The 57,671-nt window shown below is 63.0% G+C and carries 36 protein-coding genes and 1 pseudogene (1 of these 37 only partly in view); 27 read left to right on the top strand and 10 right to left on the bottom strand.

Annotation, left to right across the window (positions count from 1 at the left end; translation table 11 throughout):
• Nucleotides 1–258: 258 nt before the first annotated feature.
• Complete coding sequence (locus LJY25_RS00425; protein ID WP_227606244.1) at nt 259–1,497, top strand: aminotransferase class I/II-fold pyridoxal phosphate-dependent enzyme; 1,239 nt, start codon at nt 259–261, stop codon at nt 1,495–1,497.
• A 252-nt stretch (nt 1,498–1,749) separates the two neighbouring features.
• Nucleotides 1,750–1,920, top strand: a pseudogene (locus LJY25_RS21330) (histone H1); the annotation flags it as partial.
• 218 nt (nt 1,921–2,138) lie between these two features.
• On the opposite strand, the gene tyrS reads toward LJY25_RS21330, so the two are convergent.
• Nucleotides 2,139–3,455: a tyrosine--tRNA ligase gene (tyrS, locus tag LJY25_RS00415; protein ID WP_227606242.1), complete on the bottom strand. Its 1,317-nt coding sequence runs from the start codon at nt 3,453–3,455 to the stop codon at nt 2,139–2,141.
• 238 nt (nt 3,456–3,693) lie between these two features.
• Here tyrS and holA point away from each other — a divergent pair, with 238 nt between their 5' ends.
• The 3 genes from holA (at nt 3,694) to LJY25_RS00400 (ending at nt 17,432) form a co-directional block, all read left to right on the top strand.
• Complete coding sequence (holA, locus tag LJY25_RS00410; RefSeq protein ID WP_227606241.1) at nt 3,694–4,743, top strand: DNA polymerase III subunit delta; 1,050 nt, start codon at nt 3,694–3,696, stop codon at nt 4,741–4,743.
• 247 nt (nt 4,744–4,990) lie between these two features.
• Nucleotides 4,991–8,224, top strand: coding sequence for a hybrid sensor histidine kinase/response regulator transcription factor (locus LJY25_RS00405; protein WP_227606240.1), 3,234 nt, complete (start codon nt 4,991–4,993; stop codon nt 8,222–8,224).
• 388 nt (nt 8,225–8,612) lie between these two features.
• Nucleotides 8,613–17,432, top strand: a complete 8,820-nt coding sequence (locus tag LJY25_RS00400) for an IPT/TIG domain-containing protein (protein ID WP_227606239.1) — start codon at nt 8,613–8,615, stop codon at nt 17,430–17,432.
• Nucleotides 17,433–17,623: 191 nt separating this feature from the next.
• On the opposite strand, the gene LJY25_RS00395 is transcribed toward LJY25_RS00400, so the two are convergent.
• From LJY25_RS00395 to LJY25_RS00375, 4 genes are all read right to left on the bottom strand, one after another.
• Nucleotides 17,624–19,060 carry an ADP-ribosylglycohydrolase family protein gene (locus tag LJY25_RS00395; protein ID WP_317206567.1) on the bottom strand — a complete coding sequence of 479 codons (1,437 nt, stop codon included), beginning with the start codon at nt 19,058–19,060 and terminating at the stop codon, nt 17,624–17,626.
• Nucleotides 18,994–19,446 (bottom strand): hypothetical protein, encoded by a 453-nt coding sequence (locus tag LJY25_RS00390; RefSeq protein ID WP_227606238.1) that lies wholly within the window; start codon nt 19,444–19,446, stop codon nt 18,994–18,996. Before LJY25_RS00390 ends, LJY25_RS00395 begins: the two co-directional genes overlap by 67 nt.
• Before the next feature lie 352 nt (nt 19,447–19,798).
• Complete coding sequence (locus LJY25_RS00385) at nt 19,799–20,362, bottom strand: helix-turn-helix domain-containing protein (RefSeq protein WP_227606237.1); 564 nt, start codon at nt 20,360–20,362, stop codon at nt 19,799–19,801.
• Nucleotides 20,363–20,713: 351 nt separating this feature from the next.
• On the bottom strand, nt 20,714–22,234 hold the full coding sequence (locus LJY25_RS00375; protein WP_227606236.1) for an MFS transporter: 1,521 nt from the start codon (nt 22,232–22,234) through the stop codon (nt 20,714–20,716).
• Nucleotides 22,235–22,449: 215 nt separating this feature from the next.
• On the opposite strand from LJY25_RS00375, the gene LJY25_RS00370 reads away from it, so the two are divergent.
• From LJY25_RS00370 to trmB, 9 genes are all read left to right on the top strand, one after another.
• Complete coding sequence (locus LJY25_RS00370; RefSeq protein ID WP_227606235.1) at nt 22,450–23,118, top strand: helix-turn-helix domain-containing protein; 669 nt, start codon at nt 22,450–22,452, stop codon at nt 23,116–23,118.
• A 392-nt stretch (nt 23,119–23,510) separates the two neighbouring features.
• The gene (locus LJY25_RS00365; RefSeq protein ID WP_227606234.1) at nt 23,511–26,717 is read left to right on the top strand and encodes a tetratricopeptide repeat protein; all 3,207 of its coding nucleotides are present in this window, start codon (nt 23,511–23,513) and stop codon (nt 26,715–26,717) included.
• A 197-nt stretch (nt 26,718–26,914) separates the two neighbouring features.
• Nucleotides 26,915–28,618 carry a TonB-dependent receptor gene (locus LJY25_RS00360; protein ID WP_227606233.1) on the top strand — a complete coding sequence of 568 codons (1,704 nt, stop codon included), beginning with the start codon at nt 26,915–26,917 and terminating at the stop codon, nt 28,616–28,618.
• A gap of 149 nt (nt 28,619–28,767) precedes the next feature.
• Nucleotides 28,768–29,856 (top strand): HU domain-containing protein, encoded by a 1,089-nt coding sequence (locus tag LJY25_RS00355; protein WP_227606232.1) that lies wholly within the window; start codon nt 28,768–28,770, stop codon nt 29,854–29,856.
• Between the two features lies 1 nt (nt 29,857).
• Nucleotides 29,858–30,553: a MotA/TolQ/ExbB proton channel family protein gene (locus LJY25_RS00350; RefSeq protein WP_227606231.1), complete on the top strand. Its 696-nt coding sequence runs from the start codon at nt 29,858–29,860 to the stop codon at nt 30,551–30,553.
• A 131-nt stretch (nt 30,554–30,684) separates the two neighbouring features.
• Complete coding sequence (locus tag LJY25_RS00345) at nt 30,685–31,092, top strand: ExbD/TolR family protein (protein WP_227606230.1); 408 nt, start codon at nt 30,685–30,687, stop codon at nt 31,090–31,092.
• Nucleotides 31,093–31,211: 119 nt separating this feature from the next.
• Nucleotides 31,212–32,084, top strand: coding sequence for a hypothetical protein (locus LJY25_RS00340; RefSeq protein WP_227606229.1), 873 nt, complete (start codon nt 31,212–31,214; stop codon nt 32,082–32,084).
• 152 nt (nt 32,085–32,236) lie between these two features.
• Nucleotides 32,237–33,532 (top strand): bifunctional folylpolyglutamate synthase/dihydrofolate synthase, encoded by a 1,296-nt coding sequence (locus LJY25_RS00335; protein WP_227606228.1) that lies wholly within the window; start codon nt 32,237–32,239, stop codon nt 33,530–33,532.
• A 212-nt stretch (nt 33,533–33,744) separates the two neighbouring features.
• Entirely contained in the window at nt 33,745–34,407 is a 663-nt protein-coding gene (gene trmB / locus LJY25_RS00330; protein WP_227606227.1) for a tRNA (guanosine(46)-N7)-methyltransferase TrmB, read from the top strand.
• Between the two features lie 182 nt (nt 34,408–34,589).
• Here the strand turns inward: trmB and LJY25_RS00325 are convergent, their stop codons facing one another.
• The 4 genes from LJY25_RS00325 to LJY25_RS00310 form a co-directional block, all read right to left on the bottom strand.
• The gene (locus LJY25_RS00325) at nt 34,590–36,161 is read right to left on the bottom strand and encodes a ThuA domain-containing protein (RefSeq protein ID WP_227606226.1); all 1,572 of its coding nucleotides are present in this window, start codon (nt 36,159–36,161) and stop codon (nt 34,590–34,592) included.
• Nucleotides 36,162–36,438: 277 nt separating this feature from the next.
• Nucleotides 36,439–38,340: a T9SS type A sorting domain-containing protein gene (locus LJY25_RS00320; RefSeq protein ID WP_227606225.1), complete on the bottom strand. Its 1,902-nt coding sequence runs from the start codon at nt 38,338–38,340 to the stop codon at nt 36,439–36,441.
• A gap of 280 nt (nt 38,341–38,620) precedes the next feature.
• On the bottom strand, nt 38,621–40,555 hold the full coding sequence (locus LJY25_RS00315) for a beta strand repeat-containing protein (protein ID WP_227606224.1): 1,935 nt from the start codon (nt 40,553–40,555) through the stop codon (nt 38,621–38,623).
• Nucleotides 40,556–41,016: 461 nt separating this feature from the next.
• Nucleotides 41,017–41,634: a hypothetical protein gene (locus LJY25_RS00310; RefSeq protein ID WP_227606223.1), complete on the bottom strand. Its 618-nt coding sequence runs from the start codon at nt 41,632–41,634 to the stop codon at nt 41,017–41,019.
• A 199-nt stretch (nt 41,635–41,833) separates the two neighbouring features.
• Between LJY25_RS00310 and mnmA the strand changes: the two genes are divergently transcribed.
• From mnmA to LJY25_RS00280, 6 genes are all read left to right on the top strand, one after another.
• Nucleotides 41,834–42,982 carry a tRNA 2-thiouridine(34) synthase MnmA gene (gene mnmA / locus LJY25_RS00305; RefSeq protein ID WP_227606222.1) on the top strand — a complete coding sequence of 383 codons (1,149 nt, stop codon included), beginning with the start codon at nt 41,834–41,836 and terminating at the stop codon, nt 42,980–42,982.
• Entirely contained in the window at nt 42,979–43,713 is a 735-nt protein-coding gene (locus LJY25_RS00300; RefSeq protein ID WP_227606221.1) for a hypothetical protein, read from the top strand. Before mnmA ends, LJY25_RS00300 begins: the two co-directional genes overlap by 4 nt.
• Nucleotides 43,714–43,907: 194 nt before the next feature.
• Nucleotides 43,908–45,620: a S8 family serine peptidase gene (locus LJY25_RS00295; protein ID WP_227606220.1), complete on the top strand. Its 1,713-nt coding sequence runs from the start codon at nt 43,908–43,910 to the stop codon at nt 45,618–45,620.
• Between the two features lie 178 nt (nt 45,621–45,798).
• Nucleotides 45,799–46,122 carry a hypothetical protein gene (locus LJY25_RS00290; RefSeq protein WP_227606219.1) on the top strand — a complete coding sequence of 108 codons (324 nt, stop codon included), beginning with the start codon at nt 45,799–45,801 and terminating at the stop codon, nt 46,120–46,122.
• Between the two features lie 85 nt (nt 46,123–46,207).
• Nucleotides 46,208–46,915, top strand: a complete 708-nt coding sequence (gene rpe / locus LJY25_RS00285) for a ribulose-phosphate 3-epimerase (protein WP_227606218.1) — start codon at nt 46,208–46,210, stop codon at nt 46,913–46,915.
• Between the two features lie 26 nt (nt 46,916–46,941).
• Nucleotides 46,942–49,419 carry a TonB-dependent receptor gene (locus tag LJY25_RS00280; protein ID WP_227606217.1) on the top strand — a complete coding sequence of 826 codons (2,478 nt, stop codon included), beginning with the start codon at nt 46,942–46,944 and terminating at the stop codon, nt 49,417–49,419.
• A gap of 167 nt (nt 49,420–49,586) precedes the next feature.
• On the opposite strand, the gene LJY25_RS00275 is transcribed toward LJY25_RS00280, so the two are convergent.
• Complete coding sequence (locus LJY25_RS00275; RefSeq protein ID WP_227606216.1) at nt 49,587–50,450, bottom strand: DUF2911 domain-containing protein; 864 nt, start codon at nt 50,448–50,450, stop codon at nt 49,587–49,589.
• Between the two features lie 485 nt (nt 50,451–50,935).
• On the opposite strand from LJY25_RS00275, the gene hisG reads away from it, so the two are divergent.
• From hisG to hisF, 7 genes are all read left to right on the top strand, one after another.
• The gene (gene hisG / locus LJY25_RS00270; protein WP_227606215.1) at nt 50,936–51,787 is read left to right on the top strand and encodes an ATP phosphoribosyltransferase; all 852 of its coding nucleotides are present in this window, start codon (nt 50,936–50,938) and stop codon (nt 51,785–51,787) included.
• A gap of 131 nt (nt 51,788–51,918) precedes the next feature.
• Complete coding sequence (gene hisD / locus LJY25_RS00265; RefSeq protein ID WP_227606214.1) at nt 51,919–53,214, top strand: histidinol dehydrogenase; 1,296 nt, start codon at nt 51,919–51,921, stop codon at nt 53,212–53,214.
• A 55-nt stretch (nt 53,215–53,269) separates the two neighbouring features.
• Nucleotides 53,270–54,322 carry a histidinol-phosphate transaminase gene (gene hisC / locus LJY25_RS00260; protein ID WP_227606213.1) on the top strand — a complete coding sequence of 351 codons (1,053 nt, stop codon included), beginning with the start codon at nt 53,270–53,272 and terminating at the stop codon, nt 54,320–54,322.
• Nucleotides 54,323–54,380: 58 nt separating this feature from the next.
• The gene (hisB, locus tag LJY25_RS00255) at nt 54,381–55,481 is read left to right on the top strand and encodes a bifunctional histidinol-phosphatase/imidazoleglycerol-phosphate dehydratase HisB (RefSeq protein ID WP_227606212.1); all 1,101 of its coding nucleotides are present in this window, start codon (nt 54,381–54,383) and stop codon (nt 55,479–55,481) included.
• A 132-nt stretch (nt 55,482–55,613) separates the two neighbouring features.
• Nucleotides 55,614–56,201, top strand: coding sequence for an imidazole glycerol phosphate synthase subunit HisH (hisH, locus tag LJY25_RS00250; RefSeq protein WP_227606211.1), 588 nt, complete (start codon nt 55,614–55,616; stop codon nt 56,199–56,201).
• Between the two features lie 22 nt (nt 56,202–56,223).
• Complete coding sequence (gene hisA, locus LJY25_RS00245; protein ID WP_227606210.1) at nt 56,224–56,940, top strand: 1-(5-phosphoribosyl)-5-[(5-phosphoribosylamino)methylideneamino]imidazole-4-carboxamide isomerase; 717 nt, start codon at nt 56,224–56,226, stop codon at nt 56,938–56,940.
• A gap of 10 nt (nt 56,941–56,950) precedes the next feature.
• Nucleotides 56,951–57,671: the 5' portion of an imidazole glycerol phosphate synthase subunit HisF gene (hisF, locus tag LJY25_RS00240; protein WP_227606209.1), read on the top strand. Its footprint extends 38 nt past the window's final position; 721 of the gene's 759 nt are visible here — the first part of the coding sequence; its start codon is at nt 56,951–56,953; its stop codon lies beyond the right edge, outside the window.

The raw sequence follows: 57,671 nt of genomic DNA, 5'->3' as shown, positions 1-57,671 counted from the left end.
CAGGAAGGATTCTTTCAAAGCGCGGCCTCTTTGATCTGGCCGGGCCCCGGAGGAATGAGCAGAAACCATTTGGAAGCTCAAAGAAACGCGTTTGCGGCGGGTCCGTAAAACGCGCTGACCGATTTTCCGAGGCCGGGCCGGATAGTTGGATGCCTCGGCTCTGCCCGCTACCTTTGCGAATTGCCCGAATAGTGTCTATTTACGGCAGCTGGCGCACCCACGCTTCACTAATTTCATTCACATTTAACCTGTTCCTCTGTGGATCTTTTCGAGAAGATTGCCTCTAACCGCGGCCCGCTGGGCAGCCACTCGCACTATGCGCACGGCTACTTTACCTTCCCCAAGCTGGAAGGCGAAATCAAGCCCCGGATGATTTTTCGCGGTAAAGAGGTGCTGACCTGGAGCCTCAACAACTACCTGGGCCTGGCCAACCACCCCGCCGTGCGGCAGGCCGACGTCGACGGAGCAGCGGAGTACGGCATGGGTCTGCCGATGGGTGCACGCATCATGAGCGGCAACTCGAACCTGCACGAGCAGCTGGAAAATGAGCTGGCGGAGTTTGTGCAGAAGCCCGACTGCCTGCTGCTCAACTTCGGCTACCAGGGCGTGGTTTCGATTATCGACGCGCTGGTAAACCGCCACGACGTGATTGTGTACGACGCCGAGTCGCACGCCTGCATCATCGACGGGGTGCGCCTGCACGCCGGCAAGCGGTTTGTGTACACCCACAACGATATGGGCAGCTTGGAAAAGCAGCTGGAGCGCGCTACCCGCCTGACCAATGAATCCGGCGGTGGCATTCTGGTCATCACTGAGGGCGTATTCGGCATGTCCGGCAACCAGGGCGACCTGAAGGGCGTGCTCGCGCTGAAAGAGAAATTCCAGTTCCGTCTGTTCGTCGATGATGCCCACGGATTCGGCACAATGGGCGCCACGGGGGCCGGAACGGGCGAAGAACAAGGCATTCAGGACGGCATTGACCTCTATTTTTCGACGTTTGCCAAGAGCATGGCCAGCATCGGTGCCTTCGTGGCCGGACCCGAAAGCGTAATTGAATATTTGCGCTACAACATGCGGAGCCAGATTTTCGCCAAATCCCTGCCCATGCCGCTCGTAGTGGGCGCTTTGAAGCGCCTGGAGCTGCTGCGCACCCAGCCGGAGCTGAAAGACAACCTCTGGACCATCGTGCGGGCCCTGCAGAGCGGATTGCGCGAAAAGGGCTTCAACCTGGGCACGACCAAGTCGCCGGTAACGCCGGTGTTCCTCAACGGCGAAATTCCCGACGCAACCCAGATAACCTTCGATCTACGTGAGAATCACGGTATTTTCTGTTCCATCGTAGTGTATCCGGTGGTGCCCAAGGGCGTGATTATGCTGCGCCTGATTCCTACGGCCGTGCACACGCTGGAAGACGTGCGCGAAACGATTGTGGCCTTCGAGGCCGTGGCCGCCAAGCTTGATAAGGGACTTTATTCCAAAGCCCAGGTTCCGGCCTAGCCGGCTACCTGCCCAAGGTCCAGATCCTGAAAACCCCGGCTGCGAACCTCGCGGCCGGGGTTGTTTTTTGAACAATTCCCAGAAGTCAGGCGGTTATCTTACCTGGTGAAGGGGAGGAGGGTAAGCAAAAAATTGCTTTTGGAGCAGGCTGAGGGGCTTTTAAAAAAAAATTGAACTATTGCTTGTATTTGAAATCCCTGTATATTAGGCCCGGTCAAACACAATGTTCCACACCAAACAACCCCCCCTCAAATGAACAATTTTGGCAAACTGCATGATCTGGTTAAGTCGCTGGAAGGTGACTTCGAGAAGTTCTACGACAAGAGCAACTCGGCTGCCGGTACCCGCGTGCGCAAGGGTATGCAGGAACTGAAGAACATGGCTCAGCAAATCCGTTCGGAAGTGCAGAACATGAAGAACACGGGTGGCGAAGCCGCTGGTGCCGCTGCCGGTGGTGCTAAGAAGGCCGCTGGTGCCGCTGGTGGCGCCAAGAAAGCTGGTGCTGCCGCTGGTGGTGCCAAGAAGGCTGCCCCCGCTGCTAAGAAGAAGTAAGTCAAAGCGGCTCCCAAGGCCGCTTTTGAGTTACTAAAAAAGGGAGTCCCGTCCGGGGCTCCCTTTTTCGTTGGCGGCTGTGCAGCGGGCTATACCAGCTTGATCAGGAAGTAGCTCTTCTTGCCCTTCTGGGCCACGATGTACTTATCAAGTAGCAGAGGCGTATCCAGGGCCATCTGCTCCAGCGTGGCCTTCTGGCGGTTCAGGCTCACGCCCCCGTTCTGAATCATCTTCCGGGCCTCGCCCTTGGAGGCGAAGATGACGCCGCTGGTGGCTTCGCTCAGCAGGCTGATAACGTTCAGCTCCGAAAGCAGCGCGTGCGAGACCTCAACCTGCGGCTCCCCGGCAAACACGTCGAGCAGGGTGGCCTCGTCGAGCGAGCCGAGCTCCCCGCCGCCAAACAAAACCTGGGATGCGGCCACCGCCGCTTCGTAGGCTGCCTCGGAGTGCACCCGGATGGTGACGTCTTTGGCCAGGGCTTTCTGCAGGGTGCGCAGGTGAGGGGCGGCGGCGTGCTCGGCCTCCAGCGCCTTGATTTCGTCCTCGGTCAGCAAGGTGAACACGCGGATCAGACGGGGTGCATCGGCGTCCTCGGCCCGCAGGAAGAACTGGTAGAACTGGTAGGGCGAGGTCATGCGGGCGTCGAGCCAGACGGTGCCGGTTTCGCTTTTGCCGTACTTGGTGCCATCGGCCTTGGTGATGAGCTGGCCGGTGAGGGCAAAGGCCTTGGCTTCGGTTCCTTCAGCATTGCCGAGGCGGCGGATCAGCTCGGTGCCGGTGGTGATGTTGCCCCACTGGTCGGAGGCGCCCATCTGCAGGGTGCAGCCCAGGGTCTTGTGCAGGTGCACAAAGTCGTAGCCCTGCAGCAGCTGGTAGCTGAACTCAGTGTAGCTCAGGCCATCGGCCCGGGCGGCCGTGTCGTTTTCGTCGGGGCTGATCCGGCGCTTTACCGAGTCCTTGGCCATCATGTAGTTTACCGTCAGGTGCTTGCCCACCTCACGCAGAAACTGCAGAAACCCGAACTCCTTAAACCAGTCATAGTTATTCACGACCAGCGCGCCGGTGGGGCCCTCGGAAAAGTCCAGAAACTTCTCGAGCTGGGCCCGGATGCCGGCCTGGTTGCGACGCAGGGTTTCCTCGTCGAGCAGGTTGCGCTCGGCCGACTTGCCCGACGGGTCGCCGATCATGCCCGTGGCGCCACCCACGAGAGCTACCGGACGGTGCCCGGCCCGCTGCAGGTGCACCAGCAGCATAATCGTGGCCAGGTTGCCGATGTGCAGGCTTTCGGCCGTGGGGTCAAACCCAATGTAGCCGGTAATGGGCGCATGGCGGCGCAGGTGCTCGTCGGTGCCCGGCATCATGTCGTGAAACATGCCGCGCCAGCGCAGTTCTTCGATTAAATCCACTCCTTCTTTTAATTAGTAAGTAAGAATTAGTAAGTAAGAATTGGAACTGCGCAACTCATTTACTGCGAGTAGCGCAACCTGACTGGTCGGTCAAGTGGCCTCCAATCCTTGCCAACTAAGCTGCAAAGGTAAGCGCCAGCCCGTACCTTTGACCAGAAGAATTGTCTTCGGCGCATTCCGTATCAGGAACTGCATAAGGAGCAATTCTTACTTACTAATTCTTACTTACTAATTCAACTTGCCTTCCTTCTCGCCCGACGAGCTTCTGCACCAGCTGCGCCAGCGGCAGTTTGCCCCCGTGTACTTTCTGCAGGGGGATGAGCCGTACTACATCGACCTGATTGCCGACCACCTCGAGCAGCACGTAATGCCCGAGCACGAGCGGAGCTTCAACCAGGTGGTGCTCTACGGCAAAGACGTGGACGTGGCTTCCATTCTGGGCCAGGCGAGGCGGTTTCCGATGATGGCCGAGCGGTCGGTGGTTATCGTCAAGGAAGCCCAGGCCGTGGCTGATCTGGAAGCGGAGAAAAGCTTTCCGTTTCTGGAAGCCTACCTGAAGAACCCGCTGCCCAGCACCGTACTGGTGTTCTGCTACAAGCACAAAACCCTGGATGCCCGCAAAAAGCTGGGTAAGCTGATGGGGGAGAAGGCCTCCCTGGTCACCAGCAAGAAGATTTACGACAACCAGGTGGCGGCCTGGCTTACGGCCTACGTCCGGTCGCGGCAGCAGCAGATTACCGGGCAGGCCACCGCCATGCTGGCCGAGTACATCGGCGCCGACCTGGGCCGGCTGACCAACGAAGTCGACAAGCTGCTGCTCAATCTCAAGCCCGGGCAGCCCATCGACGAAGACCTGGTGCAGCGGCTGGTGGGCATCAGCAAGGACTACAACATCTTCGAATTGCAGAAAGCCCTGGTGCAGCGCGACGTGCTCAAGGCCAACCGCATCCTGATGTACTTCGAGGCTAATCCGAAAGCCAATCCGCTGATTCCGAATTTGACGCTGCTGTTCGGCTTCTTTACCAAGCTGCTGGTTTTGCACCAGGCCAACAACCCGTCCGACGCCGACTTTAAGAAGCTGGGCATCATGAACTCGTTTGCCCAGAAGGAGTACCAGCAGGCGCTGCGCGGCTACAGTCTGCAGCGCACCCGCGACATTATCCACCTGATCCGCCGGGCCGATCTGCAAAGCAAGGGCATCGAAAGTGGCTCGATGACCGACGGCGAGATTCTGCGGGAGCTGGTGTTTCTGATCCTGCACCCCGTGCCGCTCAGCGCAGTGGCCTAAGCGCATCAGGTTAGGCGTAGAGCAGTTTCAGTGATTCTTCGGCTTTTCCTTGGTGGTGCGACCTAGGTGCTAAGCTTACGTTGCCAGTAAGTGTCGCCCGGTGACCCAACTGTTTTTTGCCCGGGCGGCCTTGCTTTCAGAGTAGATTTCCGTTGAATATTTACATGGCTGGAACCTGAAAGAGGAGTGCATTGCCTACTTTTGGCTATTGTTTATTCCCGGGCACTGCGCTCGTTCTGAAGCTGCTATGCCTTGTCTTTTAGATCTGCGTCGAAGGCATGAGTTCCGGCTAACGCGGCGAGCCTGGCTGCTTTTCCTGTTTCTGCTGCCGGGGCAGCTTCCCGCCGCTTCGGCGGGCCCAGAACCAGAACAGCGGGCCGGGTACCAGCGCCGGCAACGGGCGGTGCGCTACGACCACCGCTACTGGGATGCCAACAACGACTCGCTGCGACAGGTCCTGACCCGGCAGACCGGCGATAGCCTGCGCCTGCAAACCCTCACCCAGCTTTTCCATCTGACCGACCTGTCGCGGGAGGCGCTGCCCGATCTGCTGGTCGAGCACCGCGAAGCGCTGCGGCTGGCCACGCGTCTGCGCTACCCTGAACAGGTTCCGCTGCGGCTGGTGGTGGCCTTCGACGAGCTGGCGCTGCGCCCGGCTCCCGATCTGTCGGCCATGCGCGACACCCTGCTCGCGGCCCTGCGCGCCTACGACGCCCTGGGGGGCGGACCGCAGCCCTATCTGCTTGAGTGGATCAAGGAGGTCAATTCCGAGTTGAAGCAGCCGGAAGCCAACCGGGAGTTCTTCACGCGGCGGCTGGCGCTCGAGCGCCAGCGTGGCAGCGTGATGAATAGCGCCATCTGCTACCGCATGCTCGGCAGTTACTACGGCGCCCGGGGCGACTACAACCAGGCCATCAGCCAGCGGATGCGGGCCGCGGAGCTATTCCGCACCTGCTCGACCTTTCGCTACTACAACGAGTTGGGCGCCATCGGCATCATGTATAACGAATGGGGCAACCACGCCCGGGCGCTGCCCTTCCTGCAGAAAGCGCTGACTTTACCTGGCTTCGCACCGGAAACCTATTACGCGGCCATGAACCATGCCCTTGCCCGCGCCTACTTCAAGCTGGGGCGCTTTGCCGACGCGCAGCGCTACAATGCCCGCACCCTGCGTCCCCATCGGCCCACGGGTACTGTTACGCCCTACGACCGTGCGCTGGGCCTGGTGCAGGAAAGCGCCATCCTGCTGGCGCTGGGCCGCCCGGATGCGGCCCGGCCCCTGCTCGTAGCCGGCCAGCACCTGGTCGACTCCTTGCATTTGCCGCTGCGCTCGTATGCCGGCTACTGCGAGTTAAGGGCCAGTTGGGCCCGCTACTACGCGGCCACCGGCCAGGGAGCGCGGGCCCTGCACGCCTGGCAGACGGCGCTGCAGCAGGCCCGGCAGGAACACCAGGCAGTCCTCACCCTGGACTACCTGCGCGGGCTGGCTGCCAGCTGCCAGGAGCAGGGCCAGCCGGCCCGGGCGGCTACGTATGGCCTGGCTGCCCTGGCCCTGGCCGATACGCTGGAGGCCGCGCAGATACCCACGCGCGTGGCCCGCTACGAGTTCGACCAGGCCGCCCAGCGGCAGCAAAGTCGTCTGGCTCGTTTACGCCGAACGCAGCTCCAGGCCACCGTGCAAGCCCGGCAGCAGCGTACGGCCCTGGGTGGGCTGCTGGTAGGCCTGGCCGGCCTGGGTGCGCTGGCCGTGGTGCTGTGGCGGACCACCCGCCGGCAGCGGCGCGACAATGCCCGCCTGGCCGCCCAGCAGCAGCAGCTGGAAGACCAGGCTCAGCGCCTGGGCGAGCTGGACGCGGCCAAAAATCAATTCTTCGCCAATGCCAGCCACGAGCTGCGCACCCCCCTGACCCTGGTGCTGGCCCCGCTCGAAACCCTGCTGACTAACCCCGTTCAACCGCTGCCTGCCGGCGTGCGCGCCCCGGTCGCGCTGGCTCATCGGCAGGCCCAGCGCCTCAGCGAGCTGATTGACCGCATCCTGGATTTGACCAAGCTGCAGGCCGGCCGCCTGACCGTGCAGCCCATGCCTACGGACATAGCGCCTTTTTTGCGACGGATAGTCGGCCAGTTTGAGCCCCTGGCGGCGGCGCGCGGCCTGGCGCTGCACGGCCCCGAAATGCTGCCTGCGGCGCTGTATCTGCTGGTGGATGCCGACAAGGTGGAGCAAATTATGACCAACCTGCTCGGCAACGCGCTGAACCACACGCCGGCTGGCGGCACCGTCAGCGTCGAGGCTGCGCTGCCTGCTGCTGATGGCTACTATACCCTGACCGTGCGCGACACCGGCCCCGGCATCGCGCCGGCCGAGCAGGAGCGGGTGTTCGAACGCTTCTACCAAAGCCCGCAAAACCAGGCCCAGGGCGGCACCGGCCTGGGCCTGGCGCTAAGCCGCGAGCTGGCTGAGCTGCTGGGCGGCACCCTCACGCTGGTGAGTGGGACAGGGCAGGGCGCCGCCTTCACCCTGCGCTTTCTGGCCGAAACGGTTAGGGAAACTTTAGAAAGGACATCGTTTGAAAGCGAGAATGCGGGGATAATGCCAGCATCTGCGTTGTCACCCGCAAGCGAAACGCTGCACCGGCAACCCTCCCCGGCTAACTCGCCTCCCCGCGTGCTGGTGGTGGAAGACGAACCAGACCTCCGCGCGTACCTGTGCCAGCTGCTGAGCCCGGCCTACGAAGTGCTGACCGCGGCTGACGGTCAGGAGGCACTGGAGCTGCTCAGCCGCGAAGCCCCCGTCGACCTTATTACCACCGACGCCATGATGCCGCGCCTGAGCGGTACCGAGCTGCTGGCCCGCCTTAAGTCCGCCCCGGCCCTTGCCGCCGTGCCCGTGCTGATGCTCACGGCCCGCGCCGACGAGGTACACCGCCAAGCCGTCCTCACCGTGGGCGTCGACGACTACCTGACCAAGCCTTTCTCTCCGGCCGAGCTGCTGGCCCGGGTGCACTTGCTGCTGGCCCGCCAGGACGTCCGCCGCCAATTTGCTGCTCAGGCTGAGGAAGCACCGGGCGAAGCTGCCAGTGTAGCACTGACCGTGGGGCAAGTTGCAGCCGCTCCTGATGCGGAGGCCGAAGAAGCACCGGCTGCCCCACCCACTGCAAGTGAGCAGCTCACCCGGTGGCAGGAACGGGTAATGGCCAACCTGGGCGATGAGGAGTTTGGCCCGGCCGAGCTGGCCCGGCTACTGGGCCTGAGCGAGCGGACGCTGTACCGCCGGCTGGGCGAGCTGGCTGGTCTTACGCCAGCGGCCTGGCTGCGCGAGCTGCGCCTGTACCAGGCCCGGCAGCTGCTTGAAGCCGGCAACTTCGGCACCGTGGCGCAGGTGGCCGAAGCGGTGGGCTTCGCCTCGGCCAAGTATTTCAGCACCTGCTATGCTGAGCGTTTTGGCCGCCGGCCCAGCGAGTACCGCACGCCGCAGGTATAGTGTGTGGGCGGCAGGGTGTAGGGGGCAGAAGGAGATTCGTGCGCGCCAGGGGAGAAGCGGGCCGGCGGCATGCTAAGAACGCCTGCCGTTCGCAAGCCCGTGAAAAGCCCGCCAAAAGAGGATAAAATCCTGCCAAACGGCCAATAATCAGGGAAACAGTGCAAAATGGCAGGAATTCGGCCGGGTTCAGCTGGCCTTATGGCCACCTTTATACAGTGAAAATGCAGGTTCGTAGCAGCCTTGCTACCTCCTGATTCTCAGTACCCGTTGCCCCTGCGCGCATGCGCTCGAGCCGACGCGCGGGCCAGCCGGCAGTTGGATCTTCAACAGCCCGGCAGGCTGACGAACTGCTCAACTGATTTCCGCTAATCCTGTTCCCGCTTTCCGCATGAAACACACTTACTTATCCACGAGCCAGTTCGGGCGCGGCTTCGACCAGTCACTGACCCTACGGTACATGCTGCCTGCGTTGACCGCCCGCTGGGTAGTGTTGCTACTGTTGAGCCTGTTGCCGCTGCTGGGCCGCGCGCAGGCGCCCACCATCAGCAGCTTTTCGCCGAGCAGCGGGTCGGCGGGCACGCTCGTCACTATCTCGGGCAGCAACCTCGACCAGGTGCGGGGCGTGCGCTTCGGCGGGGGGGCGCTGGCGCTGTTTACGGCGCAGTCGGCCAGCAGCCTCACGGTACAGGTGCCGGTGGACGCGGCCAGCGGGGCGCTGCGGCTCACCCCGCTCTCGGGCAGCGCGGTAAGCAGTGCCACCAGCTTCTCGTACCTCGCGCGGCCCCGGGGAATGTATACTACCCTCAGCCCGGCCGGGCCGTTCGATGCCTGCCAGGCGCGCACGCTCACGGCCACGGCCACTACGCCAGCTTTTGCCATGACCCGAAGCGGCCTCAGTGGCGCGGCGCAGTGCGTGGTGCAGCAGCCCGACGGCAAAATCCTGCTGGGTGGCACCTTCCAGAGCTGGCAGTTCGCGACGCACTACATCTCCCAGAATAACCTGACCCGCATCAACGTGGACGGCACCCTGGATACGGGGTTCAGCGTCGGCTCGGGCTTCGACGGCACCGTGAACAGCATCGCGCTGCAGGCCGATGGCAAAATCCTGGTGGGCGGTCAGTTTGCTTACTACAACGGCGCGGCGGCCCCAAACCTGATTCGGCTCAACGCCGACGGCACGGTGGATGCCAGCTTCGGGCTGGGTTCGGGCTTCGGCTACACGTTCAGCCGCCCGCATGAGGTGCGCGGCGTGGTGGTGCAGCCCGACGGCAAGGTGCTGGTGTGTGGCCTGTTCGACACCTTCAACGGCCAGCCTCAGGGCAACGTGGTGCGGCTCAACGCCGACGGCAGCCGCGATGGCACGTTCGCCGGCCAAATGACGGGCCTTCAGGGCATCAACGCTGTGGTCTTGCAGGACGACGGTAAGGTGCTGATTGGGGGAGGGGTCATCGAGAACCGGGGCGACGTGCAAAACCCCATCTACATCAACCGCCTCGTCCGCTTTAATACCAATGGCACGGAGGATACTGCATTCAACCCCGGAGGCAACACCTTCTACGTGTACAGCAACGGCCACGTCAGCAACGCGGCGCGGGTGAACAGCCTAGTGGTGCAGGCCGATGGCAAAATCCTGGCCGGCGGCTCTTTCGCCACGTACACCGGCTCGGCCCGTCCGAACCTGGTACGTCTCCTATCCACTGGCTCGGCCGACACGGACTTCACCGGAAGCATTGCGACGGAAGTGCTGCTGGTGGCCCTGCAGCGCAGCGGCCACGTGCTGGTGGGCCGGCGGGCGGGCACCAGCGAGTCGGGGCTCGTGCGCCTGGACTCGTACGGGGCGGAGGTCGGCCTCAACGGCTACACCGTCGACTACACCGGCACCCGCAACCCGACGGTAACCACCGTGGCCGAGCAGCCCGATGGCAAGCTGCTGATTGGCGGCAGCTTCGACGCGTACACCAACTTTAACACCGGCAACCCGACGGGCCACCGAGGCCTGGTGCGGGTGAACCCAGACTTCAGCTTGAACGACTCGCCGACGACCATGCCCGGGGCCGCGTTCACGTTCTCGCCGGGCAACACCACCACCAACCCGCTCACCACCACCACGGCGGGCAATTACTCGGCGGTGGCCAGCTACAACGGCGAAACCTCGCCGGCCTCCAACACGGTTGCCATCGCGGCCTGCCCTACGCTCAGCAACATCGACTTCCCAGCGAGCAGCGGGCCGGAGGGGACGCTGGTCACGATTACCGGCAACTACCTCAACCACGTGCAGACGGTGCGTTTCGGCACGGGTGGGCGGGGGCTATTCACGGCACAAGGCATGTACAACCTCTCGGTGCGGGTGCCCATAGACGCCGCCACCGGGCCGCTCACCCTCACCACAGCCACGGGCTACACTGTCGTCACCCCCAACAGCTTCACCTTCCTGCCCCGACCCTTTGGCCTGGGGGCGAGCCTTACGCCGGTGGGGCCGCTGGATATGTGCGCGCCGCGCGCCCTCACGGCCACGGCCCACACCCCGGCCTTCGGCACCGGCACCGGCTTCAACGGCGCGGTGAAAAGCGTGGCGCCCTACCTGATGAGCGGCAACCTGATGGCTGGCAAAATCCTGGTGGGCGGCGACTTTACTTCCTATAACGGCACGGCGCGCAACGGCCTGATGCAGCTCACGGTCGACGGCGCCATAGACCCCAACTTCAACGCCACCGGCTCCGGCATCAACGCCGGCCCCGGCAACACCGTGAACAGTGTGGTGCCGACGCTCGATAACAAAATACTGGTGGGCGGCCAGTTTATCTCTTATAACGGCAGCCCCAGAACCAACCTGGTGCGGCTTTACGGGGATGGCTGGGCCAGCTCCGGCGAGGTGGATAATACCTTCAATCCCGGTACGGGCTTCAACGCGGTGGTGCGCTGCCTGGCCTTGCAGGCCAATGCCCAGATACTGGTGGGCGGCGATTTTACCCGCTACAACAACGGCCCCTTGAGCAACGGCATCGTGCGCCTCAACAGCGACGCCACCCAGGATGCGGGCTTTGTTATCGGCGTGGGAGCCAATAGCTCCGTCTACACCATTGCGGTGCAGAACGATGGCAAGGTGCTGGTGGGCGGCATGTTCACCACTTTCAACGGTACGACGGCCAATGGCATCGTCCGGCTCAACCACAACGGCTCGGTGGATGCCACTTTCAACACCGCCACGGGCTTCAACGCCGGCGGCGTCTACAGCATCGGAGTGCAGGCTGACGGCAAGGTGCTGGTGGGCGGCAATTTCACCACGTACCAAGGCGTGGCCGCCAGCCGCATTATTCGCCTCAACGCCGACGGCAGCCGCGATGCCACCTTCGTGCCCGGCACCGGCTTCGATGCCACGGTGCAGAGCATCGTGTTGCAGTCCGACGGCAAGGCGGTGCTCGGCGGCAGCTTCACGACCTACAAAAGCGTAGCCGCCGGTCGCGTTATTCGCCTCAATACCGACGGCTCGGCCGATGCCGGCTTTGTGCCCGGCAGCGGGGCCAACGGCACGGTGGTCAGCCTGGCTTTGCAAAACAACAACCTGATTTTGGCGGGTGGCAGCTTCACGAGCTACAACGGCTACGCGGGGCAGAACCGGCTGGTGCGCCTCGCCCCCGACGGCACCCAGAACATCACGCCCACGCCGGTGAGCGGGGCATCGTTCAGTATGTCGAACGCCAACGGCACCAATCCGTTCTACCCCCGCTTTGCAGTCGAGCACCAGGCGAGGGCTACGTTCAACGGCCTCACCGCGAACTCCAACATCGTGATGGTGACGGAATGCGTGGCGCCGACCATCACCTCCTTCACGCCCACCAGCGGCGAAACGGGCACCGTGGTAACCATCACTGGCACCACGCTGGGCGACATTACGGCCGTGACGGTCAATAACACGGCGGCCTCGATTACAGCCCGCTCGGCTACGAGCCTGACCTTCACCGTGGCGGCAGGCACCACCACGGGCGTCGTGCAGGTGACCAACCTGGCCGGTACATCCACCGGCGGCACATTCACGGTCGTGAACCCAACCATCAGCAACATCGCGCCAGCCAGCGGGCCGGCGGGTACGCTCGTCGTCATCACGGGCACAAACCTCGACCGGGTGCGGGGCGTGCGCTTCGGCACCGGCGGGCTGGGCTTGTTCACGGCGCAGTTGGCCGGCAGCCTCACGGTGCGGGTGCCGGTTGACGCCGCTACGGGGGCGCTCACGCTTACCTCAATGGCGGGCAACACCCTGACCGGCGGCACCTTCACATACTACGTGCGCCCGGCGGGGCTGGTGGCTACCCTTAGCCCGGCCGGCCCGCAGGACGCGTGTCAGCCGCGCACCCTCACGGGGTCGGCCGTCAGTCCGGCTTTCGGCACTGGCTCCGGGGGCAACGGGGCTGTTTACGGACTGGTGGTGCAGACCGACGGTCGGATTCTGGCGGGCGGCACTTTTACGACCTACAACAGCGCCGCGCAGAACCGGCTCGTACGACTGCTGCCCGATGGCTCGCGCGATGCCGCCTTCGTGACCGGCACCGGCTTCGATAATAACGTGAACTCCGTGGCCGTGCAGGCCGATGGCAAGGTGCTGGTGGGCGGCTTCTTTACCGCCTACAACGGCACCACCGGGCTGAACCGGCTGGTGCGCCTCAACGCCGACGGAACGCTCGACGCCACCTTCGGCACGGGCACCGGCTTTAATTACGCCGTGCAGAGCATGGTGGTACAGCCGGATGGTAAAGTGCTGGTGGCCGGCATCTTTACCACTTACCAAGGCGCAACGGTCGGGAATTTTATTCGCCTCAACGCCGACGGTAGCCGGGACGCCAGCTTCGTCACCGGTTCGGGCTTTACCGGCATCAACGTCTTCGGCCCGCGGCTGGCGCTGCAGCCGGACGGTAAGCTGCTGGCAGGGGGCAATTTCACCGGCTACAACGGAACCCCTCGCAACGGCCTGGTGCGCCTCAATGCCAACGGGTCGCTGGATGCCACGTTTGTCACGGGTACCGGTTTCGCGGGAACGGTGAACACCGTGGCCGTACAGGCCGACGGCAAGGTGCTGGTGGGCGGCGACTTCACGGGCTACAACGGCACTACCGGCCTGAACCGGCTGCTGCGTCTTAACGCCGACGGGAGCATCGATGCCACCTTCGCCACGGGGTCGGGCTTCGACGCCGTGGTATGGAACCTGATAGTCCAGCCCGACGGTAAAGTGCTGGCGGCGGGCGACTTCACGGGCTACAACGGCACTACCAGCCTGAACCGGCTGCTGCGCCTTAACGCCGACGGGTCGCGGGATGCTGCTTTCGCTACCGGCACCGGCTTCAACAGCACGCTGTACACGTTGACAGCGCAGGCCGACGGGCAGGTGCTGGCGGGTGGCGACTTCACCAACTACAACAACACGCCGACCAATCGCCTGGTTCGCCTGACCCCGGCCGGTGCGCTTGACACCTCCGCCAAACCGGTGGCCGGCGCTAGGTTCACCTTCTCGCCGGGTGGCAGCGCCACCAACCCGCTGGTGACCAGCACGGCGGGCAGCTACACGGCCACGGCCAGCCTGAACGGCGAAACCTCGGCCGCCTCCAACGCCGTCACGCTCACGGTCTGCCCGGCCCCGACCATTACCTCGTTCACGCCCACCAGCGGCGCCACGGGCACGGTGGTGAGCGTTACGGGTACGAACCTAGAATATGCCAGCGTCGCATCGGTCAATGGCACGGCCGGCACCATCACCGGCACGACCACGGCCACCAGCCTCACCTTCACGGTGGCAGCGGGCAGCACCACGGGGCCGGTGCGGGTGACGACGCTCGGCGGCACGGCCGTGGGCGGCACCTTTACGGTGGACCCGGTAACCATCACCAGCTTTACGCCCACCAGCGGCGGCTCCGGCACGGTGGTCACCCTCACCGGCACCAACCTTCTGGGAGCCAACGGCGTGCGCATCAACGGCGTGGCAGTGGCTTCGTACACGGTGAACTCGGACACCCAGATTACCTTCACCGTGGCGGCAAACAACACCACCGGCGCCGTGAGCGTGACGATGCCCGGCGGCAGCGTATACAGCGGCGGCGTCTTCACGGTAGACCCGGTAACCATTACCTCCATCTCGCCCACCGGCGGCGGGGTGGGCACGGTGGTCGTTATTACCGGCACTAACCTGACCGGGGCTACAGCCGTGCGCATCAATACCGTGTTGCAAACCGGTTTTGTGGTGAACTCGCCCACTCAAATCACCTTTACGGTGGCGGCCGGCACCACCACTGGTCCCGTACGCGTGACAAAGGGCGGCATCGCGTACACGGGCAGCACCTTTACCGTGGTGCCGTTAAGTATCAGCGGCCTCTCGCCGGCGAGCGGCCCGGCCGGCACGCTGGTGACCATCACCGGCACCAGCCTCGACCAGATTCGGGGCGTGCGCTTCGGCGGAAGTGGTCTGGCGTTGTTTACGGTGCAGTCGGCCGGCAGCCTCACGGTGCAGGTGCCGACGGATGCGGCTACAGGGGTGATTACCCTCACTTCCTTTTCCGGCGCGGCTATAAGCTCCGCGGGCAGCTTCACCTACACGCCGCGCCCGGCGGGGCTGGTGGCCGCGCTCAGCCCGGCTGGTCCGTTCGATGCCTGCGTGTCACGCACCCTCACGGCCTCGGCTGTCAGCCCGGGGTTTGGCACCGGCACCGGTCTGAATGGCCAGGTGCATAGCGTAGTGGTTCAACCCGACGGCAAGGTGCTGGTGGGCGGCGACTTCACCACCTACAACGGCGCTACAGGCCAGAACCGCCTGATCCGCCTCCACGCCGACGGTTCCCGCGATGCCGGCTTCACCCTGGGCACGGGCTTCAATGCGGCAGTTACCGCCGTGGCCGTGCAGGCCGACGGCAAGGTGCTGGTGGGTGGTGACTTTACCGCCTACAACGGCACCACGGGCCAGAACCGCCTGATCCGCCTCCACGCCGACGGCACCCTCGACGCCAGCTTTGCCACCGGCGCGGGCTTCGACTCCGATGTAAACAGTGTAGTGGTGCAGCCCGATGGCCGGATTCTGGTGGGTGGCGGCTTCTCGCAATACAACGGGGTGAGTACCGCCCGGCTGCTGCGCCTCAACCCGGATGGCTCCCGCGACGCCACGTTCACCTCCACCACTACTAGTACAGTGAACAGCGTGGCCGTGCAGGCCGATGGTAAGGTGCTGATGGGCTTGCTCTACTCAGGCTTCTCCAGCCCCATATTTCGGCTCCATGCCAACGGCACCTATGATAACAGCTTCACTAGTTCTGGCTTCAACGGCAGTATACTCAGCGTGGTGGTACAGGCCGATGGCAAGGTGGTGGTGGGTGGCAATTTTACGCAGTATGTCAACCTGACTCAGAGGGGCATCAGCCGCTTGTCCTCCACCGGCAGCCCCGAAACCAGCTTCGCCACCGGCTCTGGCTTTTCCAACGGGGCCACCTCCGGGCAGGCGTACGCCATCATGCCGCAGCCCGATGGCAAGCTGGTGGTGGTCGGCAACTTTACGAGTTACAACGGCACCCCCGCTAACCGCCTGATTCGCCTCACCGCCGCCGGTAGCCCCGACGCCAGCCTGGCCACCGGCAGCGGCTTCGACAACAGTACGCGGGGCTTGGCCGTGCTGGCCGATGGCAGCCTGGTGGTTGGCGGCGACTTCACGACCTACAACGGTACCCCGGCCAACCGGCTCAGCCGCCTCAGCGCCACCGGCGGCCAGACCGATGTGCCCACGCCGGTGAGCGGGGCCACGTTCACCTTTAGCCCCGGTAATATCACAACCAACCCGCTGGTGACGAGCACGGCCGGCACCTACTCGGTGGTGGCCAGCCTGAACGGCGAAACCTCGGCCGCGTCGAACGTCGTCACGCTCACGGCCTGCCCGCCCACCATTACCGCCCTGAGTGTACCAGCCGAACTGCCGGGGATGCCGGTCACGCTCACCGGGACGGGCTTCATGCCTGGCAGCAGCGTCAGCTTTGGCGGTGTGGCGGCCGGTAGCGTCATCGTAAACTCGCCTACTTCCCTTACGGCCACAGTGCCGTCCAGCATGGCGGCGGGCAGCAGCGCCGTAGTCGTGACCACGTCTGGCGGTAGCAGCGCCACCGCCCCGGCCTTTGCTGTGCTGGCCGTATATGACGGTGGCGCACCGGATGCCTGCGCCACCGCCGTGCCGCCCACGGCCAGCCTCAACGACGGGGGCTGGCACTACCTGCTGAGCAGCACCGGCCAGGTGGTGGCGGCTTACAACTACACCGGCCCTTCGCTCGGCGACCTGGCTATCGACGTGCTGCGCGCCAACCCGGCCACTGCCGTGCGCCGGGAAGCGGGCATGGGGGCCTACCTCGACCGTAACTTCCACCTCACGGCCAGCGGGGGGCGCTTCGACGGCCGCACGGTGGCCGTGCGTTTCTACGGTCTCACCGCTGAGTTTGCCCGCCTGCAAGCCGCCGCCCCGTCCTTAACCCTGGCCACGCTGAACGCTACCCAATACAGTGGCACCAACGAGGACTGCGCCCTGGCTAACAACGCGCCCACCGGTGAGCGGCGGGTGCTGCCCGCGCCAGCCACCGCACCGGCCTGCGCCTCCTGGTTTGCCGCCAACCTGGACGTGACCGACCACTTCTCGGAGTTCTACCTGACCGGTACCGAGGGCCCATTGCCCGTGAAGCTGGTCAGCTTCACGGCTGAGCAGCGCGGCCCGGCCGTGGAGCTGGCCTGGCGCACCGCTTCGGAGAACAACTCGGACCGGTTTGAAGTAGAGCGCAGCGCAGACGGCCGCACCTTTGAGCGCCTAGGCACGGTAGCAGCCCAGGGGAACTCGAGTCGGGCCAGTGACTATGCTTTCCTGGATGGCCGCTACCCGGATGCAATCAGCCTGCTCTACTACCGCCTGCGGCAAGTGGATAGGGATGGCACCTTCAGCTACTCACCCGTGCGGCCGGTTCGCGTAAGTGCCAGGCCCACGGCCGGGCTGCTGCTGTTTCCCAACCCGACCACCGGCGCGGCCACCCTTACCGGCACTGAGCCGGGCACGGCCGTAACAGTATATGACGCGCTGGGCCGTCAGGTGCTCACGGCCACGACTGATGCTACGGGTGTGGTGGAGCTGGTGCTGCCACGCGGTTTGCCCACGGGCGTGTATGTGGTGCGCGTGGGCAGCAAAGCCCTGCGGCTGGCGGTAGAATAAGCAAAAGGCTGCCAACCCGCCGCGCCATGGTTTAAAGCGTCCTTCTAAATGACAGAGGAAGTGCCAGCAGGCCCTGTGCGGCTACAGCCTGCACCCAGGGCTGCTCTGCTGAGCAGCCTGACGCTTAAATGAAAAAGGACTGGTTTTACTGCCGGTCCTTTTTCTTGCCAGGGAGTGCAGCCGTCCAGGAACTAGCGAAAGTTTTTCACCAGCTCACACTGGGCTTCGGTTTCGGGGGAGTTTGGCTTGAGGTGAATTTTCGCCACGCCCTGCCATTCCTGCATGATGTGCTGCAAGGCCTGCTCCCCGGTCAGCTGGTGGTGGCGCACCAGGTAGCAGCCGATGATGGTCCCGGTCCGGCCGACTCCACCCCAGCAGTGCACAACGGCTTTGCGCCCGGCCGCCACGGTGGCGGCCAACTCCGCCAGCACGCTCTCCAGCACTTCGGGGGTCGGAACCTGCACGTCGCGAATGCCAAACCGGTGGTAGCGGGCCGTCAGGCCCCGCTCAGCAGCCAGCTTTTGGAGCAGCTGTTCGTAGGGCTTCATTTTATCCCGCAGCTCGGTCAGGTCAAAAAAGTCGGTGATGCCGGCATCGAGTAGGGCGGTCAGCTTGGCCCGGGCAACGTCATAGCTTAAATCACCCGGGTACTCGCAGCCCAGCACGGACGGGGTAGCCCAGTAGCTGTTGGGCAGGGGGCGGGGAGGCGGGGAGGCAACTGAGGCGGCTGAGGTTATAGTCGCGGTTTGCATGCGCCAGGCCAGGTCCTCGATATCAGGCCGTCGAACCAGCACCTGCCGCCACTCCACTGGAATAGCAGCTTCGCCGTAGTATAGCCCCGCCAGGCCACCGGCCACGGCGCCGGTCGTGTCGGTATCGTCTCCCAGGTTTACGGCGGCCAGTACGGTAGCGGCAAAGGTGTTGTAGCGCAGCAGGCACCAGAAAGCTGCCTCCAGCGTGTGCATCACGTAGCCTCCGCTGTCGATGGCCTTCTCACTCAGGGTGGGCAGTCGGCCGCTGAGGATTCGCTCGAAGTGCGGGAGTTCCCCGGCCGGGATGTTTAGCTCAGCCAGCTGGGCCGGCGCCTTTTGGCAGAGTAGCTCGTAGGCCTGCTCGGGCGGGTGACCGGCCAGCAGGTAGCCGGCCATTTCCAGATACAGAAAGCAGGCCACCGCCGAGCGGACATGCCCGTGGGTGACGGCGGACACGTCGTAGATCAGCTGGAACCGCTGCGCCAGCGGGGCAGTGGGCTGGTAGAAGGCCAGCGGCAGAATCCGCATCAGGGACCCGTTGCCGTTGCAGTACTCATCCGTGCCGCCGGCGCGCACCAGTCCTGGCTTTTGCTTGATGCGCTGCAGCGCCTCCCGGGTCGTAACGCCGATATCGAAAACGCGGCCATGGGGCGTCCAGAAATTTTCAAAGTACCAGCGGCAGCAGTTCTGAGCCAGCTTGCCCAGCGTGAATCCGTCGGCAATGGTTTCGGCCAGGCAGAAGGTCAGGGAGGCATCGTCGGACCAGGTGCCGGCCGGCTGGTTGTGGGTCCCAAAGGCGCGCATGTGGGTTACCGGGTCGGAGCGGCGGGCCGCGCGACTCTGGAACTCAACCGGGACGCCCAGGGCATCACCCACCGCCAGCCCCAGCAGCGCCGACCGTAGCGCGGCTTCCGGGGCCCAGGGATACAGAGCAGCTGGCTTTTGAGCGGCAGCAGCTTCCAGAATTTTGCTTTTAAGAATAGGAAAGCCCTGTTCCAGCCAATAGTCAGCCGATACCTGACCTGACCACTACTCATGCCGCCCTGAAAACGCTCCACGAGCGGCTGCCGGCCCGCCACGAGCGGCTCACCGACCAGGTTGCGGTACAGCAGCGGCAGGAGGGCGTCGATTTCGTCGGGGCGGGTTGGTAGCTGCAGATGAGCAAACACGCCCCGGAGTTCCTGCCAGAGGTACGGGTCGCCGCGCAGGCCGCCGCCACCGGGGTTGGGAGGAAAAAGCTGATTTAAAACGGAGGGTTCCATAGAGAAGGCAACGGGGACGCATTTGGGGAATAAGCAAAGAAAACGACTGGTTTTCTACATTCCTAAAGTGCGGATGCAGCCCTGAAATAAGGTTCTGTTAGCCCGCTGGAATTGACTGGTGCCTGATGCCGCGCTTTCTGGCTCAGTACTCTCGCGAAAAAACCATCCCGGCCGCCGGGCCGGAATGGAGTATATAAAGCTGAGACGCGAAGCCGGTTTGCCTTGAGTGCGGCAGTGGAGGTTCAACCTCCGCCTTAAGGTGAGGTACGCCTTACACTCCTCGAACTCGCGCCAGTGGTGCCAAGGGCGGGTGCAGGTTACTATAGGATCAGGAAAGCTGAAAAGCTGCCCGCTACTTGCCGGTCGGCACGTTCTGCACGCGCGCCAGCTCCCGGTAGCGCGAGGGAGTCAGGCCGGTTTCCCGCTTAAACTGATTGGAGAGATGATGACTGCTGCTGTAGCCGAGCCGGTCGGCAATGACGGCCAGCGCGTCCTCGGTGGTGGCCAGCTGCTGCTGGGCCAGCCCGATGCGGCGACTGATGAGGTAGCGCTCCAGCGTGGTGCCCTGGGTGGTCGAAAACAGTGTGCTTAGCGAAGTGTAGTTCTGGTGCAGCGCGTCGCTCACGTAGGCGGCCAACGTTTGCTGGTGCTCGGCCCCTTGTTGAATCCAGGCATCCACCAGCTCTTTAAGCCGGGTCAGGGTGCGGGTCTGCTTGTCGTCCAGGATTTCAAAGCCTTCCGCCGCCAGCTGCTGCTGCACCCTGGTCAGGTCGTGGGACTGCTCCGCATGGGTATAGTAGGTCACCATACCAAGCTGCACCTCCGTTACCGGAAAGCCCTGTTCCCGGAACACAGTCCCCACGGTTTGAATGCAGCGGGGGCAAACCATGCCTTTGATACGCACCAGATGATTCATAGCAACGAATGAATAGTAGTCAAGAAAGCAAAAACGCTTGGGCTCTACCCAGGCGTTTTTACGGAAACCGCTAGGGCAGGGGCTTAGGCCCGGAAGAACTCGGCTCGGAAGCCCGCCTTTTCGACGAGCTCTACTATCTGGGCTTTGTTCAGGTTGCTTGTCACAGTCAGCATCATTTCGCAACTGGTGATGTCCACTTGCCAGTTCACGATGGCGCTTAGCCGTTGAGGGTCGTGGTAACGGCTTTCACGCAGCCCCCACAGTTAATGTTGGTTTTAAAACGCGCGTGTGCTCATGGCTTCAGATTGAGGAACTGAAAACCAGGGTGAAGTGCTGGCAAATGACGCCTGCTTACAGCACCCGCTCAGGCTCAAGCGCCGCGCCGGGTTCGGCTTCGGGCTGGATTTGGGGCAGGGTGACGGTGACGGCTACCACCAGGGCAGCTAGAAGTAACAGGCCCGCCCCAACCTGAAAGCCGGTGGTGTAGCCCTGGGTCAGCGCAGCGTTGGCCGCGGCCACGAGGCGCTGGTCGTGGCCGGCCAGTCCCCGTTGCAAGGCGTCGGCGGCCTGGGGCAGCTGGCGGTTAGCAACCAGCGTTGAAACGGTGGAGAGCACGGCAATGCCCAGAGCTGCGCCGATTTGTTGGGCCGTATTGAGCAGGGCCGAGGCTACGCCCGCCTGCTCCTGGGCCACACCGTGAACTGTGGTGAGCGTCATTGGTAAAAAGCCCATGCCCAGGCCAAAGTAGGTGAGAAAGAGGGCGGGCAGCACGTGCCCTAAATAGGAGGCGCCGACGGTCAGCGTTGAGAGCCAGTACAGGCCCCCGGCGGCCAGCAGCAGGCCGGGCACCGCCACCGCACGAGGCGGGAAGCGCTCCAGCAGCTTGGTGCTCACGCCCGCCGCCAGTACAATGCCGATGCTAACCGGCAGGGAAGCCACCCCGGCCATGACGGGCTGGAAGCCCAGAACCTGCTGCATAAACAGTGTCAGGAGGTAGTAGGTCGCCATCAGCGCGGCCCCGATGAAGAGCACGACTACGTAGGAACCTGAACGGGTGCGGTCGTGGAACAGGGTTAGGGGCAACATCGGGTGCTCCCGGCGCTGCTGCACGCCGAGGAAAACCGCGCCCAGCGCCAGCGCCACGGCAAACGCACCCAAGGTGAACGGGTCGCCCCAGCCGTGCTCTCCGCCGCGGGTGATGCCGTATGCCAGGGCCACCATGGCGCCGGCGCCGGTGACGGCATCCAGCAGATGCAGCTTGCCGGGGTTGCGCTGCCCCTCCACCAGGATGCGGGTGCCCAGCAGCACCACCATACCGATGGGCACGTTGATGAAAAACACCCAGCGCCAGCTCAGCAGGCCCGTAAGCAAACCGCCCAGCAACACCCCGATGGTCATGCCCACCGCGGACATGGCCCCGTACACGGCCAGCGCGGACGTGCGCGGCTTGCCGGCGGGGAAGGTCGTGGCAATCAGGGCCAGTACGTTGGGCGCTACCAGGGCCGCGCCGATGCCTTGCAGGCCGCGGGCGCCGATGAGCATAGCAGCGTTCAGCCCCAATCCCCCGAGCAGGGAAGCACCGGTGAACAGGGCCAGGCCGACGCGCAGCACGCGGCGGCGCCCGTAGAGGTCGCCCAGACGCCCCCCGAAGAGCAGCAGGGCCCCGAAGGCTAGCAGGTAGGCGTTGATAATCCACGGCAGCAGGGCCGCGTCCACGCCCAGATCACGCTGGATGCTGGGTAGGGCAATGTTGGCGATGGTGTCGTCGAGCACCAGCATGAGCTGGGCGGTGGCAATCACCAGCAGGGCGAGACGGTGCGGGCTACCTTGCTGATGCGCTCCGCTTTGGGTTAAGCTTATGGTTGTTGACATGGCGAAGTAGAATAACCTGCGGCAGGAAGTTGCCGGCAGCGGTGAACAGGAAAAATCGGGCGGCCTTAACGCCGGGACTCTTCCCATCTTGAACCAGTGCAAAATTACTGAGGCCCCTTAGCGGGGGCTGTACACAATCATTCGCCTCGCTTACAAGATTAGTAGACCCGCCACGGGTGGCATCCGCGTGCCGGAAGTCTGCGTTGAAGGAGCAAATGCCGCCCGCCGACGCTTCTCTCATTACTTCTTTACCGGTTACTCCCCCGGCCGGGGCTACGCGCCTGCTGCTGCGCGGGGTGGTGTGCCCGCGCTGTGCCCGTCAGGTGCGCCAGGAGCTGGAGCACCAGGGCCTGCAGGTGCTCCAGGTCGGGCTGGGCGGCGCCGACGTCACAACCCCAGCCAGCGGCAAACCCGACCCGGCCGCGCTGCAGGCCGCACTTGGTCCGTTGGGGTTCGACCTGCTGGAAGACCCCCGCGACCAGGTAGTGGAGCAGCTCAAGGCCGCCGTAGTGGAATGGGTGCACTACACCCCCGTGGAGCAGTGGCCCGTGCTGAACTACTCGGTGTACCTGAGCCAGCGGCTCGGCCGCGACTACCACACGCTCTCGCAGGTTTTCTCGGCCCGCGAAGGCCTCACCCTGGAGAAGTACATCATCCGGCAGAAGGTGGAGCGGGCCAAAGAGCTGCTCAGCTACCAGGACGACCCCGTGGCCGAAGTGGCCCGGCAGCTGGGCTACCGCAGTGCCGCGCACCTCACGAACCAGTTCAAGCAGGTCACCGGCATGACCCCGACCGAGTTTCAGCGCCTGGACCCCGGACACCACCGCCGTTCGGGCCTGCATGAGGTGTCCAGGGCTAAGCCTGGAAAACGAAATGAGCCTTGAGCTGCTTCATTGTATCAGTGCTTCCGGCCCGAGCCGGCGTGAACCGGCTGACTAACTGAAGCAGCTAAGGGAGCAGTGGTACGAGCACCTGGCCTGTGTTCAGTGCGAGCTTTTTTGGATGATCGTAAGCTACGCCCGGTGAGTTATGCTGGTAGCTGATTTCGGGCTGTACACGGGTTGCGGCCTGGGCTGGTAAGAAGGTACTGAAGGCGCGTCCGACCAGCCGGTAAGAGTTGAAAACCCGCCCTGCCCGCTCGTCCCACCCCACACGAAAATCCCGCCCGCCAACGTTACCAGCCGCAAAAAGGCCGTTTTTCACGCAACTAAACGGCATTTTTCGCTACTTTTGACCAAGTCGGGCCCGTTGGGCCCGCTTCCCGTAACGCCCCGCAATGAAGCTATTTCCCCGGCTGGCGCTGGCTGCCTCGCTCAGCGCCGCAGCGCCCCTGGCCGCCTCCGCCCAGCAAACCCAGGTGTTTGCCTCCGATGAGCGCTACTTTCAGGAAGGCCTTGAGCTCTTCGACCGCGCCAAGTACGGCGCCGCCCAGCAGGCCTTTCAGCACTACCTCGACCTGACCCAGCGCCGCACCGGCGAGCTGCGCGACCGTACCACCGACGCCGAATACTACTACGCCGTGTCGGGCCTCTACCTGCTGCACCCCGACGCCGAGGCACTGGTGCTGGGCTTTGCGGCCCGCAACCCGGCCCACCCGCAGGCGTCGTCGGCCTTTTTCGAGCTGGGCAAGTTCTATTTCGAGAAGAAGGACTATGCCCGCGCCGCCGACTACCTGCAGCGCGTGGCCGCCGACAACCTCTCGGGCGAGCAGCGGGCCGAGTCGGAGTTCAAGCTGGCCTACAGCTACTTCGCCGAAAAGGAGTACGACAAGGCCAAGCTGCTCTTCGACCGCAACAAGCAGGGCCAGCACCAGTACCGCTACGCCAGCAACTACTACGCCGGCTACCTCGCTTTCCGGGCCGGCGACTTTCCCGGGGCCCGCAAGGACCTGGGCGTGGCCGAGCAGAACGATGCCTACCGCCTCGTGGTGCCGGCCGTCATCAGCCAGATCTTCTACAAGGAAGGTGACCTCGACGGGCTGATTGCCTACGGCACCAAGGCTCTGGCCCAGAAGCCCCTGCCGCAGAGCCCCGAGGAAATCCAGCTGCTGGTCGGCGACGCCTATTACCAGAAAAAAGACTACCCCCAGGCCGCGCAGTACTTCAACGCCTACGCCGCGGGCCGCAAGAACATCCCGGCCGCCGTGCAGTACAAGATCGGCTACGCCAACTACAAGATGGGCGACTACAAGGGCGCCATCAACAGCCTGAAGAGCGTGGCCGCCCAGCGCGACTCGGTGGGCCAGAACGCGGCCTACACGCTGGGCCTGAGCTACCTGCAGACCGGCCAGAAGCAGTTTGCCCTCTCCGCCCTCGACGCCGCCCGCAAGGTGGCCCTCGACAGGAACGTGACCGACAACGCCACGCTGCGCTACGCCCAGATCAACTACGAGCTGGGCAACTCGGCCGAAGTCATTGCCGCCCTGCGCGACTTCAACAAGAAGTTTCCGCGGTCAGCCAACCGCGCCACGGCCGACGACATTCTGAGCGAGAGTTTCCTGAGCTCCAACGACTACGCCCAGGCCCTGCGCTACCTCGAAGGACTGGACGACCGCAGCAGCAAGCTCAACGCCACCTACCAGCGCGTGGCCTACCTGCAGGCCGCCACCTACTACAACAACGGCCAGTTCAACGAGGCCCTGCCGCTGCTCGACAAGTCGCTGAAGTATCCCCAGGACGATGCCCTGCGGGCGGCGGCCCAGGTGCTGAAAGGCGAAATCTTCAGCATGGGGCAGCGCTACCCCGAAGCTATCCAGAGCTACACGGCGGCGGCCCGCACGGCCCGCAGCGGCTCGGCCGCCGAAACCGACTTCGACCAGAAGGCCCGCTACGGCCTGGGCTACGCCTACTACAACACCAAGCAGTACAGCAGCGCCCGCACCCAGTTCCAGGCTTACCTGAACGACGCGCAGGCCGATAAGGCCGGCGCCAACTACTACGACGCCACCCTGCGCCTGGGCGACATTGCCTACGTGTCGAAAAGCTACCAGCAGGCGCTGGACTACTACGACAAGGTTATCAGCGCCAACGCCGCCGATAAGGACTACGCCTACTACCAGAAAAGCCTCACGCTGGGGCTGATGGGCAAGCGGCAGGAAGCCAGCAGCACGCTGGCCACCCTGCTCAAGGTCGCGCCCGAGTCGCGCTACGCCGACGATGCCGTCTACCAGCAGGCCCAGCTCGAGTACCAGAGCGGCAACTACGCGCCGGCCGTGGCCGGCTTTACCCGCCTGATTGAAAACCGGCCAAATAGTCCGCTGATTCCCTCGTCGCTGCAGAAGCGCGGCACGGCCCAGGCCAACCTCGGCCAGCACGAAAAGGCCGTGGCTGACTTCCAGCAGGTGCTCCAGCAGTTTCCGCGCAGCAAGGCGGCCAGCAGCGCCATCTACAGCCTGCAGCAGAGCCTGACGGCGCTGGGCCGCACCGAGGACTTCGACCAGTACCTGACGGCCTTCAAGCAGCAGAACCCGCAGAGCGACGCCCTGGAAAGCGTGGAGTTCGAGTCGGCCAAGTCCCTGTACCTGGCCGAGAAGTACGCCGCCGCCATTCCCAAGTTTGAAGCCTACCTCAAGCAGTACCCGAGCAACGCCCTGGCCGCCGACGGCCGCTACTTCCTGGGCGATGCCTACCTGAAAACCGGCAAGAAGGCCGAGGCCCTGACCCGCCTGCGGGCCGTGGTGCAGGAAGGCAGAAGCGAGTTTATCAACCGCGCCGTAGGCCGGGTAGCCGACCTGGAGTTTGAAAACAAGAACTACACCGAGGCCATCCGCTTCTACGGCCGCCTCCGCGAAGCCTCCCAGAACCGCCGCGAGGTGGCTACGGCCGGCATCGGTCTGATGAAGAGCTACTATGAGGCCGGTGACTTTGCGGGCACCCGCCGCGTGGCCGAGGAGCTGCGCACGCAGGGCAACGCCGCCCTTAATGCCACCAACGCCGCCTTGCTGTACCTGGGCAAGGCCAGCCTGAAAGCCGGCAACCTCGACCAGGCCGTAACCGAGCTGAACACGGCCGCTACCACCGCCACCGACGAGAACGGGGCCGAGGCCCAATACCTGCTGGCCAGCATCTACTTCCAGCAGAAGAAGTATCCCGAAGCCCTGGAGGCCGCCTACAAGAGCAACTCTGCCTTCAGCTCCTACAACCTTTGGCTGGGCCGGTCCTTTCTGCTGATTGCTGACGTGTACGCCGCCCAGGGCGAAACCTTCCAGGCCCGGGCCACGCTGAACTCCATCATCGAAAACAAGTTTCCGGTGGCTGAAATCGTGGAAGGGGCCCGGCAGCGCCTGAGCGCCCTCGGTGCTGATACGCCCGCTGCCCCGGTGCCCGGCACGAAAGCGCCGGCCGGTGGCAAAACGACTACACCCAAAGCGCCGGCTCCCAAGCCGGGCACCAAAGCGCCGGCCGGTGGTGCCAAAGCCCCGACCCGCAACTCGCTGCAGCCCACCCAGCCGGACTCCACCGCCGCCCCGACGGGCGGGGAGTAGGCAGCCCAGAAGTTTAGGAATCAGACGTGTTCCCAAATAAAAAAAGGCGGTCATTCCGAGCGAAGGCGAGGACTCCCGCTCGGTTCGCTGGATTCGTAATCATACGTCAGCACGCGAGATGCTTCGGCTTCGCCTTTGCATGACCGCCTTTTGGATTGCCGTCCACACCCCCCAAGACCTCAAGACCCCATCAAGATATGACGCTTCGCTCATCCCATCTGCTGGCCCTGGCCACGCTACTGACTTCCGCGGCCGTCCCGCATACGTCCTGGGCCCAGACCCCGCGGGGCAAGATTGAAGACGCCGAAATCGAAATCGTGAAGGAGCGGGTCAATGAGCTGCCCGAAGCCACCCGCAACTTCGAGAAGGTGAAGATTGACCCGCCGGCGCGGCAGGAGCGGACGGTAAACTACACGTATCCCGACTTCCGCCTTCCCGCCGACCGCCTCAACCCCTCGGTGCGGGTGCTCACCATCCGGCAGGAAGACCAGACCCCACTGACCGGCAACTACGTCAAGCTCGGGGGCGGCAACTACGGCACCGCTTACGGTAAGGCCTACATCCACAATACCCGCAGCAACGACCTGAACTACGGCCTCAACCTAAGCCACGTGTCGTCGCTGAACGGCCCGGTCGACAAGCGCAACTCGGGCGTCAGCCAGACCAGCGTCGGGCTGATGGGCGAGAAGTTTAACGGTCCGGCTACGCTGGGCGCCAAGCTCGACCTGGGCCGCGAGCGGTACAATTTCTACGGCTACAACAAGGAGGCGCTGGGCTTTACTCCCTCCGCCGACAGCATCAAGCAGGTGTTCCACCGCCTGGCCGCCAAAGTCTACGCCCGCAACCGCGACACCGACGCGCAGTTCAAGTATGACTTCGGCGTGGGCTTCAACTTCTGGAAGGACCGGTTTCAGGCCTCGGAAAGCAACTTCAACGCCAGCCTCCGCTCCGGCTACAAGCTCAGTGACAAAGGCACCGTCAGCGTCAACGGCGACTTTTCGTTTATCCGGCAGAAAGACTCGCTGTCCTACAGCCGCCCCTTCGTGCAGGTGACCCCCGCCTACGAGATGAGCCTGAACCGCCTGGCTTTGTCGGTGGGCGCTACGCTGGGCTACACCGGCGACACCGTGACCCGGGCCCAGCAGTTCAACGTGTACCCGGCCATCCGGGTGGGCTACACCCTGATTGAGGACAAGTTCGTGGTGTACGGTGGCCTGGGCGGCGGCCTGCAGCGCGTGACGCTCTACGACCTGACGATGGAGAACCCCTGGCTGCGCAAAAACCAGCTTGTAGCCGACACCCACCGCGGGCCCACGGCCTACTTCGGCATCAACACCACCCCGGTCCGGGCGCTGGAAGTAAATGCCAAGGTGACGTTGTCCAACGACCGGAATCTGTACTTCTACAACAACAGCCGCCGCGACTCCACCAAGTTCGACCTGGTGTATGACCGGAAAAGTACCCAGCTGGTAAACGTGCACGGCGAAATCATCTACAACGCCGCCGAGCAGATGCGCGTCGGGGTCAAGGCCGACTACAACGGCTACAAGGTGCACACCCTGGCCCGGGCCTACCACCGCCCCGCGTTTCAGGGCATGGCCTTCGGTAGCTACAACCTGTACGGTAAAGTGCTGCTGGGCGCGGAGTTGTATTCCTACAGCTCAAGTTTCGGTTCGGCATACCTGCCCGACCCCGTGTCTGACCCGGCCCAGTATTACTTCGAAGCCGCGCGGCCCACGGACTTCATATTTGACCTGAACCTGCGGGCAGATTACCGTTTCTCGGAAAAACTGTCAATATTTGCTTTAGGCAACAATTTGCTGGGCCGTAAATACGAGCGTTTCCTGAACTATCCGGTGAAGGGCATCAACGTGTTGGCGGGCGTTTCGTACGAGTTCTGAACCTGACCTGAGTTGATGCCACTTCCGTTAGTCGTCTGAAATACCGCGCGGGACCTCCCGGTCGCAGCAGCCTACGGGGCTGGGAGCGGCCGGGAGGTCCCGGCCGTTGCAGCGCCTGCCGCCTCCACTTCATCGTAACTCCGACCCTTTTGCAGCTATCTGACCACATCCGCACCTTGCTCCGGGACCACGACTGCGTCATCATTCCCGATTTCGGCGGCCTTATTGCCGACTATGCGCCGGCGCAGGTGCATCCGGTGCGGCACACGCTGGCCCCGCCCACCAAGCGCGTGGCCTTCAACCAGTCCCTGACCCGCAACGACGGGCTGCTGGTTGATGCCCTGAGCCAGAGTCAGAACATTTCCGTGGCCCAGGCCCGGCAGCTCGTGCGCGAAGCCGTGCGGGGGCTGCAGCAGGACCTGGAAACCGGACAGCGCACCGAGTTGCCGGGCATCGGCATCTTCCGCCGCTCCCCCGGCCGCGGCCTCGACTTTGAGTACACCGGCAGCCAGAACCTGCTGTCGGCCAGCTACGGCCTGCCGGAGCTGGTGGCCCGTCCTATTCGCGCCACCGATGCTCTGCTGGCGCGCGACCGGCAGCCGGTGCTGCCCCAACTAGCTGCCGCCCGGGCCCGCCGCACCATGAAGCGTCTTTTCAACACGGCCTCCGTGGTCGTCATTGCAGGGCTGATTTTGTCGGCCAACTACATGTTCGCCCTGCAGATGGGCTACCTGCCCGACAGCCTGAAAGAACTGCCGGACTGGGCCGTCAGCACCCCCTCGGTAAGCAAGCCCGCGACCCCGGCAATCAGCCGGCAGCAGGCGGGAATTGCCAACAACGAGTGGCGCGAGGAAGCAGCCCGGGTAGAAGAGGCGGCCGCGCCCGCCGTAGCCCCGGCGGCCAAACCCGCCGCACCGGCTGCAACCAAGCCCGCTGCCCGCCCGTCAGTAGCTCCGAAGTCCGCTGCCCCGGCCACCGTGGCCGGCCCGAGCACAATTAACGCGCGCACCGGCCGTTTCTACATCATCGACGCGGCCTTCAAGTCGCTGAAAAGCGCGGAGAAGGGCCGGGTTGTACTCAGCAAGCACGGCCACCCGGCCAAGGTGATCCTGCCCCAGCGGGGCAGCCGCAACTTCTACCTGTCCGCCGCCGACTTTGCCGATCGGGCATCAGCGGAGCGCGAACGGGCCCGGCTGGCCAAAAAGCTTGGCTCAGCCATCTGGATCCTAAACTATTAGCATGACCTCTTTTCTGTTGCAGGCCACCACGGCCGTTGCCGACTCCGCCGCCACTGCTGCCAACGCGGCGGCGGAAGCAGCTCCCACACTTTCCCTGATTGACCTGATTGTGAAGGGCGGCTGGGTGATGATTCCGATCTTCATTCTTTCCTTCATCTCCATTTACATCATCATTGAGCGGTATATCACCATCCGCCGCGCGACGGCCAACCCCGACTCGTTTATGTCGGGCATCCGGGGGCTGATGGTGAAAGGCGACCTGCAGGGTGCCAAGATGCTCTGCGCCCAGAACCCGTCCCCGCTGGCCCGCATGATTGAAAAAGGCATTCGCCGCATCGGGCTGCCGCTCAAGGAAATCGAAACCAGCGTCGAGAACGTGGGCAAGATCGAGGTAGCCCGCCTCGAGAAAAACATCAGCATCCTGGGCATCATCGCCGGCATTGCTCCCATGATCGGCTTTGTAGGCACCATCATCGGGGTAATTAAGATCTTCTTCGCCATCTCCACCACCGGTGACTTCGGCATCGCCCAGATTTCGGGTGGCCTGTACACCAAGATGGTGACCTCGGCCGCTGGTCTGATCGTCGGCATCATTGCCCACGTAGGCTACCACTGGCTTAGCATCCTGGTTGAGCGCCTGGTTTTCAACATGGAAAACTCGGCCCTCGAATTCATGGACATCCTTCAGGATAACTAGCCCTGAAGCTTTAGGTATTAGAAGGTTAGGGCTTAGTACGGGTTAACTGACTCGTAAAAAAAGAGCAGATCCTAGGCTTATAGCATCGAAAACTCCAAGACCTAAGTTTCCAAGACCTCAGACCTTTTAAAATGAATCTTACCCGTCGTCGGAAGCTGTCCTCGCACGTCGAGACCTCGTCGATGAACGACATCATGTTCTTTCTGATGTTGTTCTTCCTGATCGTGAGCACGATGGTTAACCCCAACGTGATTAAGCTGATGCTGCCGAACGCCCGCTCGGGCAAGGCCGTCATGAAGCAAACCATCAACGTGTCGGTCGACGCGCAGGGCCGCTATTTTCTGGACCGCCAGGAGCTGAGTGCCGCTACCCTGGAGCAGGGCCTGCAGCAGCGCCTGGCCGGCGATACGCAAACCACCGTGGTGTTGCGCGTCGACAACTCGCTGAACGTGCAGAAGCTGGTTGATATCCTGGAAATCGGGAACCGTCTTAAGATCAAGATGGTGATGGCCACCCAGGCCCAGCAAGGCGGCAGCTAAGCTTCCGTTTGGTTTTTGGTAATTTGTTTTTGGTTTTTGGTTAATTAATGAAGTCCGATACGTTGACTGAATAACCGGATCCAAAAAACCAGAAACCAGCAACTAAAAACCAACGTGTCATGCCTATCGAATATCGCGAACAGCACCGCCGCGAGGCGATAATCGGCACCGTGCTGATCCACGCGCTGCTGGCGGGCGCCTTTCTGCTCACTGTCTTCAGAGGCCCCGACCCGCCGCTGCTGGGCATGGGCGAGGAAGGCGTGGAGCTGAACTACGGCCTCGACCCGGCTGGCTACGGCGACGTGCAGACCACGGCCACGGCCAACGAGTCGCAGAACCGGGAGGACAGCCGCCCGCCCGCCGCTAGCCCCGACCCCCAGCCCGAGCAGGCAAGTGAGCCCGTCCGGACCGAAGCCTCCGAGGAAAAGATCATCACGAGCGAGGCCGAGGAAAGCCCGGTGTCGGTGCCGCCCGTTGAGAAGCCCAGCCCGCCCAAAGAGGAAGTGCGCGAAACGCCCCGCCCCGTGGAAAAGCCCCGGACCCTGTACACGCCCAAGGGCAGCGACAACGGCGGGGGCAACGGTACGGCCGGCACCAGCAACACGCCTACCGGCAATAATAACGGCGACCGGCCCGGCTCCGTCGGCGACCAGGGCGACCCGAACGGCTCCCTTGATGCCAAGGCCCTCTACGGCAAGCCCGGGCACGGCAACGGCGGCTCCGGCAGCAGCTCCCTGAGCATGCCCGGCTGGGCCTTCGAAACCCGGCCCAACCCCAAAGACGTTTCAAACGAAAGCGGGGAGCTGGTTTTTAAAATCAAGATCAGCGAGGACGGGGAAGTCGAGAACGTGATTAAGGTTTCCGGCAACGTTTCGCCGGCCGTGGAAAAGATCTACCGCGACGAGGTGTACAACAAGGCCACCTTCCGCCGGGTAAGTGAAGGCTCAGGCGGGGCCACCGGCTTTATCCGCTTCGTCATCCGCGCCGACTAGCAGGTCTTCCGCCGACTTTTGAAAAGCACCTCTCTGACGGACAGAAAGGTGCTTTTCGTTTCCGGCCGGTTTTGCCGAATGCAGAAGGAGCGGGGCCGGGCGGTTTTTCCGAGTTGCTGCCGTTCCTTTGCACTCCACCCACCGCCTTTCCCGTGACCTACGCCGAAACCCTGGCTTACCTTTACAATCAGCTTCCCATGTTCCAGAAGGTGGGGGCGGCGGGCTTTAAGAAGGGGCTGGGCAACACCGAGGCCCTGGTAGCCGCCATGGGCAACCCCGAGCGGCAGCTGCGCACCATTCACGTGGCCGGCACCAACGGCAAGGGCAGCAGCTCGAATCTGCTGGCCGCCGTGCTGCAGGCCGCCGGCTACAAGGTGGGGCTCTATACCTCGCCCCACCTGCGGGAGTTTACCGAGCGGATCCGGGTGAATGGCCGGGAGCTGGAGCCCGACTACCTGGTGCAGTTCGTGGCCGAGTGGCGGCCCCTGTTCGAGCAGATCCAGCCGTCGTTTTTTGAGATGTGCGTGGCGCTGGCGTTTCGGTATTTCGCCGGGCAGCAGGTGGACGTTGCCGTCATTGAAGTGGGCCTGGGCGGGCGCCTCGACTCCACCAACATCATCACCCCACTGGTTTCGCTTATCACCAACATCAGCTTCGACCACCAGAACCTGCTGGGCGACACGCTGCCCCTGATTGCCGGGGAAAAGGCCGGCATCATCAAGCCCGGGGTGCCGGTTGTCATCAGCCAGACCCAGTCCGAGGTAGCCCCGGTGTTTGAGCAGAAAGCCCGGGCTGAGCTGGCTCCGCTGACGTTTGCCGATCAGCACTACCACGTGGCCCAGCTGGCTGAGCCTGCCCCGGACGCCGAAGCCCAGCTGCTGGAGGTATCGGGCGCCATCGAGCTGGCTGATCTGGAGCTGGGACTGGCTGGTGACTATCAGCGCCGGAACGTGCCCGGGGTGCTGGCCGTGGTGGATGAGCTGCGGCGGCAGGGCTTTGAGATTCCTGAAGCGGCCGTGCGGGAGGGACTGCGGGATGTGCGCCGCCTGACCGGCTTCCGGGGCCGGTGGACGATACTGGGCCGCTGCCCGCTGGTTATCTGCGACACCGGGCACAACGAAGCCGGTATCCGGTTCGTGACGGCCCAGCTGGCCCGGTTGCCCTACCAGACGCTCCACATCGTGCTGGGGGCGGTAAACGACAAGGACGTGACGAAAATGCTCCGCCTGCTGCCGGCCGAGGCCCGCTACTATTTTTGCCAGGCGGCTATTCCGCGGGCCCTGCCGGCCCCGGAGCTGGCGGAGCTTGCCGTAGCCGCCGGGCTGAAAGGGGAGGTGTACGGCCCGGTGATGGCCGCCGTGCGGGCGGCCCGGTCGGCCGCCGGCCCGGATGACGTGGTGTTTATCGGGGGCAGTACCTTTGTCGTGGCCGAGGTCGAGGGCCTGTAACGCGCACCGAAGGTTTGCTTGTTGCTGAAGCAGCACATCCATTCGAAACAAACGTCGAGCTGCGCTTGAACTGATTCTGGGCTGATTGCAGCCCAAAACCTAAAAATACCTCGTTCTGCCTTGCTAAGTCTTTTTGCGCTGCCTGGGACTACAAACGATTTGAAAACCAACGCTGAGCCGGCTGCGGCTGGTTCAGCTCACGCTTACCTGATATGAGTCGAGTAAAACTAGAGCGGTTTGCGCTGAACGCACGGCGCCCCGACATTGTCGAGCCCGGAAAGGATGCCTATGGCAACACGGCCGGCAAATGGCACGAAACCTTTTTTGGAAATGCCAGCCCCATCACGCTTGAAATGGGCTGCGGCAAGGGAGAATACACGGTAGGCCTGGCCCAGCGCTACCCCGGGCGCAACTTCCTGGGCCTCGACATCAAGGGCGACCGGATCTGGCGGGGCAGCACCCGGGCCGAAGCGCTGGGCTTGCGCAACGTGGGGTTTGTCCGCACCCGGGCCGAAGCCCTGCTCGACCATTTCGCGCCCGGGGAGCTGGATGAAGTATGGATTACCTTTCCGGACCCGCGCCCCCGCGACCGGGACATTAAGCGCCGCCTGACGTCGCCACGTTTTCTGAGCCTGTACCAGCAGGTGCTGCGCCCCGGCGGACTGGTTCACCTCAAAACCGACGACGGCCCGCTCTACGAGTACTCCCTGGAAACCGTGCAGAGCCGCCCCGGCGCCACCGTTCTGGCCCATACGGCCGACCTGTACGCCACCCCCGAGCTGCTGCCCCACGCCGAGGACATCCAGACCCACTACGAGCGGCGCTTCCGCCAGGCGGGCATCCCCATCAAGTACCTGCAGTTTCAGCTGAGCTAAGCAGACCGCCCACGGCCGGGTGGTGTCGATATAAGTGCCCGTCACAGGCAGGACTTTTTCTGAACGTAAATACCCGGCTGCTCACTCAGAAGCAGTCGGGTATTTATGTTTGCGGTCTTCCCCGGCAACGAGCAGCAGAACCTGCAGGTCAGCCCCATCGTTCGTCATTTCAGGGAAGGACGTTATCTGTATTCCAATGGAATTGCCGAGATGGGGCGGATCTGGACATTGCGGTAGTACGCTTCGGCCCCTTCCGACTGGATTTGAATTTTGCCATTGGCCAGCGGCACCTGCGACCCTGCGGGGTTATAGCCTCCGGAGTTTTCCAGCACCATCACTACTTCGCCGTTGATGACGTGAATGCTTTTCTGCCCCAGGCAAATCAGCTCCACCGTATTCCATTGGCCTAACGGTCTTTCGGCGTTGCGGCCCCGGCGGCAGCGGTTGTACTCGCCCAGTCCGAACCGCTTTAATGGTGCGGCAGGGTCGTATATCCAATCAAGCTCATTGTCTGAATTCCGGTACGCACCCCGGATATCACCGCCCGTGCCCAGGGCAAAATAGTCGCCCATATCGCCCTCCTGGATCTGCAGCTCCTGTGAAACCATCCACGCATTCCAGACCACTCCCTGATTTCCCTTGGCGTGGTACAGAATGCCATTGTCGCGCTTGGCCGTAAGGCGCGGTTCGTACTTGCGCGTTCCCCACCTGAACTCCGCTTTGAAGTGGTAGTTGCCCATTTCCTGCTTGGTGCTCAGCCCCCCGTAGATCTGTCCGGAAATTTGCAGCACGGGTCCCCCATTTTCCTGGACTACCTTAAAAACCTCCAGGGGGTCGTTGTTCAGGCCAATGGGCGTTCCATTGATGCCGTCCCCCGACGGATAACCCGGCAGGTTTAGGGTAAAATGAGGCACGCCAATAAATTTATCCCACTGCGTCAGGTTCTGGTCCAGCAGGTTATTCCAGAGATAGGTCGGGTTTGGATTCGGCGTCATGACGCGTTTCGACTTGCCGACCGCGTACTGCAGGCCGCCGAGCAGGTGCTGCAGAAATAGCGGCTCCCGGTAGCTTTCATCGGTATGGCCGCCGGCGGTGTAAAAAGCCCGGCCGCCTTTATAGTCGTGGTACCAGATAATCGGGTGGCTGCTGCCGTGAATGCCCCCGGAGTAGGTTTGCTCGTCGAGGCTGGCCAGCACCTGCACCCCGGGGTCCAGGTCCCGGAAGTTGTACCATTCATCAGTGCGCTGCCACGAATCGGGCAGGGGAGCGGTGGCGTCGTGGTTTTTGTTGGTGACCTGGATGGTCGCCTGCTGAATGGCCGGGTGGCCATTGAAGTAGGCGCCCACCAGCCCGTTGTACCAGGGCCAGTCATACTCCGTATCGGTAGCGGCGTGAATGCCCACGAAGCCGTTGCCGGCCTGGATGTACTGCTCGAAGGCCTGCTGCTGGCTGTTGTTGAGCACGTCGCCGGTCGTGCTCAGGAATACGACGGCCTGGTACCGGGCCAGGTTCGCCGGGTTGAAGTTGGCCGCTACCCGGGTGGTGTCGACGGCGAGGTTGTGGTCCTTGCCAAGCTTCTGCAACGCAGAGATGGCGACGGGGATGGAGGAGTGGTAGAACCCGGCCGTTTTGTAGAAGATCAGAATTCTGGCGGTGGGTTCCGGCTCGGGAATAGTTTCTTTCTCCGGGGAGCCGCACCCGTACGTGAGCAGGGCGAATAGAAGATAAAGGGGCGAGCGTAAGGTTCTATCCATGGTGGGGGCTTTACGATGTTAGCGTACCGTGCTGAATGATCATTGGCATAATGTTGCTTCCCCGCTTAATCCGCTGCTTAGCTTCCTCTACGATGGCTGAGGGTTAGAAAGATACGTTTAGCGTAATTTTTATATACCCCAATGCGACCCCTCGCCGCGGGGCCGTCCGCTTCCCGCCTCGGCGTTAGCACACTGCTCCCGGCGAGTACCGGCCGGACACAAGCGCGCCCGGCCGCTCCATAAAGAATCAGCCGGGCGCTTATCAAATCAGGAAGGCTTACTCGACTTGCAGGCGCAGGGCCCGAGTCCCACTAAGCACGATATACATGCCACTGGGCAGCCCAGGGGGTAGAATCAGTTCGGCGGTGCCGGTGCTATCAGTCGTTGCCGTAGCTACGGAGCGGCCCAGAACATCGATAACGCGTACTTCCGTGCCGGGCTCGGCTCCGGTGAGGGTAGCCGCTCCCTCGCGGGTGGGATTCGGGAAGAGGACCAGCGGCCCGGCTGGTGTTTCGGGTACCAGGGTGGGGTCGAGCACAGTAAGCAACACCTCCGTCGACTGATTGACGTCCGGCCCCCTTGAAGGAACCGTAAAGGTGCCAAAGCTGGCGTCGAACGTCACAAAGCCACCCACCAGTAATTTCTGCCCGCTTATCACAATACTTCGGCCCCGGTCATCGCTCTCGCCCCCGCCCACCTGGGCCCAGCCCAGCGTTGCACTGCTGCCGTTGTCCGTGTATTTGGCTAGCACCAGGTCCTGATTGAACGTATCGGTACCGACCCCAAGGACTTGCACGGTGCCGGGCGTGATACCCGAACCGCCGAAGCGTACAGTGTTGACGTCAGTGGTGGTGTTGGAAATACGCCCGGTCACGTACACACTGCTGCCACTCACGGCAATACCGTAGCCGACGTCGAAATGACCGCCCCCGCCCACCTGCGTCCAGCCCAGCGTGGCCGAACTGCCGTTGTCCGTGTATTTGGCCACCACCAGGTCGGGGGCCAGGAAGGTGAAGGCACTGGCCCCGGTTTGTAGCGCCGTGCCGGGCGTAGTGCCCGAGCCGCCGAAGCGTACCCTGGCGACGTCGTCGCGGGTATTGCTGATATATCCTGTGACGTACACGCTTGATCCATTCACGGCAATACCGTAGCCGATGTCGTCCTCCGTGCCCCCGCCCACCTGGGTCCAACCCAGCGTAGCACTTGTGCCGTAGTCGGTGTACTTGGCTACCAGCAAGTCGAGCCCTCCACCGGCCCCGTTCACCTGTACGGTGCTGGGCGTGGTGCCCGAGCCGCCGAAGCGTACACTGTAGAAGTCGGATGGGGTATTTAGGATGTGCCCGGTTACGTACACGCTGGTTCCGCTCACGGCGATGCTATGGCCCCGTTCGCCTTCAATTCCGCCGCCAACCTGGGTCCAACCCAGCGTAGCCGAGCTACCGTTATCGGTGTATTTAGCCACCAGCAAGTCGAACTTTCCACCGGCCCCATTTTGCTGCACAGTACCCGGAACTGTACCTGAGCCGCCAAACCGTACGGACCTAACATCGCCATTGGTGGTATTCGCAATTTGGCCGGTCACATACACGCTTGATCCATTCGCGGCAATGCCATAGCCCCGATCTTCGCCTGTGCCTCCGCCGACCTGCGTCCAGCCCAGCGTAGCCGAGTTACCGTTATCGGTGTACTTGGCTACCACTAGATCCTCACTGGACAGGACACTGGCTCCGTTTTGGGCAGTGCCGCCAAAGCGCACCTGGTTGATGTCGCTTGTATTATTGACGATGTACCCGGTCACGTACACGCTCGAACCACTCACGGCAACACCCAGGCCGTAGTCATGGCCGGTACCCCCCCCACGTTGGGCCCAGGCCCAGGTATTGGTGGAGGGCACGTATTTCGCCACGAAAATGTCCGTGCCGCCGGCGCTGGTGAGCATGGTGCTGCCAAAAGCCAGGGTACCGAAAAATGTGCCGGTCATCAACACATTGCCCCTGGAATCTACTGCCGTGGCCAGCGTCTTGTAAGCGGTTGGAATGCTGATGCCGCTAACCCATCCCGGGGCCTGGGCCCGGCCCGTCCCCGGTAGCAGCAAGGTCAGAACCAACAGCAAACAGCCCATCAGAATCGGACGGGTGGAATGGGCCTGACGCGGGGCCGAAGGGTCGAGGTTTTGCATAAATCTTGCGGGAGTGCTACCTCCGGGAAAAGGCCAGGAGGGGGGCGAGGCCGTCCTTCATCCAGAGTAGTGAAAAATAGCAATGTTGTAGTTTGCTAAAGGTAGTAGAGATGAGCATGCGAGCAGCACCGGGATAGAACTAAAGTTTGGTATCTACTTCGCTGATTCCCCGAAGGGTAGCCCGCCTTGCCATTAGCCTCGTCCTGCCCGCAGTTACCGGTAACAAACAGGCCCGGCTGCTCTTGCTGGAACTGCCTGGCGCTTTTCGCTCGTGGGGCTGTTATTCTACTGCCAGCCGCAAGACCCGGGTGCCGGCGCGCACCACGTACACCCCGCCGGTAAGTCCGGGCCGCAGCACCAGCATGGCAGTGCCCCGCGCGTCGGCAGTGGTACGGGCTACGGTGCGGCCCAGGGCATCGAGCACGCACACCTCGGCACCAGGCACGGCGCCGGTAAGGGTCGTTTTGTTATAGGCCGGGTTCGGAAACAGCGTCAGCGCCCGGTTGCCTTTGCCGCTTACTGCCAGAGGCAGGCTGGTGTCGAGCAGGCGGACCAGCACGGTAGTGTTAGCGCCGATAGGGCTGGGGATGGTGAAGCTGCCGAAGCTGGCGCTCGGCACCACGAAGCCGCCTATCAGCACGCTTTGCCCACTCACGGCAATGCCCGAACCCAAGTCTTGACCGGTTCCGCCGCCTACCTGCGTCCAGCCCAGGGTAGCACTGCCGCCATTATCCGTGTACTTGACAACGACCAGGTCGGAGCTTATCGTAGCGCTTGCTCCATTCTGCTGCACGGTGCCGGGAGTAGTGCCCGAGCCCCCGAAACGGACCGCCTTTACATCGGCCGTCGTGTTGGTGATGCTGCCGGTTACGTACACACTCGTGCCATTCACCACAATGCCTTGGCCAATATCGTCGCCCGAGCCGCCTCCTACCTGGGTCCAGACCACTGTAGCCGAGCTGCCGTTGTCGGTGTACTTGGCTACTAGCAGGTCGAAGCTGTTGGTCGTGCTGGTCCCGTTCTGCTGCACGGTGCCGGGCGTAGTGCCCGAGGCGCCAAAGCGGACGGCCTTGGCATCAGCAGACGTATTGGCGATGGTACCAGTCACGTACAGGCTGCTGCCGCTCACGGCAATGTCGGTGCTGAAATCATTACCGGTGCCGCCGCCTACCTGCGTCCAGGCCAGCGTGGCCGAATTGCCGCTATCGGTGTACTTGAGCACCACGATATCCTCCAGGATAGTCCGCACGGTGCTGACTCCATTTAGCTGCACGGTGCCGGGCGTGGTGCCCGAGCCGCCGAAGCGCACGGTTTCTGCGTCGGTAGTATTGTTGACGATGGTGCCGGTCACGTACACGCTTGTGCCGCTCACGGTGATGTCCGTGCCCCGGTCGCTGTGGGTGCCGCCACCGACCTGGGTCCAGACCACTGTAGCCGAGCTGCCGTTGTCGGTGTACTTGGCTACTAGCAGGTCGTAGCCGGCCGCTGTGCTGGCTCCGTTTACCTGCACGGTACCGGGCGTAGTGCCCGAGCCGCCGAAGCGCACGGCCTTGCTGTCAGCCAGATTATTCTGATAATAGCCGGTCACGTACACGCTCGAGCCGCTTGCGGCAACACTATAGCCCATGTCGGTTTCGGAGCCGCCGCCCACCTGAGTCCAGCCCAGCAGGGCCGAGCTACCGTTATCGGTGTACTTGAGCAGCACTAGATCCTCGCTGACGGCACCATCAGTTCTGGCCCCATTCACTTGCACACTGCTCGTGGCGGGGCCGGTGCCGCCAAAGCGCACCCTGGCAATGTCGTTGGTGTTGTTCTGGATGGAGCCCGTTACGTACACGCTGTTCCCGCTTACGGCAACACCCCAGCCCTCATCGTTGACGGTTCCGCCGCCGCTTTGGGCCCAGACCCAGGTGTTGGTACCCGGCACGTACTTGGCCACAAACAGATCATGGTTGCCCGCGCTGGTGAGCAGGGTGTTGCCAAAGGAAACCTGCCCGCTGAAGTAGCCTGTCACGAACACGTTGCCGCTGCCATCCACTGCCGTGGCTAATGAGATGCTGGTGCCACTGCCAGTACCCTGGGTGCTGCTGGCCGCGTGAGCCCAGGCGGGGGCCTGCGCCCATGATACGCCCGGTAGCAGCAGGGCCAGTAGCAGGAAACAGCCGGTCAGGCTCAGAAGGCGGGTAAAGTGGGTAAAAGGGTAGAGGTATAGCATACACTGGCAGCTGTGACACGACCGGGAAAGGTCTGGATGAGGGCGAAAGCGCTACTCAGCCAGAAGGAGCCGGGACCGGCGTCGTAGTCAGGTTAGGAATAGGAGAGAAGATCGGGGAGTGAAGCTACGGCCGGTGGTTACGGTACGAAAGCCTAATCACGCTGCGTTTAGACTTTGGTAACGACGAGATTGGGTTATATATAACTGATGATAAGGGTATTGTATAGATTTTAAAGGATTTTATCTGTCATAGTCAGTATAGTTTAGGCCCGGCAGGGAATAAGGTCAGTTACTACGCGTAACGGCCCGCTGAGCTCCACGTGAACCATGGATTCCGGCTAAATAAAAAAGCCGCCCTGGTTGGGGCGGCTTTCTTTGCTGGCAGCGAAGCTGGGTTCAGTGCGAAAGGAAATCGATCAGCCTGCGCGGAACCGGGACCCCCGCACAATCACTCGCTCCTACTAGTACTCTTCCTCGAGCTGTTCGAAAATGGCTTCCATGGTGTCGAAGTCGCGCAGGCCGGGCTTGATTTCGTAGCCGCCGTCGAGGATGATGCCGGCCGGGCAGACTGCTTCAAGCAGGGGCCGCACATTGTCGGGCGTAATGCCGCTGAGCCACAGCGGCAGATGGGTGCCCACAGCTTTGAGCCGGGCCTGCTCGGCAGTTGTCAGTTCCCGGGCGGGCACCTCTACCACGGCCGCCAGCCCCTCGGGCAGGAGCGGGGCAAACTGCGCGGCCAGGGAATCGGGGAGCTGGCCGGTGAGCAGGGGTACCAGCGGCAGGCCCAGCAGGACCGGGCCGGGCACGGGCCGGGTCGGCGCCCGGCGCAGCAGCAGCTCCTGCACGCCACACTCCGCCGCCAGCGCCTCAACCTCAGCCAGCGGCAGGGCGTCGAACTCGCCCAGCAGGCGCACGCCCGCCACCCAGCCGGCCAGCTCCTTTACCGTGGCGGGCGTCACGGCTCCGGGCAGGTTCGGGTCGAGGGTGAAGATGAGGCCGTCGGCCCCCATACCAGCGCAGTAGCGGGCATCGGAGAGGTTGTTGATGCCACGGACGAGGACGGAGGTAATCAAGGCCATAAGAAGCAAGCAGAGAATAAGGCGGAAAAGCCGAACCGGCTTTCGGCAGCCGGGGTTGTTCGGGGCGCAAACTTCGGAAGAAATTCCGGGGCGTGATATGGGCCCGGAAAGTTCGTTTGCCGGACCGGCCGGGGCCGAATCCGTATCTTTGCGGCGGCGGCCGGGAACTTTGGACTCCCGGGCGTTTTTCTCAACTTATATGAATACGACCAAAGGACGCGTACTCGTCGCCATGAGCGGCGGCATTGACAGCTCGGTAGCCGCGGTGCTGCTGCACGAGCAGGGCTACGAAGTGGTGGGCATGACCATGAAAACCTGGGACTACGCCTCGGCGGGCGGCTCCAAAAAGGAAACCGGCTGCTGCTCGCTCGACTCCATTAACGATGCCCGGCAGATTGCCGTGGAGCTGGGCTTTCCCCACTTCATTATCGACATCCGCGAAGAGTTCGGCGACTTCGTTATCAACAACTTTACCGACGAATACCTGGCCGGGCGCACGCCCAACCCCTGCGTGCTCTGCAACACCCACATCAAGTGGGACGCGCTGCTGCGCCGGGCCGACCAACTCGGCTGCGAGTTCATTGCCACCGGCCACTACGCCAACGTGCGCGAAGAGAACGGCCGCTTTATCGTCAGCAAGGGCCTCGACGAAAACAAGGACCAGAGCTATGCGCTGTGGGGCATCTCCCAGGAAAGCCTGGCCCGGACGCTGTTTCCGCTGGGCGGGATGCGCAAAACCGAAATCTACGACGAGGCCCGGCGCCGGGGCTTTACCGAGCTGGTAAACAAGCCCGAGAGCTATGAAATCTGCTTTATCCCGGACAACGACTACCGCGGCTTTCTGAAGCGGCGCGTCGAAGGGCTGGAGGAGCGCGTAGCCGGCGGCGACTTCGTGCTGCGCGACGGCACCGTGCTGGGCAAGCACGAAGGCTTCCCGTTCTACACGATCGGGCAGCGCAAGGGCCTGGGTTTGGCCCTGGGCTTCCCGGCGTACGTAACCGAAATCCGCCCCGAAACCAACCAGGTCGTGCTCGGCAACTACGATGACCTGGCCAGCACCGTGACGGTAGTCGGCAAGCTGAACCCCGGCAAGTACGCCTCCCTGGAAGGGCGGGGCCTCGTGCCGGCGGTAACCAAAGTGCGCTACAGCCACCACGGCTCCCCGGCCTTTTTAGAGCAGATCGGGGAAAAGATCCACGTATATTTCGAGGAGCCGGTTCACGCCATTACACCCGGTCAGGCCGCCGTGTTCTACGAGGGCAACGACGTGCTCGGGGGCGGCTGGATTGAGCGCAACGTCACCTACGAAGTACCCGTAAGTTCGGCTGTAACGGCTGCCAACCTATGAAGCAACAACGGAAGTCCTGGCTAAGCAAGGCATTAGGAGCGGGGCTGCTGGCCCTGGTAGCCGTGGCCTGCACCACCGAAACCGTACCCGGCCCCGAGCGGGGCACGGAGTACTACCCCGTCGAGGTCGGCGACTTCCGCATCTATAACGTGGTTGATTCCATCTGGAACGAGGACGTGCCCACGGCCACGCGGTTTCAGTTTCGGGAGCGGGTCACCGAGACGTTCCTGGATGCCATGGGCAAGCCGGTGTTCCGGGTCGTGCGCTCCCGCCGTGCCACCGCCACCGACAACTGGCGCGACGACAGCGTGATGCTGGTCAACAAAACCGACCAGACGGTGCTGGTCACCAAAAACAACCGCCGCACCGTGGACCTGGTATTTCCGATCCGCGAAGGCGGAACCTGGAACCTGAACGCCTACAACCCGATCGACACTATTGTAGCCAAAAACCGCAGCTACGCCCGGCTGGGGGAGCCGTTCGAGGTGAGCAGCGGCGGCGGCACCTACCGCTACGACGCGACCGTGACGACCGTGGCCGACGACATCAACCTGATTTACCCGACGGTGTGGCAGCAGGTATATGCCAAGGGTGTGGGGCCGGTATACCGCGTAGTGCGGCGCTACAACTACGGCTGCCCCCCTCGCTCTGATTCCGGCTGCGCGTTTGTGCCCGGCTATATCAAAACCGGGCACTCCCGTACCGAGGTGCTGGTGGAGTACGGCGGCTAGCTTTTTTGATTTGACTATGGACAACGCCCGGCAACCCAATGCCGGGCGTTGTTGTCTGGTTTTAACCCGCTCGAAACGAAATTTTATCCCGGGGCCAGACAACCATTCGACGGGAAATCAGTCACATTCCTGACGGGCAGCTGCCAAAAGCCCTGCTCTTTTCGTATCTTGAGACCAGCTAAATCCTGCTCCCCTTGACTAGAAAGCAACTCTCCGCCTTTGTGCTGCTGGCCAGCAGCTGGCTTGGCGCCGGCTTTGCCACGGCGGCCCCCGGTGCGCCCGAACCCGCTGCCGGCCCGCCCGCCGTTCGTAAGCACCTGATTTATTTCCGTGACAAGGCTAACTCGCCTTATAGCGTCACCCAGCCCCAGGCGTTTCTGTCGGCCCGGTCGCTGCAGCGGCGCACCCGTCAGAACATTCCGGTGCTGCCGCGCGACCTGCCCGTGAATCCGAGCTACGTCAGCCAGGTGAAGGCCGTGCCCGGCGCCCAGCTGCTGTATACCTCCCGCTGGTTTAACGCCGCCATGGTCTCCTGCGACTCAGTTACCCTGGCCCAGCTGCAGGCCCTGCCGAGTGTGCGCTCGGCCACCACGCTCAGCCGCAACCAGGCCACCCGCTCCCGCAAGCGCGACGCCGAGGTAGAATCCCAGCGGGGCGCTCAGGCGGAACAGCTCCTGTCCCGGGCCGACTACGGGCGGGCGTTCCGGCAGGCCGATATGATCGGGGCCGTAGCGATGCACAACGCGAACTTCCGGGGCGAGGGAATGCAGATTGCCGTGTTTGACGCCGGCTTTCCGGCCGTGGACGTGATTCCGGGGTTTACGTCGATGCTGCAGGAGCGGCGCCTGGCCAGCACGTTCAATTTTGTAGATAAGACCCAGGCCGTATTTCTGCGTAACAACCACGGCACGGCCACGCTGTCGACCATGGCGGGCAACCAGCCTGGCTACTTTATCGGCACGGCGCCCAAAGCCACCTACCACCTGCTCATCACCGAGGACATCAACTCCGAGCACCCGGTGGAGGAAGCCAACTGGCTTGTAGCCGCCGAATACGCCGATTCGGTGGGCGTCGACATCATCAGCTCTTCGCTGGGCTACACCACATTCGATTTCCCGTCCATCGACTACACCTACAACGACCTGAACGGCCGCACGGCCATTTCGTCGCGGGCGGCCACCATGGCGGCCCGGGTGGGCATTCTGGTGGTCAACAGCGCCGGTAACGAAGGCGGCGGCCCCTGGCGCTACATCTCCGCGCCTGCCGATGCCGACTCCATCATGACGGTTGGCGCCGTGGACTCCCTGGGGAACCGCGCGGGCTTCAGCTCCTACGGCCCCACGGCCGATGGCCGCATTAAGCCTAATCTGGCCGCCCAGGGCCAGGCCACCACGTTTTTGAACTCGGCCGGCGTAGCGGTGCGGGGAAATGGTACCTCGTTTTCCTGTCCCGTGCTGGCCGGCATGATTGCCGGGTTCTGGCAGGCCAACCGGAACCTCACCGCCCAGCAGGTTATCAGCTTTATGCAGCGCTCCGGCACCCGGTTTACCTCGCCTAACAATGAAGTCGGCTACGGCATTCCCCACTTTGTGCGGGCCTACAACCTGGCTAATCCGAGTACGCCGCTGGCAGTAAGCACGGGCGCCAAAACGCCGGATGGCTTGGCGGTGTACCCCAATCCGACCCGGGACGGGGAAATGAATCTGCTGCTTACGCCCGAATTTCGGGGAGCCTCCCTGCGCATCCGGCTTTACGACGGGCGGGGCAGTCTGGTGAGCGAGCAGCAGCTGGAGGCTCCGAATGCAACCCAGGTGCAGGTGCGCACCGGCCACCTGGCGAAGGGGCAGTACACGTGCCTGATCAGCAACGGAAAAATCCAGCGTACGGTGCGTTTTGAGAAGATTTAGGCCGGTTTAGGGCTTGCTTTTACCCCCGTTTCTGGGTATCTTTAAGGGATGCGAAAAGGAGAAATTCAGGCAGCTGGGTTTCTCCTTTTTCGTGTCGGCAAGACAATCCTTTCCCACCGTTGCCGTTAACCGGGCGCTGCCCGCCGGGTTATCCGGCCACAAAAAGTACGTTGCATTTATGCTCCAGTTAATGGTTACCAAGCGCATCGGGCGCCGCCAGTTTCATTTCACCGTGCAGGGCTCGAATTTCCACGATGTCGTGGCCGAATATGACCGGCTCAGCTTTCCCGACGTGGCCGAGTGCGGCCTCTGCGGCTCCGACAACCTGGACCTCACCTCCCGGGTGGCCCAGGGCAAGTTCAAATACACGTCCGTGAAGTGCCTGAGCTGCCGCGGCGACCTGACCTTCGGCAAGATGGAGCGCGACGACCAGACCGTGTTCCTGCGCCGCCGCGAGGACGGGCAGCTCGACTGGCGCGCTTTCGTAAAGACCGAAAAGTAAACCTTCCACCGCAGTCCCGGCTCCTTTGAGACCGGGACTGTTTTTTTCGTGGCCAATCCTGCCGCTCAACCTTTACCTTCGTGGTATGACACTTTCCCGCCGCCGGGTGCCGCTGCTGGCCCCTTCGCTGCTCGCCGCCGACTTTGGCAACCTGCAGGCTGAAACCGAACGACTCGCCACCAGCGCCGCCGACTGGCTGCACTGCGACGTGATGGACGGGCGGTTTGTGCCCAACATCTCCTTTGGCCTGCCCGTGCTCCAGGCCATTCACCGGCATGCCGCCCAGCCCCTCGACGTGCACCTGATGATCGAGGAGCCCCAGCACTACCTGGCGGCTTTCCGGGAAGCCGGGGCCACCACCATCACCGTACACTACGAAGCCTGCACCCACCTGCACCGGGTGGTGCAGCAGATCAAGGCCCTGGGCTGCCAGGCCGGCGTGGCCCTGAACCCGCATACGCCCGTGGGCGTGCTCGAAGACATTGCCGCCGATCTGGATCTGGTGCTCATCATGTCGGTAAACCCCGGCTTCGGCGGGCAGTCGTTTATTCCGAACACCCTGCGCAAGGTGGCGGCCATGAAGGAGCTGCTGGTGGATACGGGCTCAGCGGCGCTGATTGAAATTGACGGGGGCGTAACCCTTGAAAACGCCGGTGCCCTGGTGGAGGCCGGCGCCGACGTGCTCGTGGCCGGCAGCTTTGTCTTCAACTCCCCCGACCCGGTGGCGACCCTGGCGCAGCTCCGGGCCCATCTGGATGCAACGATTGGGGCTGAACTTTCGGGGCAGGAGTGATGCGCCTAGTTCATCCAGGCATTTCTTTGTCCCGGCCGGGGGGCTGGCTGCTGCTGCTGGCTTTGTTTTGCTCGCTGGCAGCCGGGGCGCAGCCGGGCGGCCGGGTTACCGTAGCCGGCGTAGTGCGCGACGCCGCCGGGCAGCCGGTCGAGCAGGTCGCCGTGGGCGTGGAAGGGCAGACGGGCGGAACCAACACTGACAGTCAGGGCAAATTTCAGCTTAGCGTAGCTGCCGGCACCGGCAACCGTGCCCCGGTGCTGGTGCTGCGCCGCCTGGGCTACCAGACGGTGCGCGTTCCGCTGGATCTGACTGCTTCCCAGGACCTGTCCATCACCCTGGGTACTGATTCCCGCGCCCTGCGCAACGTGACCATCCGGGGCCGCTCCGACGAGGCTGACACCCGGGAGCAGGTCAGCATCACCCACATCGACCCCCGAGCGGCCAAGGAGCTGCCCTCGGCTTTCGGCGACTTCAACCAGATCCTGAAAACCCTGCCCGGGGTGGTGGCCAACAACGAGCTGACCAGCACTTATTCCGTACGGGGCGGCAACTACGACGAGAACCTGGTGTACGTGAACGGTATCGAGGTGTACCGGCCGTTTCTGATTACGGCGGCCCAGCAGGAGGGACTCAGCTTTATCAACCCCGACCTGGTCAGCAAGGTGGAGTTTTCGAGCGGGGGCTGGCAGCCCAAGTATGGCGACCGGCTTTCCTCCGTCCTGAACATCGACTACAAAAACCCCGAGAAGTTTGCCGCTTCGGCCACCGCCAGCCTGGTGGGTGCTACGGGGCACGTGGAAGCAACCTCGCCGAACGGGCGGCTAAGCTACCTGGCCGGGGTGCGCTATAAGAACGCCACCTACGTGCTTCGCTCCCTGCGCCAGCAGCAGGGCGGCTACAATCCCACTTTTATCGACGGGCAGGTCTACGTGCGCGCAGCCCTCGGTCCCGAAGGCAACCGGGAAAAGACCACGCTGGGTTTTCTGGGCTCGGTGGCGCACAACGATTTTCGCTACAACCCCGAGTCCGGGCAAAGCACCTTCAGCACCAGTACCAACCAGTTTACCCGCATCTTCATTACCTACCAGGGGCGGGAGCGGATGCAATACGACACCTACCAGGGCGGGCTCAACCTCAGGCACCAGTTTACCCCGAATCTGGAAGGCGAGCTGCTGGCCGGCGCGCTGCTTTCGCGCGAGTATGAGTACCGGGATGTCGAGGCAAAGTACAGCCTGGCCGAAATTAACCGCGACCCCCGTTCTCCCGACTTCAACCAGGCCGTGCGCCAGCGCGACGTCGGCTCCCGCTTCGACCATTCCCGCAATTCTCTGCTGGCCCGGCTGGGCACGCTCGAAGCCCGGGGCCGGTGGACGCCCGGCACCCGGCATACCGTTCGGTGGGGCGCCAAAGCCGGCCGGGAGCTGATATCCGACCAGCTCGACGAGTATGGCTTTGCCGACTCCGCCGGGTTTGTGCCCCCGGCCCGCATGACCCGCCTGCGCACCGACCTCGACCTGAGCAGCTACCGGTACCAGGGCTACGCCCAGCACACCCTGGAGCTGGATTCGCTGCGCACCCTGACCTACGGCGTGCGGGCCCACTACTGGTCGGTGAACCGGCAGCTGGTGTTCAGTCCCCGGGTGCAGTACTCGTTTGTTTTCCCCAGGCATCCGCAGGTATCCTACAAAGTGGCCGCGGGCTTCTATTACCAGCCGCCCTTCTACCGGGAGCTGCGCAACCAGCAGGGCCTGCTCAACCCCGAGCTTCGCGCCCAGCGCTCCCTCCACCTGATTGCCGGCAATGAAGTCCGCTTTGAGCAGTGGGGGCGGCCGTTCCGGTTTTCCGGAGAGGTGTACTACAAGTACCTCACCGACGTCGTGCCCTACGACATCGACAATGTGCGCCTGCGCTACTTCGCCCAGAACAACGCTACCGCCTATGTCGCCGGCCTCGATACCCGGGTGAGCGGGGAGTTTGTGCCCGGCGCCGAATCGTGGTTTAGTCTGGGGCTGCTCACGACCCGGGAAAATCTGGTGGGTGACTCCGTGAATACGTTTGATGAGGAAGGCCGCCTGTCGGGGCGGGTGGCTAAAGAGTACATCCGCCGGCCCACCGACCAGCGCCTGAACGTGGGGGTGTTCTTTCAGGACCACCTGCCCAACAACCCTTCCTTTAAAGGCTATGTGAATCTGGTGTTCGGCTCCGGCCTGCCATTCAGCCCGCCCGGCCTGCCGGACCTGCGCGGCCTGGCCGATCTGACCCGCTCGTACAAGCGGGTGGACCTGGGCTTCTCCAAGGTGCTGGCCCTGCACCCGGATGCCGCCGGCGCCCGGCGCCGGTACCAGCTGGAAAGCCTGTGGCTGGGACTGGAAGTGCTGAACGTGCTTCAGGCCAACAACGTGGCCGGCTACAGCTACGTGCAGGACGTGAACGGCATCACGTATTCCGTGCCCAACTACCTGTCCCAGCGAGTTGTCAACCTGCGCGCAATTGCCAGGTTTTAGGTAGGACTTAGGATTGGTACGAACGCCCAACGACGAAAAAAAAGGCCCGCAACAGCTGTTGCGGGCTCTTTTCTGTAACCCCAAATCAGGGTGGCAGTACCACCCTAAGACCCTAAGACCCTAAGACCCTAAGACCCTAAGACCCTAAGACCCTAAGACCCTAAGACCTAATACGCCTTGGCCTGCCAGTCAGTAAGGGAAACGCGCATGCTGGGGAGCTGGGCCTTGAAGTTGGCATCGTCCTTATCTCCAATCTTAATGGCTTTCTTGGCGTACACGATGGCCGTGCCGTAGTCGTTGCGGGAAGCCAGCAGCCGGGCCTTGATCCAGTTATTGCTGTAGGTGTCCTTGAGTTTGATGGAGCGGTCGATGTAGCGCAAAGCCAGCTCGGGCTGAATGTTGTTCTGCACAAGGTAGTCGGCAGCCTGGCTGAGCAGCTGCCAGTCGTTGGGCTTGGCGGCCAGGGTTTTTTCCATCTCCTGCAGCACCTTGGTGTGCACGTCCACGCCGATGTAGATGCTAACCATCCGCTTTTCCCAGGCCAGGTTGAGGCGGGCACCGGTGGGCCGCACTTCGGAAAACCAGTACAGCAGGTTTTCGTGGAAGGCAATGGGCTCGGGTACGGCGGCCATCCGCATCAGGTCATCTTTGGCATCGTACCCCTCAGCACCCCAGTGGGTGGTGACTTTATTGAGAATAACCTGCCAGTCCTGATCCGAGGTCGGTATGACGTAGAGCGAATACTTGCCCGCCGGAACCCGGTGGTTGCTGATGGTCACGTCGCCGCTAAAGCTGATAATGGTATTTTCATTGGCCCCGGCCCGCCAGACCTGATTGTAGGGAACGAGCTGGCCCCACACGGGCCGGTTTTTCACGCCGGGCGTGTGGTAGTCAACCGTTATATCGGTTAGCCCGACGGTCTGCATGACCACGGCGTGGGGGCTGGCCCGGGGCAGCGTCAGCTGCTGGGCGTGGACCGAAAAGAGGGGTAGGAGCAACAGCGCGGTGAGGAAGCAAAAGGAGCGCAACATGTGAAATAGCATAGATTGCAACCATAAATGGTGAGTAGTGCCGAGCGTCTGAAACAATAGTGCCAGACTCCGGTTCTACGGGGGTACTAAACCGCAAAGGTGCACGAAGGGACAATATTTTACAGAAATACTTTCCCGTTCTGATTTCCCGCGTACTTTTGCCCCGTCACTCCGACCATATGCCCCTGTTCGTGTCCTTCTGCTCCCCAGTGCGCCATTCGGCCCCAGCCCCCAGTGCGGGCGCGGCCCAGGGCCGGGGTATGGCACATCATCAGCACGGGCACCATTCCTCTCTCTAGAGGAATAATACAATCATATTGCCCCCGTTGGGGGAGTCCAGTTGACTCCCCGGCCGCCTTCCGAAGGCGGCCCCGCTGCCCTTTGCTTCCGTTTCCGGTTTCCGCAGCCCAGTTCCCGTACCTGTCTTTCCCGAACCCGCGCCGCGTATCCACCGGGTTTATTTCCCTTCCCTAATTCTTTGTAGTATGATTCGATTGGCCATTCAGAAGTCCGGACGTTTAAGTGAGGACTCGCTGAGCCTGATTCGGGAGTGCGGTATCAGCTTTGTCAGCAGTACCTACAAGCTGAAAACCGAAGCCACCAATTTTCCGCTCGAAATCCTGTTTCTGCGCGACGACGATATTCCCGGCTACGTGCAGGACGGTGTGGCCGACCTGGGCATTGTCGGCCAGAACGTGCTGGTGGAAGCCGGCTTTCCCGACCTGGAAGTGGAAGCTCTGGGCTTTAGCAAGTGCCGCCTGTCCCTGGCCGTGCTGCGCAACCAGCCCTACGCCGGGGCTCAGGATTTGCAGGGAAAGAACATTGCCACGTCCTATCCCCAGATTCTGGGCCGCTACCTGGCCGGGCAGGGCGTGCAGGCCAACCTGCACACCATCAGCGGCTCGGTGGAAATTGCCCCCAGCATTGGGTTGGCCGAGGCCATCTGTGACATCGTCTCTTCGGGTTCTACGCTGCTGGGCAACGGCCTGCGGGAAGTGGAAACGGTGTTCCGCTCCGAAGCGGTGCTGATTGCCAACCAGGAGCTGTCGGCCGAGAAGCAGGACCTGCTGGCCCAGCTGCGGTTCCGGATGCAGGCCGTGCGCCGGGCCCGCCGCAACAAGTACATTCTGCTCAACGCCCCGGCCGACTCGCTCGAGGCCGTGAAAGCGCTGCTGCCCGGAATCAAGTCGCCCACTGTTACGCCCCTGGCCGAGCCGGGCTGGGTGTCGGTGCAGTCGGTGGTTAACGAGGACGACTTCTGGCACATCACCGGCCAGCTCAAGGCAGTCGGCGCCGAAGGCATCCTGGTTCTGCCGATTGAAAAGATGATTAGCTAGGATTTTGGGGTCTTGGCTTTTGGCATCTTGGATGCCGTTCAATGAACCAACACGACCAGACTAACACCAACCAAGTATCCGCCACCCCAAGAGCCAAGACGCCAAGACCCCAAAATCCAAGCCCCAACAACATGCAGATATTCCGTTATCCGGACCCGGCCAGCTGGCCGGCCCTTCAGCAACGACCGGCTGCCGGCGAAGCCCGGCAGGTGAATGAGCGCGTGCGCGAGATATTCGAAGACGTACGCCAGCGGGGCGACGAAGCGCTGCGCCGGTATGCCGCCGAGCTCGACGGCGCCGAGCTCACCGATCTGCGGGTGTCGCGCCAGGAGCTGGCGGCGGCCGCCGCGCAGGTTCCGGCCGAGTTGCAGACCGCCCTGCGCCAGGCCCACGCCAACCTGTGGAAGTTTCACGCCAGCCAGCACGAAGAGGAAAAGCGTCTCGAGACCATGCCGGGGGTGGAATGCTGGCGGCGCAGCGTACCGGTGCAGCGGGTAGGACTCTACATTCCCGGGGGCTCGGCCCCGCTGTTCAGCACCCTGCTGATGCTGGGGGTGCCCGCCCGACTGGCTGGCTGCCCCGAGGTAGTGCTGTGCACCCCGCCCGGCAAGGACGGCTCCGTGAACCCCGTTATCTTGTTCGCGGCCCAGCTGCTGGGTATTCCAACCATCATCAAGGCCGGCGGGGCCCAGGCCATTGCTGCCCTGGCCGGCGGAACAGAGAGCGTGCCGGCGGTGGATAAGATTTTCGGCCCGGGCAACCGCTACGTGACGGCGGCCAAGCAGCTGGCTACCCAGCACGGCGTCGCCATCGATTTGCCGGCCGGTCCGTCCGAGGTGCTGGTCATTGCCGATGACTCGGCCAATCCGGCTTTCGTCGCGGCCGACCTGCTCAGCCAGGCTGAGCACGGTCCCGACTCCCAGGTGATTCTGCTGACGACATCCCAGGAGCTGCTGGCCCAGGTAAACGAGGAAGTGAGCCGGCAGCTAACCGAGCTGCCCCGCCGCGACGTCGCGGCCCTGGCCCTGCAGGAAAGCCGGGCTTTGCTGCTGCGCACGCCGGAGGAAATGCTGTTCTTTTCCAATCAGTACGCGCCCGAGCACCTGATCCTGGCTGTCCGCAACGCCGAGGAGCTGGCCGGGGGCGTTACCAGCGCCGGGTCGGTTTTCCTGGGTCACCTCACCCCGGAGGCCGCCGGCGACTACGCCTCCGGCACCAACCACACCTTGCCCACCGGCGGCTTTGCCCGCAGCTACAGCGGCGTTTCGCTCGACTCGTTTATGAAGAAAATAACGTTTCAGCGTATCTCCGCCGAAGGGTTGCGGCACGTGGGGCCGGTGGTTGAAATCATGGCCGAAGCCGAAGGGCTGCAGGCCCACGCCCGGGCCGTCAGCGTCCGGCTGGAAAGCCTGATTGGCCAGGGGTAACTTACTCATACCGGCTGGGCTTCCTTTACCGGCAGCCTTGCCTTACAACAGCTTTATGTTTGAGCTTGAAAAACTAGTTCGCCCCAATATCCGGGCCATGCAGCCGTACTCATCCGCCCGCGACGAATTTCAGGGCGAAGCCCGGGTGATGCTGGATGCCAACGAAAACAGCCTCGGCAGCGCCGGCCCTGACCGGTTTAACCGCTACCCCGACCCGCATCAGCGGGCCGTGAAGGCCGCGCTGGCTCCGTTGAAACAGGTTGAGCCCGGGCAGATCTTCCTGGGCAACGGCTCGGATGAGGCCATCGACCTGCTCGTGCGCCTGACCTGCCGGCCGGGCCAGGACCGGATTCTGATTTTGCCGCCCACCTATGGCATGTACGAAGTGGCGGCCAACCTGAATGACGTGGCCCTGGAGCGAATTCCGCTCACGCCCGATTTTCAGCTTTCCCCGGAAGCCGTAGCTCAGATTGTGGCTTCGGATGCCAAGCTGGTGTTTGTCTGCTCGCCGAACAACCCGACCGGGAACCTGCTGCATGCCGCGGCAGTGGAGGAAATCCTGCAGGGCTTCCGGGGGCTGGTGGTGGTAGATGAGGCATATGCTGATTTCGCGGCGGCCCCGAGCTGGACGTCCCGCCTGGCTGAGTTTCCGAACCTGGTTGTTCTGCAGACGTTTTCCAAAGCCTGGGGCCTGGCCGGTCTGCGCCTCGGAATGGCTTTCGCGTCGGGAGCCCTCATCGGTTACCTTAATAAGATCAAGCCGCCCTATAACGTGTCGGAGGCCAGCCAGCAGCACGCCCTGGCGGCCCTGCGCGATGCACCCCGCTTCGAGCAGATGCGGCAGGAGCTGCTGCGTGGGCGCCGCTGGCTGGAAGACCAGCTGAGCGGGGTCGGTATCGTGGAGCAGCTGTTTCCTTCCAATGCCAACTTTCTGCTGGCCCGCTTCCGGCCGGATGCCACGGCGGTTTACAACTACCTGCTCGGGCTGGGCATCGTGGTGCGCAACCGGACCACCCAGCCCGGCTGCGCCGGCTGCCTGCGCCTGACAGTCGGCACCCCGGCGGAAAACGAACAGCTCGTGGCCGCCCTGCGGGACTTTAAACGCTAACGGCCAATTGTTTTACGCCCGGCCGGCGTTCTGGCCAGTCCTTCCTCTTTTATACCACATGAAGAAAGTACTTTTCATTGACCGCGACGGGACCATCCTCGTGGAGCCGCCGACCGATTTTCAGGTGGACGCGCTGACCCGGGAGAAATTTCAGTTTGTACCCGGCGCCATCACCGGGCTGGCCCGCATTGCCCGGGAGCTGGACTTCGAGCTGGTGCTGGTCAGCAACCAGGACGGACTCGGGACGGCCAGCTTTCCGGAGGATACGTTCTGGCCCGCGCACACCATGATGCTCGACATCCTGCGCTCGGAAGGGGTGGAGTTTGTCCGGGAGCACATTGACCGGAGCTTTCCCCACGAAAACCTGCCGACCCGCAAGCCCGGTATCGGAATGCTGCAGCAGTACCTGGGAGAAGGCTACGACCTGACCGGCTCATTTGTCATCGGTGACCGGCTCACGGACGTGGAGCTGGCCCAGAACCTGGGCTGCCAGTCAATCCTGATCCGGACGGATGCCGACCCGCGGGCTGCGCTGACTACCACCAGCTGGGAAGCCATCTACCAGTTTCTGCGCCTGCCCGCCCGCACAGCCGTGGTACAGCGCGATACGAATGAAACCAGGATTCGCATTGAGCTGAATCTCGACGGAACCGGCCGGCCCCAGATGCAGACGGGCCTGGGCTTTTTCGACCACATGCTCGACCAGCTCAGCAAGCACTCCGGAGTCGACATGGCCATCCACGTTCAGGGTGACCTGCACATCGACGAGCACCACACCATCGAGGACACGGCCATTGCGTTGGGGGAGGCCTTCACCCAGGCGTTGGGCGACAAGCGCGGCCTGGCCCGCTACGGGTTTCTGCTCCCCATGGATGATGTGCTGGCCCAGGCCGCCATTGACTTCTCCGGCCGGCCGTGGCTGGTGTGGGACGCCGAGTTTAAGCGGGAGCGGGTAGGGGATATGCCCTGCGAAATGTTTTACCATTTCTTCAAGAGCTTTTCCGATGCCGCCCGTTGCAACCTGAACATCAAGTGCGAAGGTCAGAACGAGCACCACAAGATCGAGTCGATTTTCAAGGCCGTTGCCAAGGCCATGAAAATGGCGCTGGTCCGCAATGCCAATCAGATGGAAGTACCCAGCACCAAGGGCATCCTGTAATGCTTATGCATTTGGGTAAAGACGGATTGGTTTGTTTTTCTGGATTTCAGCCCTTGCCTGATAGAGTGCGTAATACCGAGTCCGGCTTTCGTAACGCATTTAAACAAATGAGTAAATTGAGTAGAATTCCAAATGGATATAGCGGTAGTTGACTACAAAGGCGGCAATGTGCAGTCAGTGCTGTTCGCGTTGGAGCGCCTCGGGGTGCAGGCCATGCTCACGGCAGATCCGGAAGTAATTCAGCGCGCCGACAAGGTTTTGTTTCCGGGCGAAGGCGAGGCGGCATCGGCAATGCGGGAGCTGCGCGCCCAGGGCCTCGACCAGGTGCTGCCCACGCTTACGCAGCCTTTTCTGGGTATCTGCTTGGGCATGCAGCTGCTGGGAACCCACAGTGAGGAAAACGACGCCACGATGCTCGGCATTCTGCCCTTCGAGGTAAAGCGGTTCCCGACCGTGCCCGACTACCAGGTACCCCACATGGGGTGGAACAACCTGCGCCGGCCCCGGTCTCCGCTGTTTGCCGGGCTGCGGGAAGCTGACTTCGTGTACTTCGTGCACAGCTACTATGCCCCGGTCGGCGACTATACCATTGCCGAAGCCGAGTACCCGGCGCCCTTTAGTGCCGCCGTCCAGCACCGCAACTTCTACGCGGTGCAGTTTCATACCGAGAAAAGCGGCCCGGTCGGAACCCGCATCCTGGAGAACTTCCTCAACCTTTAAACCCCGGCCTCGCCACCAAGCAATGGAAATAATACCCGCAATCGACCTTATCAACGGACAGTGCGTGCGGCTCACCGAAGGAGACTTCGCCCAGCAGACTACCTACGACTCCGACCCGTTGGCCGTGGCCCAGCGCTTTGAGGCCGCCGGAGTGCGTCGGTTGCACCTGGTAGACCTGGATGGAGCCCGGGCCCGGCAGCCGGTCAACCTGCCCGTGCTCGAGCGTATCGCCCGGCACACCAGCCTGGTCATCGACTACGGGGGCGGGCTACAGAGCGAGAAAGCCGTTCGCCAGGCCTTCGACGCAGGCGCCGCCCAGATTACCGCGGGCAGCATTGCCGTCCGGGAGCCGGAAACCGTGCAGGGCTGGCTGCAAACCTTCGGGGCCGCCCGCATCCTGATCGGGGCTGACTTTCGCGACAACCATATTTCCATCAATGCCTGGGCCGAGCAGTCGGAGCGGACGGTGGCGGAGTTTATTCAGGCGTATCTACGCCAGGGAGCTACGACGTTCGTGTGTACCGATGTCAGTAAGGACGGCAGGCTTCAGGGGCCGGGGCTGGAAACGTACCGCGCCCTCCGGGAAACCTTGCCGGCGGCGCAGCTGGTGGCCAGTGGGGGCGTTACGACCCTGGCCGATGTCGAGGCTCTGGCGGCCGTGGGCATGCACGGAGCCATTATCGGCAAGGCCATCTACGAAGGCACCATCACCTTAACCGAGCTGAGCAAGTTCCTGTAGCCCGCTGTCCATGCTGACGAAACGAATCATTCCCTGTCTTGACATCAAGGACGGCCGCACCGTAAAGGGCGTGCAGTTTGAAGGCCTGCGCGACGCCGGCGACCCGGTGGCCCTGGCCGCGCGCTACGCGCTGGAAGGCGCCGATGAGCTGGTTTTTCTGGACATCACGGCCACCAACCAGAAGCGCACCACGCTGATTCATTTGGTGCGCGACGTAGCCCGGGAGCTGGATATTCCATTCACGGTAGGTGGGGGCATCAGCACGGTGGCCGATGTGGAAGCCCTGCTGCTGAACGGAGCCGACAAGGTCAGCATCAACTCCGCGGCCCTGCACCGTCCGGAGCTGATCGACGAGCTGGCCCGGCGTTTTGGCTCCCAGTGCATCGTGGTAGCGGCGGATGCCCGCAACAACCCGGAGAACGGCTGGCAGATCTACACGCGGGCCGGCACCCACAACACCGAGCGGGATGCCGTGGCCTGGTGCCGGGAAGCGGCCGACCGGGGCGCCGGGGAATTGCTGCTCACGTCCATGAGCAACGACGGAACCAAGGATGGCTTTGCCCTGGATCTGACCGGCGCGGTAGCCCGGGCCGTATCCATTCCGGTGGTGGCCTCCGGCGGAGCCGGCCGGATAGAGCATTTCACCGAGGTCTTTCAAACGGCCCGCGCCCACGCCGGCTTAGCGGCCAGTATCTTTCACTTCGGGGAAATCGGAATCCGGGAGCTCAAGG

The organism is Hymenobacter translucens, from assembly GCF_020685205.1.
GTDB classification, from domain to species: domain Bacteria; phylum Bacteroidota; class Bacteroidia; order Cytophagales; family Hymenobacteraceae; genus Hymenobacter; species Hymenobacter translucens.
Note: the sequence above shows the minus strand (reverse complement) of the source record. Positions and strands in the feature narration are given on the sequence as shown.

What these genes read in the sequence shown, in the direction of transcription:
- LJY25_RS00405 (WP_227606240.1), top strand. Translation starts at nt 4,991, where the DNA reads ATGCCTTGTCTTTTAGATCTGCGTCGAAGGCATGAGTTCCGGCTAACG.
- LJY25_RS00400 (WP_227606239.1), top strand. Translation starts at nt 8,613, where the DNA reads ATGAAACACACTTACTTATCCACGAGCCAGTTCGGGCGCGGCTTCGAC.
- LJY25_RS00390 (WP_227606238.1), bottom strand. Translation starts at nt 19,446, where the DNA reads ATGGAACCCTCCGTTTTAAATCAGCTTTTTCCTCCCAACCCCGGTGGC.
- LJY25_RS00385 (WP_227606237.1), bottom strand. Translation starts at nt 20,362, where the DNA reads ATGAATCATCTGGTGCGTATCAAAGGCATGGTTTGCCCCCGCTGCATT.
- LJY25_RS00375 (WP_227606236.1), bottom strand. Translation starts at nt 22,234, where the DNA reads ATGTCAACAACCATAAGCTTAACCCAAAGCGGAGCGCATCAGCAAGGT.
- LJY25_RS00370 (WP_227606235.1), top strand. Translation starts at nt 22,450, where the DNA reads ATGCCGCCCGCCGACGCTTCTCTCATTACTTCTTTACCGGTTACTCCC.
- LJY25_RS00365 (WP_227606234.1), top strand. Translation starts at nt 23,511, where the DNA reads ATGAAGCTATTTCCCCGGCTGGCGCTGGCTGCCTCGCTCAGCGCCGCA.
- LJY25_RS00360 (WP_227606233.1), top strand. Translation starts at nt 26,915, where the DNA reads ATGACGCTTCGCTCATCCCATCTGCTGGCCCTGGCCACGCTACTGACT.
- LJY25_RS00350 (WP_227606231.1), top strand. Translation starts at nt 29,858, where the DNA reads ATGACCTCTTTTCTGTTGCAGGCCACCACGGCCGTTGCCGACTCCGCC.
- LJY25_RS00345 (WP_227606230.1), top strand. Translation starts at nt 30,685, where the DNA reads ATGAATCTTACCCGTCGTCGGAAGCTGTCCTCGCACGTCGAGACCTCG.
- LJY25_RS00340 (WP_227606229.1), top strand. Translation starts at nt 31,212, where the DNA reads ATGCCTATCGAATATCGCGAACAGCACCGCCGCGAGGCGATAATCGGC.
- trmB (WP_227606227.1), top strand. Translation starts at nt 33,745, where the DNA reads ATGAGTCGAGTAAAACTAGAGCGGTTTGCGCTGAACGCACGGCGCCCC.
- LJY25_RS00325 (WP_227606226.1), bottom strand. Translation starts at nt 36,161, where the DNA reads ATGGATAGAACCTTACGCTCGCCCCTTTATCTTCTATTCGCCCTGCTC.
- LJY25_RS00320 (WP_227606225.1), bottom strand. Translation starts at nt 38,340, where the DNA reads ATGCAAAACCTCGACCCTTCGGCCCCGCGTCAGGCCCATTCCACCCGT.
- LJY25_RS00315 (WP_227606224.1), bottom strand. Translation starts at nt 40,555, where the DNA reads ATGCTATACCTCTACCCTTTTACCCACTTTACCCGCCTTCTGAGCCTG.
- LJY25_RS00310 (WP_227606223.1), bottom strand. Translation starts at nt 41,634, where the DNA reads ATGGCCTTGATTACCTCCGTCCTCGTCCGTGGCATCAACAACCTCTCC.
- mnmA (WP_227606222.1), top strand. Translation starts at nt 41,834, where the DNA reads ATGAATACGACCAAAGGACGCGTACTCGTCGCCATGAGCGGCGGCATT.
- LJY25_RS00300 (WP_227606221.1), top strand. Translation starts at nt 42,979, where the DNA reads ATGAAGCAACAACGGAAGTCCTGGCTAAGCAAGGCATTAGGAGCGGGG.
- LJY25_RS00290 (WP_227606219.1), top strand. Translation starts at nt 45,799, where the DNA reads ATGCTCCAGTTAATGGTTACCAAGCGCATCGGGCGCCGCCAGTTTCAT.
- rpe (WP_227606218.1), top strand. Translation starts at nt 46,208, where the DNA reads ATGACACTTTCCCGCCGCCGGGTGCCGCTGCTGGCCCCTTCGCTGCTC.
- LJY25_RS00275 (WP_227606216.1), bottom strand. Translation starts at nt 50,450, where the DNA reads ATGTTGCGCTCCTTTTGCTTCCTCACCGCGCTGTTGCTCCTACCCCTC.
- hisG (WP_227606215.1), top strand. Translation starts at nt 50,936, where the DNA reads ATGATTCGATTGGCCATTCAGAAGTCCGGACGTTTAAGTGAGGACTCG.
- hisD (WP_227606214.1), top strand. Translation starts at nt 51,919, where the DNA reads ATGCAGATATTCCGTTATCCGGACCCGGCCAGCTGGCCGGCCCTTCAG.
- hisC (WP_227606213.1), top strand. Translation starts at nt 53,270, where the DNA reads ATGTTTGAGCTTGAAAAACTAGTTCGCCCCAATATCCGGGCCATGCAG.
- hisB (WP_227606212.1), top strand. Translation starts at nt 54,381, where the DNA reads ATGAAGAAAGTACTTTTCATTGACCGCGACGGGACCATCCTCGTGGAG.
- hisH (WP_227606211.1), top strand. Translation starts at nt 55,614, where the DNA reads ATGGATATAGCGGTAGTTGACTACAAAGGCGGCAATGTGCAGTCAGTG.
- hisA (WP_227606210.1), top strand. Translation starts at nt 56,224, where the DNA reads ATGGAAATAATACCCGCAATCGACCTTATCAACGGACAGTGCGTGCGG.